We start from the raw sequence: 57,671 nt of genomic DNA, 5'->3' as shown, positions 1-57,671 counted from the left end.
TCTGCTGTGTCAAATGCCCAACTGGCGCGACAGGTCGATCATACGCTGAACCGAAAGACGTGCCTTTTCGGCGACCTGGGCGTCGACCTCGACTTGACCGGTCATCGTGTCCAGCGCGAACAGCACTTTCTCCAGCGTGATTTTCTTCATGTAAGGGCACATGTTGCATGGGCCGACAAATTCGACTTCGGGCAGTTCGTCCGCGATGTTGGACGCCATCGAACATTCGGTGATCAATAGTGCTTTCTCTGGCTTTTCGTCCGTGACATATTTGATGATACCGCTGGTTGAACCCGAGAAATCGGCCTCGGCCACCACGTCCGGCGGGCATTCGGGATGCGCGATCAAGCGGGTTCCGGGGTTCCATTCGCGAAAGTCGCGCAGGTCACTGGCCGAATATTGCTCGTGAACGATGCACGAGCCCTCCCACCACACGACGTTTTTCTGCGGAACTTCGCGTGCCACGTTCTGCGCCAGATACTGGTCGGGCGTCATGATGACGGTCTCACTGTCCTGTGCTGCCACGATTTGTGCCGCATTCGACGAGGTGCAACAGATGTCTGAGGCTGCCTTTACCTCGGCTGTTGTGTTCACATAGGACACAACCGGTGCACCGGGATATCGGCGGCGCATTTCCGCGATGCCTTCGGCGGTGATCGATTCCGCCAAAGAGCACCCTGCCTCCATATCCGGCATTAGAACCGTTTTTTCGGGGCTGAGAATTTTGGACGTTTCGGCCATGAAATGAACGCCGCATTGAACGATCACCTCGGCCTCGACCTCGGTGGCCTTGATCGCCAGTTGCAGGCTGTCACCGCCGAAATCGGAAATACCGTGGTAGATCTCGGGCGTCATGTAGTTGTGTCCCAAGATGACCGCGTTGCGGTTTACCTTGAGTTCATTGATCGCCTTTACATATGGCGCATAAATCGCCCAATCCGCCGGAGAGACCACACGCGACATGCGGTCATATATATCGCTCATGCTTGCGGCAAGCTCAGGCGACGGGGTCAGGTCGTATTTTTCGGAGAGGTGCGCGCGCTGCGCGGGTAGGTCGAACACGGGGCTGTTTTTCTGCCTTACAATCTTTTGGCGCTCTGACTATCGGATTTCGTTTATATTGAACACCAGTCAATAAAGGAAAATGTGCTGTTTTTTGCAGCTTCTGTAGAACCAGCTGACTTATTTAGGATTTTTCAGTGATGGTTACGGGCTTCCATCCCTCAGCGGGTGGGCTTGCCAGAAGTTCTCGCATTTTGTCGGCCATCGCGAGCGAGGCAAGGTCCCCGCCACGGATTTGGTCAGCGGTTTCAAATTCTGACAGGGCATTTTCGAATTGCCCGGCGCGATAAAGCGTTAGGCCGCGTTCATATGCCTCGATCCAATCGCGTGAGAGGTTGTATCCTTCGGTCATTGCAATCAGTTCATAAACCACAAGCTCTTCGCTGCGGCCGAACACTGTGAGCGTATCCAATTCGCGCACAATTACAGAATCGCCGGCTTCGCGTCGGGTCTCTGGGCCGATCAGGATAAGGGTGCCGTAGACTTTATTCGCGCCTTCCAGTCGGCTTGCGACATTCACCACATCGCCGATCGCCGTATAGTTCAGGCGCTGTTCGGATCCTATGTTCCCCACAAGCGCCTCGCCGCTGTTCACCCCGATCCGTAGCCGCAGAGGAATACCCTGACTGTCCTTGATGCCTGCCGCGTCGACAGTTTTGACAAGATCCAGCGCCGCACGACAGGCGTTTTCCGCGTGGTTTTTATCCTGACGTGGTGCCCCCCAAAAGGCCATCACTGCATCACCCATGAACTTGTCGATAGTGCCGTCATGCCTTGCAATCGCGGCCGAAGCGGCGGTGAAGAACGGTTCCATCAACTGAACAATTCCTGGGCCCAGTTTCTCGGACAGTCCGGTAAAGCCAGTCACATCGCAAAACAAAACCGAGATTTGCTTCATATCACCGCCCGGCTGCGTTTTGATGCCTTCGGCAACCAGCATGCGAACCAAATCGGTTGGTACATATTTTCGGAACGCTGACAGACCCGCAGCCATACTGGCCGTTGCCGCAGACAGGTTGGCCAGTTCTGACAGCTTTGAGGGCCTGCGTGAAATACGCTCAACATCGAAACGTTCGATCTTGTTAAGGTCTTCGGCGATCCGCGCCAAAGGGTTCGCCACAACCCTACGTACCAGCCAGATGGCTAACCCGGTGGCGAAAACGACTACCCCAATCAGAATATAAAGAAGGTTGATCAGAGTTTTGTCGATCCCAGACAGGAATGCGGATTCCGGTATTACGGTAGCAACGCGCCAGCCATAAAATCCCAACGGGGTCAGGGCAACTGCATAGGGAACGCCGTCTATTACAACCCGAGTCGTTGCCCCGCCGGCAGGATTTTTGGCAGGGTCACCCAAAAGCCGTTCGCCCGATATCATGGCGGCCTCGTACAACTCGCCTTCGCCCATTCGGGCCGGTGTCGTTTCATCTGCCATGGCGTCGGGAACGGCGATCACCTTGCCATCAGCATCCAAAATATAGGCTGCTCCGAACTCGCCCGGATGTAAGGTCGCAAGGAACCGCGACAAACGGTCGGTTTCGATTGCGACCGCTAGAACACCCTGTCGCCCGCGGTTGACGTCAATGGGACCGGCATAAGCATAGACCGTTTTTTCACTTCCTGGCAGATCCCGCGCTTCGATCCATCCCGATGAGTTCAGGCTCATAAAGTTATTGAACCAGGCGTGGTCGCGTGGATCATATTTTGTTTCACGGAATTTTCGCTCTTCGAACTGGATGTCACCTGGAATGAAAATGTATTGGTCGGTTCGCAACTGCCGATCGCGGATGTTCCTATCGATTTCGACCATCTCAAGGCCGCCATCCCCAAGGCGGTGCGATGCGAAGAAATTGCCGTCGGGCCAGCCGAAGAATATCCACGAGATATTGGGCTGCGCTTGTAGTTGCGACAGGAATACGAATTCTCGCTTGTCTGCCTGGCGCGTGGCGATGACATTCTGCACGAAAATGGTGCGCACTGCGGCCCAGGCCGCTTCGGCCGAGCTGAGTGTCGCGCCGACCTCGATCCGGACGGTATTGGCGATCTGAGTGTTGATTTCAGCAGCCAGCATACGGCTGTTGTCCCGTGCCGTTGTCCACCAAAGCGTATGAACAATAAAAGTTGACACGCCAATGGACAGGGCGACCAGGATAGATACAGCGATGCCTACACTTATCCGCATCACATCTCCACAATAATGACCGGTAAAGCAGTATTGGATTGAGAATTTGCCAAGCGCAAAGGTTGCTTTGCTAAACGCCCGAAAATTCACGCATCTGTTAGGTTGATGCCATACCGACTGGCGGAAACGTGAGCGGCCAAAACAGCGATCGGCCGACAATTCGCCAAATGTTTACTGGCGTTGCGCATCAAAGGCGCAACGCCAGCTTTCGAATGCCAATCAGCCGACTTTCACAACCATTTTGCCGAAATTACCCCCAGCGAGTAGTTGATTGAAGGCTTCTGGCGCGTTTTCCAGCCCATCCACTACGTGTTCTTTGTACGATACCGAGCCGTCCTTAAGCCAGCCTGTCATGTCTCGTACAAATTCCTGATAAACCTCGGGGCCGAAATTGTCGAAAATGATGAACCCCTGCATTTTGACTTTCATCCGCAGCAAGGTGCCCAGGATCGCAGGGCCCATATCCGGCCCTTCCGGCAAACCGGGCAGGTTGTACCAGGCCACGATTCCGCAGACAGGGACCCGTGCAAACGGGTTTAGCAACGGCAGAACTGCATAAAGCACCTTACCGCCAACATTCTCGAAATAGACGTCGATGCCATCTGGGCATGCATCGCGCAGTTGAGCAGCCAGATCGTCGGATCTGTGGTCTATACAGGCGTCAAAGCCAAGGTTCTGGACAACATGCGCACATTTTTCCGGCCCGCCTGCGATGCCGACGACGCGACATCCTTTAAGCTTGGCGATCTGTCCCACAGTTGCCCCGACCGGTCCCGCAGCCGCTGCAACAACGACGGTTTCACCGGGCTGGGGCTCGCCGATTTTCAACAAACCCGCATAGGCCGTGTAGCCGGGCATTCCCAAAATACCCAAAGCCCAGGATGGATTGTCTGGTGTTTTGCCCAGATTGACCACCTGCTCTCCGTTCGAAATCGCGTAGTCCTGCCAGCCGCTCATATTCAAGACATAGTCACCGGCCTGGTACCCATCCAGGTTCGACTCGATCACTTGAGCCACAACCTGAGCGGTCATGACGCCGCCAATTTCGACGGGCTCGGCATAGGATTTTGCGTCGTTCATGCGGCCGCGCATGTAGGGGTCGAGCGACATAAAGACCGTTCGCACTAGCATCTCATCAGCACCCGGTGACGGGATATCTGTGGTTTCAAGCCGAAGCGTGTTTTCGTCGGGCTGACCAACAGGGCGTTCAGCAAGAACGATACGACGGTTGGTGTCGGATGTTTGGGGCATTGGAACCTCTTGCAAGTATTTACCCGCACCAGAAACCTTAAGTGAGCAAGGTGCAAGGGAAACAATGCAGGTAAAAGTGGAAACCGGCAGAGACTGGCCAAGAATACTCTGGATATTTAGCCTCTTTGCCCTCGTAGTATTGTTTCAAGCCAGGCAAGATAGACAGGCTGGCTAAGTCCAATTTCAAATGGACCTAACCGCCAAAATTACTTTGTCTTGCTGCTCTGTTCTTATTCTGCTGCGATTGCGCCTGAGGTGTCTGGAATTTCGCGGATTGGGGACCACTCAAGGTCGCCGTCGTATCTCCAAGCCAGTTGTCCGCTGTCATCCATGGCGATCAGGTGAAGCCACCCATTGTCAAAAAGCGCTTTGACGTCAGGGTGACGTGCCAAGATGTTTGACATCGCCTCGCGCGGGGCTTCGATGACCACCGTCAAGCGCAGAGGATCATGCTGGAATCCGTTGCCATCATGCACGGACTGCCATGGCAAGCCCGGCCTGGGGGCGCCGCTATTGCCTTCCAGCACGCCTATCCCGCCAACCACATTGTGCAGAAGCTTGTTGCCTCCTCCGAACAAGTCGGGCGCAACGGTCGAACCGTAATATTGCAAGCTGATCCAGCTGGCCACGACAACCGGAGCAGTCATGATCAATTCAAGGACGCCAAACCCATCATCCTGTCGCCAGTTGTAGTTGTGCAGAAATGCCCGCCCGGACAAGTCCGCGCCATTGGTCCGGTCACGTGGAGCGGCGACAAACGCACGACACCCGGCAAGACCCCATTCGGGCCGTGTTTCAGCCCAATCACGTGCACGATGCAGAACTGCTGCAGACTCGTTTGCACGCGGCAGGCGTTGCGCGCGTTCTGCGCGGGACAGATCCCCTGCGGCATCCAACCAGGTTTTGAGCTGCGCAATCTCTGCCGCTGCGGTGCCTGATGGTAAATCCTGTTCGAACAAAGTGACCATATCAGTCGTCGTGTGATGCAACGCAGGTAAGAACATGGTGTCTTCGGGTATATCTATCCCTTGAGCCTGAAGACCGCTTCGAATGTCTGGATCATTCAACAGCCCAGCCAAGAGGCGAGCGTTCACATCTCCGGCGTAGCCACCACAGGCCCCACATTGCAATGCGCTTTCATGGGGGTTGTTTGTGACGTCGGCCCCGTGGCCCGCCAACATGACAATTCGTGCGAAGTTATGGGTCAGCGACATAGCCGACAAAACAGACTTGGCCATACCGACCCGCGTTTCAAAGCTTAGGGAAGGGTCCAGTTTTGGCGCCGGTTCCGGTTTGGCCTTGTCACCCAGACCAAGCGAATCCCGCACAAGTTTACCGGCATAAACCGGGCCGGTGGCCTCGACAAAGGCAAAGGACGACACGGCGGCCAGCTTGAACCGGCCCCATGCGCGTTTAGCCCGCGCCGTGTAGCGGCGGTTCAGGTCCGCTTTGACAGGTTCAACAGCTTCCGAGGTTGCCCCGGCTTTCAATAGAACCGGACCCCTGAACTCGGTCACGTCCGACCCTGCGGCCTTGTGTGCGCTGGCCAAACCGAAGAACCCGGCAAAGCCGATGGTTTCGATTTTGGCATCCTGCGCTTCGAGCGCCCTGCGGAAAACCTCAGAGCGGACGTCGATGCAGAACGCTGCCTGTATGTCAGGGCGTCCATTGGAGGCGACGGGTTCGCTTTTTTTCAGTTTAATAGCCAAAGCGCGTTGTTGTGCGCGTTCAGCTGCATCCTGCAGGACAGCGTTGCTAACCTCGGACTTGGACGGCGTGACGGGTGTGCGGTGCTTGGCTACGACCTCGGCCCAACGGGCGGCGATTTGGTCTTGGTAGAGGTCATATAGCGCCTCATCAAACACCATGCGAACGGCCAGCAACTCGGCCACAGTGCTGTCCGGGCGTCCGTCCAATTCGGCCTGCCACAAATGATACCGGCCGTACTGCGCCCAACCTCCCAAGGTTATCAACCAGCGATGGAACGTCGTTTTGGCGGCCTCAGTGTCGACGCCCAACCGCTCGGACGCCCGTCCTATGGCGCGCCAATGCGACCTGTTGGTTCGAGTGACAAAGGCGCAAAAGCCTTTCAAACCGTGGATTTCAGGCGTCAGGTCACGCGTGGCGAATTCCCGCCACGACTGGAATACGCCGCCTGTATCGGCCTGCTGCCAAAGCGCCTGACCTTGATCAAAATGACCCGCAGCCCAGGCGCCGATGCGATCCTCGATCAAGCCAGGCCAATCAATACCAGAAACATCGGCAGCAAGTTCGGCGACGGTTGCCAGTGGCTGCGGCGTGTCATGAGGTGTGTCTAGTGCGTCCAGTACGTCTTGCAGGCTTGGTGCGTTAAATTGCCCTTCAACCGCCAACACAGCGGCGCGCACATCTTCTTGCGAGATTTCGTCGCTCTTAAATTTGGCTTTCCAGTATTCGCGAGCAGGGGTGATCCGTGTTCCGGCAACCCGTGCAAGGCGTGCCGCGGTGACAGAAAGTGGCTCATCAATCTGGCCAAGAAAGGGGTTCACCGCAACGCTAGAGGAAAGCGGGAACAGGGGCGGGATCGCTTTGGAGGCGTCGTTGGCCTCGGTCACAAGTTCCAACAAAGGGGCGGGGTAGGTTTCAAGTTTCGCAAACATGAGGAAAGTTCCTTTCACACGATCGAACGCTTGGACCAACCGTCCAGCAACTTATCGAAAACTGCATTTGCATAAAGACCATTGGTCAGGTGAACCCTTGGCCCTGCCGCTGCTGGGTGCGAGGCCCATAACGGGAATGTCGCCTGTGCCACGGCAACACAGCCAAAGCTGATCAATGCGAGGATAATCAAAGCCCATTCAAGGGGGCCGGGGGCCGGAGTAGCTGGCAGGGTTCCCGCAGTCAGTTTCTGTGCTATGACCTGCAGGGCGAAATAGCTTACCGAAGTGACCAGAGCATAGGCGACAGTGCGTTGCATCAACGCCCTTGGGGCAGCATCGGCAAACCCTTGGGCCAAGAGATAAGCGACGCCGAAAATCAGGATGACTCCCAGTGCAATGGCCTGAACCGACTTTCCGTCAAACCCAACGACCATGCCAACAAGTCCGTAGATTGCTATCGCGATCACAAAAGACAACAACACGTTACGCGCGCTTGGGACGGCAATCGGTCCAGGGCGGCGAATTGCAGCGACGTTTCGCACCGCTTCGCCTGCACTTAGGAACGCATGTGCCTTATACAGCGAATGGGCCACAATGTGCAGCAATGCCAGCGGGAACAGCGCCAAGCCACATTGCATGACCATGAAGCCCATCTGGGCAATGGTCGACCATGCAAGCGATGTTTTTACTGCTGGTTGTGTCAGCATCACCAACCCGCCGAACAAGGCGGTGAACCCTCCCAACATGACCAACAACGCCATCACACCCGGCGCAAGCAACATTACGTCGGCGAAACGTATTAGTAGCAGACCGCCAGCATTGATGACACCTGCATGCAGTAGGGCTGAAACGGGCGTTGGGGCCTCCATAACCTCGGTCAGCCATCCATGCAGCGGGAACTGCGCTGAAGCCAGGACAGCAGACACGGCAATCAGAAAGGCAGCGGACATCGTCAGCCAGTTTGGTTCTACGACCGAAAGGATCGTTTTTATGTCTGTAGTCCCGGTGGCGACAACGATCAGCACAAAAGCCAACGCCAAGGTCGCCTCGCTTAGCCGTGCAACGAGGGCTTTTTTACGTGCTGCGCGCTGCGCGGTGGCGCGTTCCGGATAGAACAGCAGCAATTTGTTCAATGCCAGGCTGGTCGCGACCCAAGCCACGAAGAACTGCACAAGATTGCCGGACATGACCAATAGAAGAACCGACGCCAGTGTGACTGACATCCAGCCCGCGAAGGCACCTTGGTGGTCTTCGCCATCCATGTAAGTTCTGGAATAGCGGATCACGATCCAGCCGATGAAGCTGACTAGCAGCAGCATCACGGAACTCACCGCATCCAGGTGAACCGAGAGGCCGACGCCGAACATCCCGATCAATGCCGATGTGCCGGGCCCGTATATCATCAGAAATATGGTTGCAAGGATTGAGGAAACAAAGGCCGCGAATGCGGCAACTTCAGTCAGGCCTGCTATGTTTCCCGGCCGTTTTCCCGGTTGCCGCGACGCAAGCCAAGCTGCCCCAAGTAAAACGAGCGGGCCAAGAAGCGGCAAAAAAACGTAAGCCATAGTCAATTTCCTTCTGTTTCGCGGCCATAGGGCCTTTCGGGGCAGATAGGACAGAATTTGTGACAATAAAAATTCATTGTTTGTAAGATTACGTTCTAATAAATAGAACAATATGCCATTAAACTATCACCATCTCCGATATTTTTGGGCCGTTGCGCATGACGGTAACCTGACCCGCACGGCGCAGCGTCTGAACCTGTCTCAGTCGGCTCTTTCTGTGCAAATCAAACAACTGGAGGAACGTCTGGGTCACGCCTTGTTTGAACGCCGCGGTCGGCAGTTGCAATTGACCGAGGCTGGTCGCATCGCACTGGACCATGCAGACGCGATTTTCGCCACGGGACAAGAGCTTGTGGCCACGATGGAAGGAACAGTTCAGAACCGAAAGGCACTTAGGGTGGGGTCGCTGGCGACCCTGTCACGCAACTTTCAGATTGGGTTTTTAAGGCCCATCTTGTCTCGTATGGATGTGGAGGTGATCCTAAGATCGGGCAGCCCGACCGAATTGTTAGAGGGGTTAGAAGCGCACAATCTGGACCTTGCCTTGATGAACAGGCCTCCCCCTGATGATAGTCTGACCCCTTTCGAAATTCACTCGATCGGTGAGCAAGAGGTTAGCATCGTGGGCACTCCGGCACGGTTGCAGCCTGATGCACCTTTGCGCGAGTTGTTGCATAAACAACCGTTTATTCTGCCGACAACTGACAGCAGCGTTCGAACGGCCTTTGACGCGCTGGCCAGCCGGTTATCGGTCCGTCCTCAAATCGCCGCCGAGGTGGATGATATGGCGATGATGCGACTGCTCGCGCGCGAAGATATTGGCCTTGCGCTTGTGGCGCCTATCGTTGTGACAGACGAACTGACTTCGGGTCGATTGAAAGAGGCCAAAGAGCATCCCCGGATCAAGGAAACGTTCTACGCGGTCACTCTACGACGGCGGTTTGCAAATCCTTTGGTGCAGCAGATTTTGGAGCAGAATTCCGGCTCTGCATTCTTAACCTGATCAAAAAGCAACACTCGGCATCTTGCTCTGTCAGACTGTTCTTGCGCTTTGGCAACCCATAAGCAACTTGACGGTATGGAGAATTTGAACTGTCCGAATTGCGGGACGGACTGCCCGATTTCATTGACGTTGATTAAGGTCGTTGTTTGTCCGTCTTGCGGAACCACGCTGATGCTGAACGACGAAACGGCCTCGGTCGCGGGTGACCAAGGCGTGATGCATGATGCACCACTATTAATCGGGGTTGGCGATTGGGTGGTGATGGGCCGGACTTCGACCCGAATTCTAGGTCACGCCCGATATTCTTACGGTCGCGGGTTTTGGGATGAGTTCTGTGGAGTGGATGAAGCCGGAAAAACCTGCTGGATTTCAGTCGACGAGGGTGACGTCGTGCGGCAAACCCGTTTGCAGGCGGACGACGCGCCAAAGAGCCAATCGCCCTTCAAACCCGGCGAAACATTATACTTCGACTCCGCGACGTTTACGGTGACAGAAGTGGAAAGTGCCGAATGTATCGCGTTGCGGGGGCAGTTCGACGAAGCTCTGACCGTGGGAGAAACCTATCAATTCGTAAACGCGTCTGCCGGTGACGAAGCGTTGCTGTCCGGTGAATTTTGGGGTCAGTCCGCCGCTTGGTTCTATGGTCGCTGGTACGATCCTTTCGACATACAGGTCGAGCGCCAGTAATGACCAGAAACCCCGAGATACTGTCGATCAACTGCACGAGCTGCGGCGCGGGACTGGATGTGTTGGGTGGCGGTCGTGTCGTGGTACAAATCTGCCCTTATTGTGGTAGCGAACTGGACGCGCAGGACAACTACAGAACTCTTAGGCAGTTCAAGGGACTTACGCGTCCCAAGACACCGTTTTCGATCGGGATGACCGGCGCGCTCTATGGGGTCGATTTCACCATTATCGGGTTGATCGAGCACTCAGAACGGTGGGGCGGGCGGTTTTACACGTGGATTGATCACCAGCTTTATTCGCCCACACATGGTTATGCGTGGCTAACGTTGGAAGCTGGCCATTTGGTGTTTACCCGACGCCACCGTGGGCCAGGTTGGATATCTGAGCGGGCAGTGGAAATATCAGAATATCCGCCGATTGTCCGCGTAAATGGAGAGCGGTTTGTTTATTTCGAAACGACGACAAGCTCGATCACCTATGTCGAAGGTGAATTCACGTGGCGGCCAGAAATAGGCGAGCAAACCACAACCATATCAGCGATGTCTGATGCGGCGATGCTGGGATTTTCTACGACTGGCTCTGAACGCGAGAGCTATCGTTCAATTTATGTCCCCAGAAAAACAGTCGAAGACGCATTCGATGTTCAGCTTGATCAGAAACCTTTTCGCGTTCACCCGCTTGAGCCATTTGTCGCCGGACCGAACTATGGCTTTGTACTGTTTGCCTCGTGCGTGTTTGCGATCATCTGCCTTGTCATGTCCTTTGTTTTTGCTAGCCGCACGGGTGAAGATGTGCTGGGCGCGCATGTCCTGACGCGGGCGGATTTTCCCGCAGAAATCACGTTCCCGCTGGAAGCCGACAGTCAGCTTACGCGTATTTCTTTTTCGGCCGATGTTCGCAACAGTTGGGCGTATCTGGATCTGGAATTGCTGGATCCAGATGACACTCCTGTCTTCCTCGCAGGCCGGACCATCGAGTATTATTCGGGCCGCGACGCCGACGGATCATGGAGCGAAGGCTCAAGACGCGCCAACCTGTCGTTTCGGCCAGAACGTACAGGCGATTACACACTAACAGTGGACGTGCCCGACCAAGGGGTCTGGACCGGGCCGGGGGCATCCTCGGTTCCGAGTTATCCTTTCAACCAGCTCACGATCAATGTGCGCTCCGGTCTGTCCAGCGGCATGTGGACGCTTGCGTTGGCCGGAGGCTTCGGGTTGTTGTTCTTGCTGCAATTCGGACGTAAATGGCTGCACCAGCGCGCCCGTTGGTCCGGAACCGATTGGGTGGATGAGGATTAACGTGAACCTGTTCCGAGCGATTTTTATTGTCATTTCAACCACCGCAATCGCTTCAGTGGGGTACGTCGCATGGCACGGCTATGGCGCCGAGAGCCGGGATTTGGATACTTCGGTTCGCGTCGGTAGCAGTGGCGGCGGATATTATCGAACAGGTCGTGTAAAATAAGGGAAAACCAATGGAATATCTGGCAGCGATTCAGATCGCCGAGATTGTAAGCACCATCTTCTACACTGTTCTTGGTGTCTCGTTGATGTGGGGTGTCTGGAAAGTGATCGACTGGCTGACGCCGTTTTCCATCGTGCGCGAGATCGAGAAGGACCAGAACATTGCGCTGGCAATTCTGATCGGTCTGCTATTCGTGGCCGTCTCAATTATCATCGCAGCTGTCATCCTGTCATGACACCCGCTCCGGCGGTTCAGGCACGGGCGGTTTGGTTGCTGGCGGCGACCTTTCTGGTGGCCGTGGCTAGCCTGATCTACGAGCTGATTGCCGCAACTCTTTCCAGTTATCTGCTGGGCGACTCGGTGCGTCAGTTCTCGCTGGTTATCGGGATTTTCCTGTCGGCAATGGGGGTCGGCGCGTGGCTGTCGCGCTTTGTTACTCATGCTTTTTCGGGGTTTGTTTGGGCGCAAATTCTGTTGGGCATTGTCGGTGGCTTCATGGCCCCGGTTCTGTTCCTGAACTACGCGTGGATAGGTCAGGTGGCCTTGCCTTTGTACGCGGCACTGGTTGCCATCGGAATCTTGTCGGGCATGGAATTGCCCTTGATCGCGCGTGTGTTGGAAGAGATCGGGGCGCTAAAGTTCCGTTTCGAAAACGTGTTGAGCGTGGATTACGTGGGGGCTTTGGTCGCCTCACTGGCATTTCCGTTATTGGTTATTCCGCATTTGGGATTGATGTCCGCAAGTCTTGCATTCGGCGCGTTAAATCTTGCGGTGGCGGGGCTGTCATTGCTGGTGTTTCGGGAGCTGGCGACCCGCAGGCAAGTCACAGTCTGGACGTTGGCCATGCTGGCAACGGTTGCGGGCCTATGGCAATCCGAACGGTTGGTCTCCATAACCGAGGCTGAGTTGTTTGAAGATGACATAGTCCTGTCGGAAAACACCCCATATCAACAGGTTACTGTTACGCAGTATCGAGACAGAGTGCGGCTGTTTCTGGACCACTCAATCCAATTCGACAGCCTTGACGAACATCGGTATCACGAACCTTTGGTTCATCCTGCAATGGCTTTGGCACCGCGCAGGGCTCAGGTGCTGGTTCTGGGCGGGGGGGACGGAATGGCCGTCAGAGAGGTGCTCCGCTACCCAGATGTTCACAATGTCACTTTGGTGGACCTTGATCCACGAGTCACCGAGTTGTTTCGCGATCATCCTGCATTATCGAGTTTGAATGATTTTGCATTAAGGGATCCTCGCGTAACTATCCTAAGCAATGATGCGTGGAAATTCCTGGAACAGGATCACAAGATTTATGATGTGATCATTGTAGATTTGCCTGACCCGAAATCCATAAACTTGTCACGCCTGTATACTAGGCAATTCTATTCCATTCTGGTCGAACGCCTCAGCGCGCAAGGAATGCTTGTGACTCAAGCCGGTTCACCTTTTTTTGCCCGACAGGCGTTTTGGTCCGTTGTTGGAACGATCGAGTCCAGCCGGAATCCTCAGCAACCGGGGCAGGGGCTAAGTGTTTTGCCCTATCACAGCTACGTGCCCAGTTTCGGTGAGTGGGGGTTTGTGTTGGCCTCGCCAGCGCCTTTGTCAGGCCGAAAGATATTGTTGCCGGGGGGGTTGCGATATCTTGATGAAGATGTTTGGCGTGCAACGCAGGTATTCGGAGCCGATACCGCGCGTATCGCGGCTGATCCGAATACGCTGCAGTCACATGCTTTGGTCGGCTACTATTTGGACGGGTGGGATTTCTGGTTCCGTTAAGGCGCCTCGGTGAATACGAGTGATGTCCACACTCTCGGGGTGCAGCAATTCTGCAAGGCAGTCCACGGCGCGTTCGGGATAGGTGCCCCCGCACATAAAAATGTCGATCGCGGCATAAGATTTCTCGGGCCACGTGTGAATCGAGATGTGAGACTCAGCCAGCAACAGAACGCCCGTAATGCCGCCATGGCCTCCGAAAGTGTGAAAGCTGCTTGAAAGGATTTTCGCCCCTGCAGCGTGGGCCGCAGATTTCAGCGCGCTCTCTAGATACGAGGAGTCCGTCAGCCTCGACCCGCCATGATGGTCCAATAGTATGTGTGTCCCGACGGGATTCTTCCTGATCATGTCTTGCGTTTACACGGAAAAAGCGGGCCACGAAAACCCCCGGCTGCCTAGCTCGGGGGCATGTCTGGTCATGGCGAGCGGTCGCCTGTTTTCAAAGTCCGATTTTCTCTGACGTGGCGTGTCGAAAAATCACGTGACACACCGGAAGCGCTTGGGTTAGCTTATCTCAAAACGAAACTAAAAAACATAATACGTAAATACTTGAAGGCATATAATATGCGGTCGCCCGTTGGGACTCTGAGGAAATTCCCATAGGAGCAGCGCAATGGGCCACGGCATTTAAGCTGTTGCCTGTATCAGGAACTCTGTGGCTTCGGCAACGAGTGGAGTTCTGAAGCAGGCGCGGTGTTTCATTGAAACACGGAGGAGCCGAAATTCAGACAAGACATATCTGCACATCCGCTGCGCACCTTTTTCTGACACTGACCGGACAATAAACGCAGAGATGATCCGGTGCGTTGCGATATTTAAAAATGAGGGAATGACAGATGACACAGAAAACCAGATTGATATCTTCGGCTGCCGTTCTGGCTCTGGGTTTTGCACTGCCGGCTGCGGCCGAGTTAAAGTACGACAACAACTCGGGCGGATTTGTTGTGCTGTATGGACAGTTGAACCCCGCTATCATCTCGGTTGATGACGGAGAAGAGACCGAAACCAATGTTCGCGACTTTGACGCCTCCAACAGCCGTGTTGGACTACGGCTCGAGCAACCCTATGGCGCCAACACGTTCCGGTTCCGCTTTGAAACTGCACTAGGTTTGCCAAATTCGACCGAAACGGATCAGAACGGCAACGACTTTAGCGGCTGGACACGCGAAGACATTCGGCATGTAGATTTGTCCCTAGAGGGAGACTGGGGCACTTTCTCGGCCGGGCAGGGCAGCATGGCCGCTGACGGTGTCGCCGAACAGGATTTGTCGCTGGTTGCTCTGGTCTTGTATTCGTTCACCGCGGATTCAAACGCATCCTTCCTGTTCCGTGACGATGGCGGCATTCTGAGTGGGCCGACGGTCTCTGGAACAACCGATAACTTTGATGGCGCGCGGCGCACACGGGTGCGCTATGACACGCCGTCGTTTAATGGGTTTTCGTTCAGTCTGTCTTATGGCCAGAACGTGTTGGAAGAAGATTTCAACGATGACCGCGACTATTATGACTTTGCAGCCTACTACCGAAACACGTTTGCCAACGGTGTCGAAGTTGCTGCCGGACTAGCCTATCAGGTACGTGGATCCGGCAACAGCGGTGCAGGCGGCAGTGAAAGCGAAAAGCGTGAGGACGTTGTTGGATCGGCCTCGGTTCTGTTGGATAACGGCTTAAGCTTCGCGGTCGCCATCGGTGAGAGGGATGTGGACGATGATGCCTCGGCAGATCCCAGTTTTTACTATCTCAAAATCGGCTACGAGGGCGACTGGTTCAACTTTGGTAAAACCGGTGTCGGGCTTCATTACTGGGACGGCTCAGATTTTAACGCGGATGGTTCGGATTCTGAGGTCTGGGGCATTGGTGTCGTCCAAAAAATCGACCAGTACAATATGGAAGCTTACTTCTCGTACCAGGATTATGCCTATGACGACTCATCCGATGAGTTTGATGACCTGTCCACAGTCGTCTTGGGCGCACGCTGGCGCTTTTGAAGCCAATTCACGTTTGCGGGCCCTTCTTTGACTGGCCCGCAAAAGGATGAAATCGAACGATCATAGGCCCTGTTTCCGGACTATCCCAAGGCGCTTTGCGCGGATCAGATTGCCTACTCTGCTTCGGCTATCGCTGGAGCAGCTGGGGGTGTATTGAATCCGGTCACAGTTAAAACGGGTTCTTTCCTGCATTTGGCCGCGCTGCTTTTCATTTCTTAATCAGTGACTGACGAGAAACCCTCTGGTGCCGAAACTCCAAAACTTGTTTTGTGGGTGCTAACAGAATGCAGCAGAAGTTTAGGGCTGACACCTCGCGATGACAGCACACAAGGCAACGAAGGATTTGGGCGTATGCGAGTGAAATCAGGAGGAACCCATGGCGTCAGTTGAAATACGCAAAGAAAATGGCCTAGCGCTCGTAAAAATCGACAATCCGCCGGTCAACGCGGCGGGGTATAGTGTGCGTATCGGGCTGGTGAACGCTGTCCGTGATCTGGCCGGGGACGAAACCGTTCGCGTTATAGTACTTTATGCTGCGGGGCGGACTTTTGTCGCCGGTGCTGATATTCGCGAGTTCGGCCAGCCGCCGAAACAGCCGGTTTTGCCCGAAGTGTGTGAGATACTGGAAGCCAGCGCCAAGCCTATTGTATGCGTTCTGCATGGAACAACACTGGGTGGAGGCCTTGAGATCGCGCTTAGCTGTCACGCGCGGGTCGGCATAAAGGGTCTTCGACTGGGCCTACCGGAAGTTAACCTCGGCCTGTTGCCCGGTGCGGGCGGAACGCAACGCCTTCCGCGCCTGGTTGATGGGCAAACGGCGCTTACAATGATCACCTCTGGTAAACCGGTATCAGCAAACGTCGCACTGGATGCAGGGTTGCTGGATGATCTGCAAGAGGGTGATCCCGAAGCGGTAGCGTTGGCTGCAGGGCAAAAGGTGTTGGACGGCACCCTGAAAACCCGCGCAACTGCCGATCAGGACAATCGCCTCAGTGCTGATGAAATCGACGCCTTTCGCGGCAAGATCACCGGTGAGGTCGCTGAACGCGCCTTAAAGGCTGCTGAAGCAAGTAACCTACCGCTCGCCGAAGGTCTAAAGATTGAACGTGAGCTTTTCGTGGAAGCGATGGGTAGCAACGCACACAAAGGGCTGAAGCATGCTTTCTTCGCGGAAAGGGCAGTTGCCCATATTCCCGAAGCCAAGGCCGAAGCAAGAGAGCTGACTTCGGGCGGGGTGATTGGGGGTGGTACCATGGGCTCGGGCATTGCTACGGCGATGCTTCTGGCCGGGATGCCCGTTACGCTGGTTGAGATGGAAAAGGACCGTGTGGATTTCGCTCGCAATACGATCACCAAAAATCTTGCCGGTGCCGTCCAGCGCGGCAAACTGACCGAGGCGCAAAGGGACACGGCCTTGGCCGCATTGACATGTACCACGGATATGGCCGCGCTGGCAGATGCGGACGTTGTAATCGAGGCTGTTTTTGAATCCATGGAGGTCAAGCAGGAGGTTTTCGGAAAGCTTGATGAGGTTTGCAAACACGGTGCCATCCTTGCCACCAATACCTCCTATCTTGATGTCAATGAAATCGCTTCAACGACCAAGCGGCCTCAGAATGTCATCGGTTTGCACTTTTTCTCACCTGCTCATGTCATGCGATTGCTTGAAATTGTGGTTGGTAAAGAAACCGCGCCCGAGACGGTCGCCACCTGTTTCAAACTTGCGAAGAAACTCCGAAAGAATGCGGTTCGGGCCGAGGTGTGTGACGGGTTTATCGGAAACCGAATTCTGGCGCATTACCTGAAATCAACGTCTTACATGCATCTTGATGGGGCGCCGTTTGATCAAATCGACACTGCGTTGGAAGAGTTCGGTTTTGCTATGGGACCTTTCGCCGTCTCGGATCTTGCCGGTTTGGATATTGGATGGGCCACGCGGAAACGCAAAGCTGCCTTCCGTCCGTCGCAGGAACGATATGTCGAGATTGCCGACCGAATTTGCGAACAGGGTTGGTTCGGACGCAAGACAGGTAAAGGGTTCTACTTGTACGACGGCAAAACCCGCAGCGTTAATCCAGCGGTGGCCGAATTTGCGCAGGCTGAACGTGATGCCAAAGGGATCACTCGGCGCAGCTTTACCAATCAGGAAATTGTCGACCGATACATGGCGGCGATGGTGTCCGAAGCCGCTCGGGTCGTTGAGGACAAAATAGCCCTGCGTCCCATTGATGTAGATGCTGTATTTCTATTCGGTTACGGCTTTCCGCGCGTATGGGGTGGACCTCTGCAATATGCCGATATGACGGGGCTGGATGTTCTGGTGCAACGCATTGAGGCATACGCGCGAGAAGACCCTTTTTACTGGCAGGTTCCAGACCTGCTTCGCGAACTGGCTGAAGCGGGTAAAGCCTTCGGCGATCTTAACAAAGGGGCGTGAACATGGACCTGAATTTTACCCCAAAAGAAGAAGCGTTTCGTGCTGAGGTACGCGCGTTTCTGGATGATAACCTGTCTGATGATCTTGTTCGAAAAAACCGTAATTCTGCAGCTTTAAGCAAGCCGGATATGGAAGATTGGCATGCGAAGCTGAACGCAAAAGGATGGTTGGCCGCGACGTGGCCTTCGGAATATGGCGGCACCGGGTGGGGTGCGGTCGAGCGCCATATATTCGAGGAAGAATGCGCTCTGGCCAATGCCCCTCGTACAGTTCCCTTCGGCCTGAACATGTTAGGGCCGGTTCTGATCAAGTTCGGAACCGAAGCCCAAAAAGCTGAAATTTTACCACGTATTCTGGATGGCTCAGATTGGTGGTGTCAGGGCTATTCCGAGCCCGGCGCGGGCTCCGACCTTGCTAGCCTCAAGACCCGTGCTGTGCGGGAAGGTGACGCCTATGTAATCAACGGGCAGAAAACATGGACGACGCTGGGGCAGTATGCCAACAAGATTTTCTGCCTCGTGCGGACGTCGAATGAAGGGAAACCGCAGGAAGGTATCAGCTTCGTTCTGGTCGATATGGACACACCGGGGGTTGAACTGCGTCCGATCCGATTGTTGGAAGGCGGATACGAGGTGAACGAGGTGTTCTTTACCGACGTGCATGTGCCCGTGGCCAATCTGGTCGGTCAGGAAAACAAAGGTTGGACCATCGCCAAATACCTTCTGACACATGAGCGGACAAATATTGCGGGTGTCGGGTTTTCCACCCGCGACCTTGATAAGCTGAAAATGCTGTCCCAAACCCTTGTTCGGGGGCGCAGGCCATTGTCCCAGGATCCGTTGTTTGCGGCGGAAATGACCGAGGTCGAAATTGACCTCGAGGCGCTGAGAATTATGAACCTGCGTATGCTGTCGGCGGCCAAAGAAGGTGCTGCATCCGGAACACAAAGCTCGATGCTCAAGATCAAGGGAACCGTGATCCGCCAACGAATTCTAAGCTTGACCCGTTCAGCGCTTGGGTCTGCGGCTGCCCCATTCCCTGCAGATGAGTTGCCAGAGAACGTGCTGTCCGTGCCCGAAGAAGCAGCGCGTGCTGCAGCCAGTTACTTCAACAACCGCAAGCTTTCGATCTTTGGTGGGTCAAACGAGATTCAGCGCAACATTATCGCCAAAGATCTTTTTGGAGGCTGACACATGGATTTCAACCTGACCGAAGACCGCCAGATGCTGTCCGATACTGTGCGCCGCTATTTGGCGGACCAATATGATTTCAAAGTCCGGGCCGCAGCGACTGCGTCCGCTCCGTACCATTCTGCTGAGAAATGGGAGGAATTGTCAGAACTGGGCCTGATCGCCGCTTTTGTGGCCCAAGACAAAGGCGGTTTCGGTGGCACTGGTTTCGATATAGCCACCGTTTTCGAGGAACTGGGACGGGGCCTGTGCCCCGAGCCGATGCTGGCCGCGTTGATGAGCGCGCGTGTCGCTGCCGATTGCGGGGCGCAGACGTTGGTTGATGAGATGATCATGGGCACCAGAAGGTTCGCCTTTGCGGTGTTCGAGCCGGATGCTGATGGTCTTTCTTTGATCCGGGCAAGTGCTGACAAGTCTGATGAGGGTTGGGTTCTGAACGGTCGAAAATCTGTGGTGTACGGCTTGCCCGGCGCAGATGGCGTACTGGTGGCAGCGCGTGTCGAAGCGGAAATCGGGCTGTTTCTGGTCGAGACGCCCGAGACCATCGACTATGCCATGATTGACGGTGGCGGTGCAGGCGAGTTGATTTTGGACAATACTCCGGCCACCTGTCTGGTCGAAGACGCAACCCAGAGCATCAAAGCGAGTTTGGATGCGGGCCGTCTGGCACTCTGTGCCGAGGCGGTTGGCGTTATGCAGGTTCTTGTCGACATGACTGTGGAATACTTGAAACAGCGAAAACAGTTCGGACGCCCAATCGCCAGCTTTCAGGCGTTGCAGCATCGCGCTGTAGATATGGCAATCGAGATCGAACAATGTCGGTCGATTACTATTCTGGCGGCCAGTAAGCTGGGAACCGATCAAGCTGAAAAATACGTCGCCATGGCGAAAAACCTCATTGGACGTGCAGGCACCATGATCGCCGAAGAAAGTATTCAGTTGCATGGGGGTATCGGAATGACATGGGAATACCCGGGATCACATTATGCCAAACGATTGGTAATGATCGACCATCAACTGGGCGATCGCTACGCGCAATTGCAGCGCGTGATCGAGATGTAACCAGCGTTTTGACTGCGGGTAAAGGCATCGTGTAGGTGCTTAGCTAAGATGTATCAAAACTATCGGGTACTGGGTCTTGTTTCCTGACGTGTTCTACCACAAAAGTCTGGAACCCTATTTGAACGCAAAGGCTATTTCATGAATGCCCGTCACGACCAAGACCTGTCGACCTTGTCAGATTGTCCTGATGCGTTTTGGAAACGCTTTGTCGTAACGAAAGACGATCTCGATGGCTTTAACCATGTCAACAATGCCGTTTATTTGAAGTGGCTGGACGCGACAGTATGGGAGCACACACGAGCCGTGGGGTTGGGTGAACGTGCCTGCCTGGAGCTAGACCGCGGCATGGCGGCCGCGCGTCACGAGATCGACTACATCGCGTCTGCTTTTCTGGGAGATGAGATCGTTGTTTACAACTGGATCTCTGCCAACGACCAACGGTTGCGCGCCAGCCGGTCTTTTCAGGTGATCCGGTTGCAAGACATGAAAACGATCCTGCGGGCAAAATCCCACTACGTATGCACCAAACTGAGCACCGGTCGCCCCACACGAATGCCAGAGATATTCAAGACGGCCTATGACGTGAAAGTCTCGGTTCAGCGTTAGAATTATGCACGAGTGAGTTCCGGCACAGGTCCGCGTTTCGACCAGTGCCTTTTGGACTCAGATATCAGGCTGCGCGGGCAGCCTTAATCAGATCCGAGGCGCGCTCGGCGATCATAATCGTAGGGGCGTTGGTGTTCCCGGACACCAGATTGGGCATGACCGAAGCGTCAACTACACGTAACCCCTGAATCCCATGCACGCGTAGTTCAGGGTCAACGACCGACATCTCATCCACGCCCATTTTACAAGTGCCGACGGGGTGATAGATTGAGTCTGCGCGAGACCGGATGTGGTTTTCCCAATCTTCATCAGTCCTCAATTTATCAGATCCGAACATCTCTTTTTTTCGGTGTTGGGTCATAGTTTCTGTCTCAAGGACGTCGCGCATCATCTTCGCGCCTTTGACCATGACTTTTATGTCGCGAGGATCGGACAGGAAAGATGGATCAATACCCGGTGCAGCCAGCTCGTTCGTGCTATGCAAAAAGACCGAGCCGCGGCTGTACGGTCGTACTTGGCAGACGTGACAGCTGTAGCCGTGTCCCAGATGTTGTTTGCGCCCGTGGTCGTCGAGTAAGGCTGGCACAAAGTGAAACTGAATATCCGGCCGGTCCAGCGCCGGATCGGTCTTTAAGAATGCGCCAGCTTCGGCAACGGGTGACGCGGCAAGAGAAACTCCGTCTTTGCGCCACCGCAGGATTTCGCGGACGATGTGGATACCGCCTCTCAAACTGATCCCAAGGTTGTCGTGCCGATTGGTCTTGTAGCCAAGAATAAAATCCAGGTGGTCCTGCAAATTCTGGCCGACGCCCGGTAGATCATGTCTGACCTGAATGCCCAACTTGGACAGATCTGCTCCATTACCGATCCCAGACAGTTGCAACAGTTGCGGCGACTGAAAGGCCCCCCCACAAAGTAAGACTTCATGTTTTGCGGTAACCGTAATGTCTTGGCCTTTGTGTTGATAAATCACGCCTGTGGCACGTTTCCCCTCAAAGGTGACGCGACGTGCATGAGCGCGGGTCACAATCGTAAGGTTGGGTCTGTCGGCATTGGGAAACACATAGCCCGCGGCCGCCGAGCAGCGTTCACCGTTTTTGTCTTTTTCAAAGAACTGTGTGACCTGATAAAATCCAACCCCTTCGTTGTCGCCCGTGTTGAAATCGCGAGTTCTGCGATGTTGCAACTGCGTGGCGGCATCAACAAAGGCTTCAGATAAAACATGGATGGATTTCTGGTCACACACCTGCAGCGGTCCGCTGCCGCCATGCATGTCATCTTCGCCGCGTTCATTGCTTTCGGCTTTTCGGAAATAGGGCAACACACTGTCCCAATCCCATCCTTCGCAGCCCAGATCGGCCCAAGCATCGTAATCCTCTCGTTGGCCGCGGACATAAAGCATGGCATTGATCGCACTGGACCCGCCCAGACACTTCCCGCGCGGCTGATAGCCTTTGCGCCCGTTCAAGCCGGGTTGTTCGACCGTTTCAAAGCTCCAATTGTTGATCTTTATCGGCTTGCTTGGGACCATGGCTGCGACCGCCATAGGCATACGTACGAATATATCGTTGCCACCCCCGCCGGCTTCGAGCAGGCAAACCGAAACTTTCGGATCTTCGCTAAGGCGTGCGGCAAGAACCGACCCGGCGGAGCCGCCACCTACTATGACGTAATCGAACTGCATAGATTTCCTTCCAGTTTACCTGCTCTTTTGCGGGTTATATGTGGCGCGAGGATTAGTGCATAAGCTGATCCGGTTCGGACCAGGGTGCGCCCGCCACTCGGGATTTCCCGGCAAGAACAAACTCTTAAAGCCAAGCCAATTTGTTGGATGAGGTTTTGTTCGTAGCAATTACATAGTTATCCTCCGGCCGTTTCTCGGATGCCCCAGCCTCTCTCCTAGCCAGCAACAACTCGATACCCAACAGAAAGACTGATCTGCGGATGTTTCGACTTAGTGGAAAATATTGCCAGTCGACCCCAGTGCGTAAACCCCACATCGGGTCATAAGATTGACAATCGAGGACAACGTAGCGTCAGATTCCGCCTTCAGAAACCGACCCTATAGTGTTTCGGTGTTTTTCCTGTCCACCTTCTAAAGGCGCGCACGAAGCTGGCAGAATCTGAGAAACCTAGCACATAGGCGATTTCCTGTGTGCTGAGTTCGGCATCCCGAAGATACCGAAGTGCTAGTTCAGACCGCGTGGAATCGACGATATCGCTGAACGTCGTGTTTTCTCGTTTCAGATGGCGGCGCAGGGTTCGGCTAGTCAATCCAATCTGACGTGAAATCAGTTCCATATTGGCCCCAAAAGAGAGGCTTTGAACAAGCGCTTTTCGAACTTCTCCAGACACGCGCCCCTCATCGCGGCTGAGCAATTCGGACAACTCTTGTTCGCAAATCTGGACGATTTGCTGAAAAGTCATCCGGTTTCCCAGTTCCAGTCTTTGGTCCATCCATTTGGGTGGAACACTGTACCGGTTCTTCTCAGCCGAGAATTTGATGGCATCTGCGGCGTGTGCCGGAATGGTGTAATAACTGTCCCTAGGGTATCGCAACTCAAGCAAATTGCACTGGAAATCCTGACCAATCACGTCCTGATGCAGTGAGGCAAATATTCCGGCCTGCAGATTGGTCAGAAAGGCATAGAAGTCAGGCGATTGTTCGATCACCGAGACCGGTTCAAATTCCCAACCGGGGTTGTCCTTATCAAAGTCAAAGGACATTTCGGCTGTAGGCGCCGCAAGATAGTGAAACCTCTGCGCGAAATCTACAGTATCCCGGTATCTTGTGCTGCTTAGAACAGCATATCCATAAAGCCCATAATCCGAGATATGGAGGTTTCTTCCGATATCGTAAGGTAATTCGGGGTGCCAGCGCTGCTGCGCGATATTATTCAGCACATCGATGATCTGACGCAGCGAGACACGATACTCTGTGTCTTTTAAGCGAGTTCGGTCGATATCTGTTCGTTCGAAAACACAATCAGATTGAATCTGATAGCGATCCAATACCCGAAGCGCCGCATTCAGTTTTGCGGCTGTATAATGCCTTTCTTTCAAAACTCCTCCCACTCGGTTCCACTGCGTTCGTAACCGGGTTGAGCAAGACTATGGCCTATATCTATCTGATCACACAAGAATCTTGGTGATAGCAATCCGTTTTTATCGACAAGAGCTAGTCGCGTTAACGGTCGAAATCAGTGATTACTGTCGCGCCGATGGATTGAAAGCGATCCATTTCCATCAAGGCCTGCGGCGCCTGAGACAGGTTGATCGATTTGCCTACCAGTTTTTCTGGCGCTAGCTTGCCACAAGCGATCATGTCCAACATCGCGCCGTACCGATGGGCCTGCATTCCGTGAGAGCCCAAGATTTCAAGCTCATTCGAGATAACTTTTGCCATTGGCACCTGAGGTTGTGCTTGTTCGCCCAGCATAAGCCCAACCTGCACATGTTTCCCTCGGGGTCGTAGGTTCTGGATGGAATTGAAGCAGGTCGCCGGATGTCCCAGTGCGTCAACCGAGACATGAGCACCGCCACGGGTCAATTCGATAACTTCTGCTGCGACATCTGTCCCGGTGCCATTGATTGCGGTGACCGCGCCTAGGTTCCGAGCCAGGTCAAGCTTTCGGTCATCAATATCCACGGCAATGACCTGAGCGCCCACCGCGCTGGCGATCATCACGGCAGACAGACCGACCCCGCCGCACCCGTGAATGGCGACCCATTGACCTGCGCCGACTTTTCCTTGGTCGACAATAGCGCGAAACGACGTCGCAAAGCGGCAACCAAGACTGGCCGCGGTTGCAAATTCCATGCCCTCGGGCAAAGCAACAAGGTTTAGATCGGCCTGATGAACCGCAACATATTCGGCGAATGAGCCCCAGTACGTAAAGCCGGGTTGATGTTGATCCAGACACACTTGTTGATGTCCCGCGTAGCATTCCGGGCAAGAGCCGCAGCCTGCGACAAAGGGGACTGTTACCCTGTCACCTGGTTTCCATTTCTTGACGTTTACGCCTGTGGCTTCCACAACGCCGGCCAGTTCGTGGCCGGGGACATGTGGCAATTCGATATCGTCGTCATGCCCCATCCAACCGTGCCAGTCCGAGCGGCATACGCCCGACGCCTCAACGCGGATCACAACACCATCTGCATCCGGTGAGGGGTCGCTTATTGTGACCAGCTTAGGAGGCTGCGAGAAATTTTCGTAGAGAACGGCTTTCATTGGTCAGTCCCGCGGTAGTGGTTGCTTTGGCAGCATGGTAGTCAGGTTTTCATGCGATAAAAAGCTTTGCCAAGCGTCGTTTGATCAGTGGTTTCGGTGTTCAATTTACTGTGGCCTCCGGTTGCGAATATTTATCGATGAAAATAGGTCATGTGCCATTGTCGCAAACAGCTTGAGCCTACAACGACGTGGCTTCAAACCGACTTGGTTCAGCTTGGAGTTCCTCAATGCCTGGCGGTTTCCCGACGACCAATGCGCTTGCGTGTCTGAGGGGAACATGGTCAGATTTTATTACTTGGGTCTTTTGCTCGTTTTCCTATGGTTTTTTTGCGGCGGGATCGGGCATTTTGTCGTTTCAGAGTTCTTCCTAAGTATTACGCCACCTTATGTTCCTTGGCCGTTGGCGGTGGTTTACGTGTCAGGAGTTCTGGAAGTCTTGGGGGCGATTGGCATTCTATTGCCGCAGGCCCGCCAACTCGCTGGGAATTGTCTGATTTTACTGACATTGGCCGTGACCCCGGCCAACATTCATATGTCATTGAACCCTGAGCTTTACCCATTTGCTACGGAATTGCAGCTGAACTTACGCCTAGTTATTCAAGTCCTACTGTTGGTTTGTATCTGGTGGTCGACACGCGACCGTCGCTGGGTCTGACCGTTTGGTCAACTGGGTGGACTCGTCAAAAGTGTGCGCAAAATCTGCACAATAGCCTTTCAAAACCTGTTCAGGACTCGCCCCAGCTCTGCAATTGCGTCTGTCAACCTGATGGGAAGAACAAACGCAATCAGGAGGCGCGTAATGAGGCAGGAGCTGATAATCCACGGAGTGCCGGATAGCCTTAAACGAGATGCGTGGTGGTTAAGCATGTCAGAGACAACATCCGCGCAAATAACCCCACGGGCGCAAAGCGATAAATCGCTGTTTTCCTCACTTGGAATGCGGCACAAGATACCTTTGCTTGGCGTTTTCGTGACACTGGCAGATTGGCTGTTCTGGCACCAGCCGATTGGAATTTCTCTTGCCGTGTTTGCGATGATCCTTTCGGCAGCAATAGTGGCCTTGAAGACCCCTCGGACCAATCGGCGCGAGTGGGTCGGGGCCATGGGCTTTGCCCTAGTGAGCAATTTGCCGTTGTGCATCGACCTGCAATTCTTGTCGGTGTTATTTAGTCTGGCCGGGTTGGTTTTGCTCGTGGGGTGGTCGGTCTACGGATTGCCGTTGAGCGGACGCTTGTTTTTTAGGGTTGCAATGCGATTGCCTACAATCGGAAACTTGTTGCTGAGTTGGGCCGCGCTGCGTGATTTGCCTGAGGCAGATATGGGCAAGGGCATTCGTCGTCAGGCATCTTCGGCCGTGCTTCCCTTCATGATGGGCATCATTTTCCTGATACTGCTGGCCGCCGCAAACCCAGTTCTGGAAGGCTACCTGCAAGGGTTGGACCCAACTCATTTGTTCACAGCCGATTTTTGGTTGCGCGTCTTGTTCTGGTGTCTGATCGGGTCTCAAGTTTGGGCGTGTTTGAACCTTAGTAAGTCTTGGTTGGGTTCCGAAGCGCAAAAACCCTCTTTCCGGAGGGCCGGGCCCGGACGGGTTACATTTCTGATCAACCCTCTTTCTGTTCGGAATTCGCTGTTTTTGTTCAACCTGTTGTTCTTTGTGCAGACAGGTATGGATATCGGGATTTTTACCGGCGGTGTCGCCTTGCCTGATGGTATGACTTATGCTTCCTATGCCCATCGCGGTGCCTATCCTTTGGTCGTGACGGCATTGCTAGCAGGGGTATTCGTCCTGTTGACACGCAGCATGATCGCGCAGGATAGGGTCTTGCGGAATCTGGTTTATCTTTGGTTGGCTCAGAATATCTTTTTGGTGATGACCGCAGCCTTCCGCCTGCAGCTATATGTTGAGGCATATGCCCTGACTTATCTGCGCGTGGCCGCCTTTATCTGGATGGGCCTTGTATTGATCGGCTTGGTGCTGACGGTCATTCAAGTTCATCGAGGGTTGGGAGTTGATTGGCTATTGCGACGGTGCCTGGCCACCGTTGTCGTCACAGTCTATGTTTGCTGCTTTGTCAATTTCGCGCACCTGATCGCTGGCTACAACCTGACGCACGGTCAGGATCTGGCGCTTCGCGATACCTACTACATCTGCGGATTAGGTCCCGATGCATACGCTGCCATACACGCTTTTGAAGCCAAAACCGGCGAGCGTATTTGCGGTAAAAGACTGGACTATCTCATGTCCCAGGATGCCATTTCCAACTGGCGAGAATGGGGCTTTCGCAGGTGGCGCATCCAAGCCTATTATCAGGATCAGAGCTGAGGACCCTATTTGATGCCCGCACGTATTCTTATCGTCGACGACGATCCGGACATTCTTGAAGTGACAGGGTTTGCAGTTGAAAACGCGGGTTTTCAGACGATGTTTGCCAGTGACGGTTTGGCCGCACTTGACGCTGCTCGACAAGAGCAACCTGAACTGATTGTATTGGATATCGGTCTGCCTGAACGTGACGGGCTTGAAGTGTGTCGCGAAATTCGCAAGTCCTCGGATGTCCCGATCCTGTTTCTTACAGCTCGGGATGATGAGGTTGACCGGGTCGTCGGGCTTGAGATCGGAGCAGACGACTATCTGACCAAACCCTTTTCCCCGCGCGAACTGGTGGCACGTATCAAAGCCATCCTCAAACGCAGCGTCCCGCCAGCCACCCCGGCGGAACAAGTCCTCGTGCAAGGGAAGCTGACTCTGGATGCGCGGCGCCATTCGTGCCTGTACGGCGCAGAGCAGGTAGTATTGACAGGATCAGAGCTTCGGTTGTTGGCAACTTTGATGTCTCGACCGGATCACGTTATGTCCCGACCTCAGTTGGTGGATGCGCTGTACGGCTACAACATCCACGTGTCGGACCGAACAATAGACAGTCATATTCGCAATATTCGCGCCAAGCTGTCACAAGCCGGCTGCACCGACGGAATTGTCACCGTGCATGGTGTTGGCCTGAGGATGGGACCATGCAAGGCGGGGTAAAGCCTAGAAAACGTCCCAAGCTTTGGACTGTTGTCTTGCTTGTTCTGGGGATTGTTCTTTGTCTGCCGTTTGCTGGGCTGGCATTGTTCCGATTTTACGACAGCCAGTTGGTCCAGCAAACCGAAGAAAGCCTGCTGACACAAGCTGCTGTCCTCTCGGCGACCTATTCCGAGCTATATGCTGAGGCAGCAGGGCTTGATCCGCCCAAGCGCGGCGCAATTTCGGTCGATCGGGCAGTCTTTCCAGCATTGTCTGTAAACCGGGAAACAGTTTTGCCTCCGCGCCCCGATGCGCAGGCAATGCAACTGGACCCCGGCCGCGTTTATAAGCAAATAGCGGCTCCTTTATCGCGGATCGCGGCTGGAGCACAGACGCAAACGCTGGTGGGGTATCGGTTTCTGGATACGTTCGGAAATGTCTTCGCCGGAACCGCCGAACTCGGAGAGAATCTGGGGCAGGTGGCCGAAGTACAGGAAGCTATGCAGGGGAACATCGCGTCGGTCGCTCGAACGCGTCTGCGCGAGGACAGAACGCCTGCGGTCTATACACTCAGCAGGGCAGCCCGTGTTCGCGTGTTTGTTGCGATGCCGGTGTTCGTAGAAGAGGCGCAGATCGGGGCTGTCTATCTGAGCCGGACCCCAAACCATATCTTCCGATTTCTTTATGGCGAGCGTTTTAACTTGGCCAAAGCGGCCGTATTCGTGGCTTTGTCCACTGCGTTGATCGGGTTTGTGTTCTGGCGCTTTATCACACGGCCCATCCGCCTTTTGATAGAAAGGACGCAATCGGCAGGCTATGGCGTTGACGCGTGGGAGCCACCAGAGCATTTAGGAACCCGCGAAATTGAGGAGCTGAGTCAGAGCTTTCAGTCTCTCACCACACGTCTGCAAAACAAACAAGACGCGCTAAAATCCTATACCGCCCATGTCACGCACGAGTTGAAGTCTCCTCTGACTGCCCTCAAAGGTGCAACCGAGCTGCTGCGGGACAACAGCTTGCCTGTGGAACAACGGAACAAGCTGCTGGATACCGTAGATAAAGGCGGCAAGCGTATGGAGGACTTGCTGGCCCATATGCGTGCGTTCAGCCTTGCCGATCAAAGTGCTTTGACCGGAAGTTGTCGTCTGGATGATGTCGTTCCCTTCGTGACCGAGACCTTTCCCAACCTTTCGGTGCAAGTCGAAAACGGAGATCTCCCTCTGCCCGTGGCTGAAGAAACGCTAAGGATTATACTGACGCATTTGCTTGAAAATGCACAGCAACACGACGCCAACGAAATCGTTCTGACAGCAGGTCAACGCAACGATGCGACCACCCTGCGCGTTGCGGACAACGGAACGGGGGTTAGCGATGGGAATGCAGGAAAGATAATGCAACCCTTTTTCACCACGCGGAGAAACAGTGGTGGGACGGGTATGGGTTTGAATATTGTGACGGCAACCGCCGAGGCGATCGGTGGACGCCTAAGCCTGGACCCATCCAGTCGCGGGGCATGTTTTCTCTTGACCTTCGGCTGACTCGACTGTCACGCTAAAGAGCACTATTAGGATTCAGCTTTGTTCCTTCGTCGGCGAAATTTGCGTGAAGATCGCCGTACAAATCTGATCCATTTCTAGGGCAAAGAAGTTTTTGGCTGCAGCTTCGTTCGGATGATACGGATCTTTCACCATGCCTTTTTTGTTCAGACGAAAATACTCTTTGTTCCCTTGATTGGCGGCGACAGTTTCCGGCGTGGATCCCGGCACAAACGAACAACGCAAGCCTGATGTTTTGAAGGCGTCCATTAGGTTCTTTTGCGCCCGCAATCTCAAGTCTACGATTTTCTTTTTGTAAGCCGGGGCGGTGGTCATGAAAATGCAGGGCAGGTCAGGTGGAAGCTGGGTTTTCAACTTTTGAACATCGCGGATTGCAGCCTCGGGGCTGTTGGCCCAGCGTTTTGCGGAATTGCCCAGAAAAGACATCAGGATCAGTTTTGGGTCGTAATAATCGTCGCGCAACATCTCTTCCAGCGGAGACGTGTTTGCTGCACAAAACTGGTAGTCGCGCCCTTCGCCAATCTGGACGTATTTATTGCCGGACTTGTTTACGAAGCCGTAAGCCCCCGCATTAACCCGCCATTTGGGATCAACCTTGCAGATCGTATCCTTACCCTTGCCAGATCGTGCCGTCCACGATGGTATAGAGCTGGAGCGCACACCGATTACACCAACCCGCATTTTTCCAAGTCGCTCAAGATGCTGCTTTTGCTCGGCGTTCGGTTTGCAATGAGTTTTGATATTACTGAAGAACTCCAGGAATGCTGGCCCCGAGCCGAACGATATCTGACTGTCCCCGATGATCAGTATTTCAGGCGAGTCAAACGGCTCGGCACTGACCGGAAGTGCTTGCAAAAGAAGGGCAATAGCCATGCCCGCGGATTTGTTCAGAAACTGCATGTTTCCCCCTTATGCGGTTTCTCTATTTCAGGGCTTCGAAGATCGCATCGCAGAAATCGACCGTGTTGATCTTCAAAAACTGGCGAATTGCAGCCGGACTTGGATGATGCGGATCTTTGACACGACCGGCTTCGTTGCGGCGAAAATATTTTGGTTTGCCCTCAATGGCCGCGCGCGTCTTTGCATTAAACCCTTCCACGGCAATACACTGGGCATCGGCACGCTCGAACGCCCGGGCAATGGCCGTTTGAGCTTTCATCCGCTTGTCGTTTGTTTTTTTCAGGTAGACCGGCGCGCTTGAGATAAAGACGCAAGGCATGTCCTTGGGCACCTGTTCCAGAGTCTTGGACACATCCTGTGCGACCGCTTCTGGTGAGTTTGCCCAGCGATCGGCCGAGTTGCCCAGAAAAGTCAGGACCAACAAACCGGGATCATAGTAGTTTTCGGCAAACATAGCCTCAAACGCGGTCTGTTTGGGTTTGCAGAACTGATAAGATGGACCTTTTCCGATCTGGATGAAAACACGATCAGGGTTTCCATCGATCCCATAGGCACCAGCGTTAACACCAAATTTCTTGTCTACATCGCAGATTGCACCGCGTGTCGGCCCGCTGACGGATGTCCAAGATTGTAACGAGGTGGATCGTACACCGATCGCAGCCGTTTGACGCGCGCCAAGCTTTTCCAGCAACCGAGTGCGTTCTGCTGTCATATTGCAGCGTTGTGGCAAGTCTTGGAAGAACCGGGTGTATTCCTTTCCTGCCCCAAAAGAGATCTGACTGTCGCCCAGCACCAAAATGTCGGGTTGCGCCAGCGCAGGCACTGAACCCAGCGACAGTATCGCCACAAGCGCAGTGCGCAAGATTGATCGTCCCATGTGTGTCACGCGGCTACCTTCGATGAGAACCAACTGTGCATCCAAATCCTAACTGATCGGTAAAACATGGCCTAACCGGCGATGAAATACCAATCAAGACCCGGTTACAGTTAGCGGAGACACTCAGATTGGAACGTGAGTTATCGGGAAAATCGTTCGGGCGACAAGTTGGGCAACGCGGACAGTAGATCGGTGACCCTGCCGTGGCACAGTGCCAGCGGTCCTTTTGGGTTTAGGGAAATATGGGCCCATACTGCAGGGCGCAGTGCCATTTTCCGCCAGTGGTGCAAAAGCATCAGTCGTATCGCAGCTTGGGGCAAGGATTGCATGCGATGAATTTCGGCAGAAGCTGCAAGGTCAAAGATGCGCGACGCCTGACGTAGAACATTGTCCTGCACAAGACCGCTCGAGAACCACTCGGGCGGAGGGTAGTCATCAAACTTTAGCGTCACGACGTTTTCGGCTTTGGCAGCAGCTGAGGCGGGCATCAGAACCAGCGCTTTGTCGATTGGAATCGATAAGGGTGGCGCTGCGAATCCTTGACGAACCCAGCAGGTTACCCAGCCTTCGGGGTATTTGGCGTCTTGACGATATACATCCTCATAGGCGGCCCGGGTTTCTGATAGGCCATGTGAAGAAAGGCGATAGGTAACTTCGCGCCCCGATTTTGTTGACTCGATCCAGCCGTCTTTTCTAAGGCGGTGCAAGGCGACACGCATGGCTTCGGTTTTGATCCCAACACGACCAAGTAGCAGCCCCAAGTCTTTGCCTGTAATTTCTTTGCCATTCATGTCACCGAAAAGGGTAACGATCAGCGACCAGGTCTTGATCGGTTCTAGCGCAACAAGTTCTTCAATCAGTTTTTCGGCTGAATTCAAATCTAGGTTTCCAAATGGCCGGTTCGCAGGCTGCCCTATTGGATATCATGCCAATGTCTTGTGTGGCCACGGAAAACCGATGCTCAACCTCGGGAATATGCATTCATTGTCAGAAGTTCGTACTCGGCTGCCCGGTCGCCATTCTGGTTTGTCAGTGTCACATGCCAGCGAACCTCTCCATAGTCTTGGTTGCGCGGAGTTTTCTGCTTGACTGTCAGATGAACTTGAATGCTGTCTCCGGCTTGTACGGGCTTAAGGAACCTCAGATTGTCGAGCCCGGTATTCGCCAGAACTGGCCCTTCATCTGGTTGCACGAACAACCCCGCAGCGAAGCTGAGTAACAGATACCCATGTGCCACCCGTCCCGGGAAAAACGGGTTCCGCTTTGCGGCAGCTTCGTCCATATGCGCATAGAATGTGTCGCCGGTAAAATGTGCGAAAGTTTCAATGTCGGCCAAAGAGATTTCTCGGGACGCGGTGTGTAACGTCTCACCTATTTCTAGTTCATGGAAGGTGCGGGTAAAGGGGTGTGCATCGCGGGTGACCTCTGATGAGCCGGCCGTCCATTTTCGGTTAATCCGCGTCAGAATATCGGGGCTGCCCTGAACCGCAGTGCGCTGCATGTAGTGCAGTACGCCCCGAACGCCTCCCAGCTCTTCGCCGCCGCCCGCGCGTCCTGGGCCACCATGCACCATGTGCGGCAGCGGAGAGCCATGGCCCGTGCTTTCGTTCATAGATTGCCGGTTGTTGAAGTACAGTCGACCGTGAAACGCGCCCGCACCCAAGGCGGCTTGTCGGGCAAAGTCGCCGTCGTTGGTGATGACCGAGGCAACAAGGCTGCCTTTGCCCTTGTTGGTCAGGCGAATGGCATGATCAAGATCGTGGTAAGGCATGACGGTCGAAACCGGCCCAAAGGCTTCGACATCATGAACGTATTGCGCTGTATCTGGGGTCTCGCAATAAAACAGCATGGGTGGCACGAACGCGCCTTTTTCGCGGTCCGCACCCGAAACCTGAAACTTTTCTGGGTGGCCAAAAACGCGAGTCGCATCCTGCTCGATCAGGGCGGCCTTCTGCAAAACGTCCCGGCGTTGCGCCTGAGAGACCAGCGGCCCCATCTGCGTCGCCGTGTCCGAGGGATCGCCTATAATTGTCCGCTCAAGGGTTTTCCGCAACGCTGTAATCACCGCTTCGACCTGTGGTTCAGGCACAATAATCCGACGAATGGCAGTGCATTTCTGCCCAGCCTTTGCCGTCATCTCGCGGGTAATTTCCTTGATGAATAGGTCGAATTCGGGCGTGCCTACTTCCGCATCGGGTCCGAGAATTGAGGCATTCAGGCTGTCTTGCTCGGCAATAAAACGGGTTGCGTAATTCAAAATGCTCGGTGTGCTACGCAGTTCAAGAGCCGTTTGCGCCGAGCCGGTAAAGCTGACCACATCTTGCGATCCGACGTGGTCTAGCAGCGCACCAATATCGCCCGAGATCAGCTGTACTGCACCATCTGGCAACAAGCCGCTTTCGAGCATGATGCGAACACATAACTCGGTTACGTAACAGGTGGCTGTCGCCGGTTTGACGATTGCCGGCACCCCGGCCAGTAAGGTGGGCGCAAGCTTTTCCAGCATGCCCCAGACCGGAAAATTGAACGCATTGATGTGGACAGCGGCGCCCGTCAACGAGGTGCAGATATGTTGCCCCAAAAAGGTTCCACTGCGGGACAGTTGCTCGATATTGCCGTCCAGATAGATCGTATCATCTGGCATCTCACGCCGACCTTTGCTGGCAAAGACCAGCAACGTGCCGATCCCCCCATCAATGTCGATCAGGTGGTCCTTGTGCGTAGACCCGGTCGCGAAAGAGGCGTCATAAAGTGCCTTTTTGTGCTGGCCCAAATGCAGCGCAAGTGCCTTCAGCATGCGGGCTCGATCATGGAAAGTCATGGCCCTCAACGCCGAACCGCCTTTGGCACGCGCATATTTCAGCATGGCTTCGGTGTCCAAAGCACTGTTGCCTGCCCGTGCAATCAAATCTCCGGTCACCGCGGAATGGATATCCCGCGCGGCGCTGTCACAGCCAATCCATTGACCGGCTACATAACTTTCAACGTTCTGAACTGCCATTTCGGGACCTCTACAATGGTGTCGTTCATTAATTGACCAACCGGACGGTTTATGAAATGTTTAAATTGAAGGTTGCTTAAGATCAAGGAGTATACAGTGCTTGCCACGCGACACGCAGGTTGGGACGGGTTCACAGTGAATCGACCTGATCAGATGAGCAATTTGACCAATGAAATGCACCGTACCTTTCGTGATGCCTTGAATTGCGCGAATGTTGCGCAAAACGTTTTGATCTGTGAGGCGAGGCAGCAGCGCATTGCACCAGACGCCTATGCCGTAAACAGCTTGGCTATCAGGACAAGACGATCATCGCCTTGGCGTGTGGTATCGTAGTGGTCACGGATACGGCCAAAAGCCCAAGGGTACAGTTATGACGCCCAAGGAACGTGCGGAACAGGCGGCCCGAACGATGTGGGGTAACGATCAGGCAAGCCCTTGGGTGGGAATGCGGATCGAAGCAGTGGATGAAGGGCAGGCGGTTCTGACGCTGACAGTAGAAAAGCACCACACCAACGGGCACAGCATTTGTCATGGAGGCGTGATCTATATGCTGGCCGATAGTGCATTCGCGTTTGCCTGCAACAGCCGGAACCAATCGACGGTCGCGCAACACAACTCAATTTCCTACATCGCGCCCGGTCAGTTGGGCGATCGCCTGACCGCAACAGCGACCGAGGTCAGCCTGACTGGGCGGAGCGGAATCTATGATGTGACCGTGGTCAATCAGACGAACACAGTTGTAGCAGTGTTTCGCGGTTGCTCTCGGGCGGTGCGCGGTCACGTGTTCGAGGAATAGCGGAGGAGTTCATGAAAGACCTAACACCGGCCCGAAACACGCTTGATCCGATAGAGATTGCTTCCATCGACGAAATTAGAAGCCTGCAGTTGGACCGTCTGAGATGGTCTCTGCACCACGCTTACGAAAACGTTCCGATGTATCGCCAACGGTTCGACGCGGCGGGGGTCCATCCGGATGATCTGCGATCTCTAAGCGACCTGTCGAAATTCCCGTTTACTCACAAAGACGATCTGCGTGCCAACTATCCATTTGGGCTTTTCGCTGTTCCTCGGGAAGAAATCGTGCGGGTCCATGCATCATCCGGGACGACGGGTAAACCGACGGTGGTGGGCTATACGCCGAAAGATATTGATAACTGGGCCGGACTTGTGGCGCGATCCATGCGGGCCAGCGGTACCAAACCAGGAGAAATAGTGCACATCGCCTATGGCTATGGCCTGTTCACAGGGGGGTTGGGCGCGCATTACGGGGCCGAGCGTCTGAACTGCACGGTTGTTCCGGTTTCTGGCGGTATGACAGAACGCCAAATTATGCTGATACAGGACTTCAAGCCCAGCACCATCATGGTCACTCCGTCTTATATGCTGAACATACTGGAGCAGTTTCACACGGCTGGTATTGATCCGCGCGATACCTCGTTGGATGTGGGAATCTTTGGCGCCGAACCCTGGACGAACGCAATGAGGGCAGAGGTTGAGGATGCTTTCGACATGCATGCAGTCGACATCTATGGCCTGTCCGAAATCATGGGGCCAGGCGTTGCAAATGAGTGCGTCGAGACCAAGGACGGGCTGCATATCTGGGAGGACCACTTCTACCCGGAAATCATTGACCCGGAGACGGGTGAAGTGCTGCCAGATGGCGAGCTGGGTGAGCTGGTCTTTACGACCCTGACCAAAGAGGGCATGCCAATGATCCGCTATCGCACTCGCGATCTGACGCGGCTTTTGCCGGGAACGGCGCGATCAATGCGTAGAATGGAGAAAATCACCGGCCGATCCGATGACATGATCATCTTGAGGGGCGTGAACGTCTTTCCGACCCAGATTGAAGAGCTTGTTCTGGCAGCCCCGGATCTGGCGCCGCATTTCCAGATAGAGCTTACCCGCACGGGCCGGATGGACGATATGACAGTACGCGTTGAAACCGGCGCGCCAGAGGACATGCGCGAAGGTATTGCCGGGGCCTTGTCCAAGAAGATTAAAGACACCATAGGGATCGGCGCATCGGTGAACGTTGGCGCTCCGGGCAGTGTCGAGCGCAGCCAGGGCAAAGCCCGTCGAGTAGTTGACAACAGGCCAAAGGAGTAAACCCGTGGCGCGGACGATCGCTAAGGACCATGACAAGAAGCGTCAGAGCATCCTCGCGGTGGCTGCAAATGTGTTCGCCCATGAAGGCATCGCACGAGCTTCGATGAATCAGGTCGCCAAAGCTGCGGGTATATCGAAGGCGAATATTTACCACTATTATGACAGCAAAGAAGCACTGCTGTTCGACATTCTGGATACCTATCTGTCCGAGCTGAAGAACCGCGTCTCCGCAATTGATCTGGACGGGTACCCACCCGAAGAACAGTTGCATCTGATCCTGCGCGAATATCTGCTGGCCTATGAAGGGATGGATTACGAACACACGATTCAAAGCGAAGGTGTCTCTCTGCTGCCCGAGCATATGCAGAAGGTGCTTAAAGCCTATCAAAAAGACATGGTAGCGCAGATGAGCAACATTCTGAACGCGATCAGTGGTGGCAAGCTGCAAGACGATGGCAGCCTGCTGCGTGAGGTGACCATGTCCGTTTTCGGAATGCTGAACTGGTACTACATGTGGCATCCAAAGGCGACACGTGCTGATCGCGAAGGATATGCGAAAACGGTTGCCCGTTTCACCGTGGCGGGCTTGCCCGGAGTGTTAGTCAACGTTCAATGCCCGGCCTCATCATAGTCCCAAACAACTTTCTCTGACACTGCAAAGCACTGACAGGTCAGAACAAAACCGGCTTCAACCTCGTAATCCTCAAGGGCGTGGTTGGCGACCATTTCAACCTCACCTTCAAGGACCTTGGCCTTGCAGGTCGAACAAACACCCGCTTTACAGGCGTGGGGCGCATCCAAGTTTTCGGCCAAAGCCGCTTCCAGCAAGCTCGTGTCTTTAGGTATGATAAGGCTTCTGGTTTCACCGCCCAACGTGACGCGACCTTTGACGCCGCCTGTTTCGGCGGCTTTTGAGACAGCGCGTTTCCTGGCGCGCCCGGGTTGAGACGACGCGAAAAGTTCGAAACGGATTTGGTCCTTTCGCAACCCATGATCCTTAAGCGCCTGTGAAATGGCCAGCATCATTGGCTCGGGCCCGCAGATGTAAGCCATCGAGACCGATTTAATGTCGATCCAGTGTCGAAACAGATCGGCGCATTTGGTTTGATCGACCCGGCCTTTGAACAATTCAATGTCCTGACTGTTATCCTCAAGAACGTGGACGATGTTCAGCCGATGAAGGTAGCGGTTTTTCAGGTCCTCAAGCTCTTCCCGGAACATGATCGTATTTGGTGTGCGGTTTGCGTAGACCAAAGTGAACCGTGTCGATGCGTCCTCGGACAGGGCGGTCTTGAGAATGGACAGGACCGGAGTGATGCCCGAGCCGCCAGCAAACGCCAGATAGTGCGGCGCGTCGTCTTCGACTGCGGCATGAAAGTTGCCCATCGGAGGCATGGCGTCCATTACGTCCCCAACCTGCAGTTCGGTATTGGCCCATGTTGAGAACGCCCCGCCATCCACACTTTTGATCCCAACCTGCAGGATGCCTTCATGCGGTGCCGCGCAGATAGAGTATGACCGGCGCAGTTCCTCGCCCTCGAAATCCCGTTTGAATGTCAGGTATTGACCAGGTGCAAAACCAAACTCTGCCGCGTTTTCAGCTTGCAAAGTGACCACCACGGCGTCGCGGATGGTCTTTTGAATATCGGTGACTTTCAGAGGGTGGAAGTTGGTCATATCGGGACCTCAGATACACTTGAAATAGTCGAAGGGTTCCATGCAATCCTGACATCGCCATTGGGCCTTGCAGGGGGTCGAACCGAACTGGCTGATTTTTTCTACCCGCTTGGATTTGCAATGAGGGCATCGTTTGGGACCACCCGCAGCTTGGGGTGGGGCAATCCCGAATTCTTCCAGTCGGGCCCGGCCTTTTTCGGATAACCAGTCAGTCGTCCACGCCGGTGCGATGCGGGTTTGAATGTCCAGCTTGCCGATGCCGTTTTTTGCAAGTTCGGTTTCGATGTCCAACGCGATAACAGCCATGGCCGGGCAGCCGGAATAGGTCGGTGTGATCGTCACAGTCACATGGTCCTGCGCGACCTGCACCTCGCGGATCACGCCGAGATCCACAACCGAGATGACTGGGATTTCAGGGTCAGGCACGGTGTCGAGCCAATCCCAGACCTGAGCCTCGGTCACCGCCATCATCGTCACCACGTCGCGCCTGGATACGAGCGTTGAAGGGTTTGCATCGCGGCCAGCATATGGCCCAGGTGTTCAGTGTGCCGAAATCCGGTTCGCCCTCCTTTTTGGGCATAGTCGCCTTCCGGCAAAGTCAAGCACGCCTGCGCCAGCACAGTCTGTACGGTTTCAAGCCACAGAGGTTTTATTTCTGAAGGCAATGGCGCGACACCCGCTGTCGCCATGGCATGATCGGTTTCGTCATCGACAAAGACTTCACCACTATACGGCCACAGGAAAGCAAGCGCTTCATCCATGCGCTTGTTGCTTTCCGCGGTGCCGTCCCCCAAGGCGATTACTGTGTGAGAAGACCTGTCCAAGTGATAGAGGGCCTCTTTCAGGCATTTTGCGGCGATTTCAGCCACTCGGGTGTCGGTGGAATTTTGCAGTTGCGTCAACCATGGTACTTGAAAGGCGTCATACAGGAATTGCCGCATCTGAGTACGCCCGAAATCGCCGTTCGGGACCTCAAGCATCAGCAAATTCCGGAAATCATAAACGTCACGTAGAAACGCCAGATCGTCGGCAGAGCGTCCGGCCCCTTCGACCTCAGCCGCATATCCCAGCCACAACTGGGTTTGCCCGATCTGATCCAAGGCCATATTGGCCAGCGCGATATCCTCTTCCAAAATCGGAGCGACCCCGCACCATTCCGAGGTTCGATGCCCCAGAACCAAAGCGTTGTCGCCTTGTCTCAGCAGAAACTCGAACAGTGGTTTTTGCGCCGCGTCCATCACATTTTCCCAACTTCGTCAGGAATGTCGTAGAAAGTGGGGTGCCGGTAAACTTTGTCGCGGGATGGGTCGAACAGGGGCCCTTTGTCCGAAGGGCTGGAGGCCGTGATCTTTTCAGCCTCGACCACCCAGATACTGACGCCTTCGTTGCGGCGCGTATAAACGTCTCGCGCATTCCGTATGGCATGCTCGGCATCCGCCGCGTGCAACGAGCCGACGTGCCGGTGGCTCATGCCGTGTTGGCCTCGGATAAAGACTTCCCACAGGGGCCATTCGTTTTGGTGTGACATCGACTACTCCGCCGCTTTGGATTTGTTTTGGGCTTTCCGCGCGTGGGCAAGCATGGCATCACGGACCCAGGCGCCATCCTCCCAAGCCTTACGGCGGGCGCTCAGACGCTCGGAATTGCAGGGGCCATTGCCCGAGATGACATCGAAAAACTCGGACCAGTCTGGTTCACTAAAATCATAATGCCCGGTTTCTTCGTTCCAGCGCAGGTTCTCGTCGGGAATTGACAAGCCCAGAAACTCGGCTTGCGGAACGGTTTCATCGACGAATTTCTGACGCAGCTCATCATTTGTGTTGATCTTGATCCGCCAAGCCATCGATTGGGCGGAATGTACGCTGTCCTTGTCCGACGGACCGAACATCATCAGGGCAGGATACCAGAACCGGTTTAGAGCGTCCTGCGCCATGCGCTTTTGATCGTCAGTACCTTCTTTCGCCATCCCAATCATGATGTGATAGCCTTGGCGTTGGTGAAAGCTTTCTTCTTTGCAGATGCGCACCATTGCCCGCGCATAGGGGCCATACGAGGTGCGCTGCAGTGGCACCTGATTCATGATCGCAGCCCCATCAACCAGCCATCCGACCGCGCCCATATCTGCCCAAGTCAGGGTGGGATAGTTGAAGATGGACGAATACTTCATCCGCTCGGAGTGCAGCATCTCGACCAGCTCATCCCGACTGACGCCCAGTGTCTCAGCGGCGCAATAAAGATACAGCCCATGGCCTGCCTCATCCTGAACTTTGGCCAGAAGGTTGGCCTTGCGTTCCAAAGTGGGCGCACGGGTGATCCAATTGCCTTCGGGCAGTTGGCCTACAATTTCAGAATGCGCGTGCTGGCCGATCTGACGGATCAGTGTTTTTCGATAGCTTGGAGGCATATAGTCCTTGGGTTCGATCTTTTCACCGCGGTCGATGCGATCTTGAAATGCCCGATCTTCGGGGCTCATCTCGTTACGAGATTGCACCCCTTTGCCCGTTGATTTTACCATTTGGGCGTACATGGCCTTGTCCTCCTCAAACCCATTCCGCTTGCCTTGATCAATATGTTACAGAAAAATAAAGTAACAAGCAAACTGTAACGTATTTTGATTGATCAATTCCTTTGAGATAATTGGCGATCATTTTAATAGCTGTTGTGCGTCATAAAGGGGGGGCTCAGAATTGGGCACTACGACTGTTAATCTCATCGGAGCAGGACGGGTTGGCCAGACACTGGCTCGACTATTGCCAGCAACGCAGTCTTATGTTCTGCAGGATGTAAGCAGCCGTCGTCTTAAATCCGCTAAGGATGCTGCCGCATTCGGTCGCAACGCGCGGGCTGTTGAGCACTTGGCCGATATGCGGCCAGCAAACATCTGGATACTTGCCGTACCCGATACGAAAATCGCCGAGGTGGCCAGAACCTTAAGCGACTCGAACCCAGATAGTGTGTTGCAGGGATCGCGCCCTGTTGCACTACATTGTAGTGGATTCTACCCGGCCGCCCAAATGGATGCCTTAAACGAATATGGGTGGGGTTTGGCGAGTGCGCATCCAGTGCTTTCCTTTTCAGATCCCGAAACTGCAGCATCGCAGTTCTCCTGTGTCCCTTGTGGCATCGAAGGTGACCCATATGCGGCAAGCATCGCTACTTCGTTGTTCGAAGAGATGGGCGCCGAGTGCTTTTCCATCCGGTCGGATGCGAAAAGCCTGTATCATGCTGCTGCGGTAATCTCGAATAACTTCACGGTAGTCCTGCAAGCCTTGGCGCGTGAGGCGTGGGCCGAAGCGGGCGTTTCCGAGGATATGGCAGCACGCCTGAATGAAAAGCTGTTGACCGGAACTTGCGAAAACGTAGCCGCGCAGGGGCCACAGGTCGCGTTGACTGGTCCCGCTGCACGCGGGGATACTGACGTCGTTGCTCAACAAAACAGAGTCGTGGCTGGTTGGCACCCGACAGCTGGGGAGTTGTATGCACAACTAAGTGATCTGGCGCGGTCCCTTAAATCAAGCGGCAAAACCCGTTAGCGCCACAACCATCGCTTTGGTCTATTGATCCTCAGCGGAAAATAGTATACCGCCGCATACAAAGAGCATCCTGTGGGTCTGGAAAACCAGTCTTTGCCGGGTCTCAAGCTTCTTCTAACGCCTAATCGTCGGGACCGCCATGAGCCTTTACACAGATTACCTCAGTGAAATTGAAACGCGCAAAGAACAGGGCCTGCACCCCAAGCCCATTGATGATGGTGCGCTGGTCAAAGAGATCGTTGAGCAGATCAAAGATGCCGGAAACGTGCATCGCGAGGACTCGCTGAACTTTTTCATTTACAACACCCTGCCCGGAACCACGAGCGCCGCAGGTGAAAAGGCTGAGTTCCTGAAAGAAATCGTCTTGGGTCACACTGTGGTCGACGAAATCTCGGTTCCTTTCGCGTTTGAACTTTTGTCACACATGAAAGGTGGCCCGTCGGTGCGGGTCTTGTTGGACCTTGCTTTGGGCGAAGATGCAGCAATTGCCGAGCAGGCAGCCGCAGTTCTGAAGACTCAGGTTTTCTTGTATGACGCCGATACAGATCGCTTGAAAGAGGCTTTCAAAGCCGGGCATCCCATCGCCAAAGAGATTCTGGAAAGCTACGCCAAGGCTGAATTCTTCACCAAACTGCCCGAAATCGACGAAGAGATCGAAGTTGTCACCTATGTTGCAGCCGAAGGTGATATCTCGACCGACTTGTTGTCGCCCGGCAATCAAGCGCACTCGCGCGCGGATCGGGAACTGCACGGCAAGTGCTTTATCTCGGACAAAGCGCAGCAAGAAGTTGAGGCGCTGAAACTGCAACACCCCGATAAGCGGGTGATGCTGATTGCAGAGAAAGGCACCATGGGTGTTGGGTCGTCTCGGATGTCGGGCGTCAACAACGTGGCCCTGTGGACGGGTAAGCAGGCGAGCCCCTACGTGCCTTTCGTCAACTTCGCGCCTGTTGTCGCGGGTACGAACGGCATTTCCCCGATCTTTCTGACCACCGTCGGTGTGACTGGTGGTATTGGTTTGGACCTGAAGAACTGGGTCAAGAAGGTCGATGAAGACGGGAATGCCATCCTGAACAATGACGGCAACCCGATCCTTGAAGAGCAGTATTCGGTCGCGACCGGTACCGTTCTGAAGATCAACACCAAAAGCCACAAACTGTTGAGCGAAGATGGCGATGAGCTGGTGGATGTGTCGGCCTCGTTCACTCCGCAAAAAGTCGAATTCATGAAAGCCGGTGGCTCTTACGCCATTGTCTTTGGCAAAAAACTGCAGACTTTGGCCGCCGAGACGCTGGGTGTCGAGGCCCCGCTGGTCTTTGCACCGTCCAAGGAAGTCAGCCATGAAGGTCAGGGCCTGACTGCGGTTGAGAAAATCTTTAACAAGAACGCAGTTGGGGCGACCCCAGGTAAGACCCTGCACGCTGGTTCGGACGTCCGTGTAAAGGTCAATATCGTGGGTTCGCAGGACACCACCGGCCTGATGACCATGCAGGAACTCGAAGCGATGGCCGCAACAGTTGTGGCGCCCAGTGTTGACGGTGCCTATCAGTCGGGCTGTCACACTGCGTCGGTCTGGGATGCCAAAGCTCAGGCCAACACGCCGCGTCTGATGAAGTTCATGAATGATTTCGGCCTTGTTACCGGTCGCGACCCGAAGGGCGTGTATCATTCGATGACCGACGTGATCCACAAGGTTCTGAACGACATCACTGTTGACGACTGGTCGGTGATCATCGGTGGGGACAGCCACACCCGTATGTCCAAAGGTGTGGCGTTCGGCGCGGACTCGGGCACCGTGGCTTTGGCGCTGGCGACCGGTGAAGCCTCGATGCCGATCCCCGAGTCAGTAAAAGTGACCTTCAAAGGCAAAATGGCGGACCATATGGACTTCCGCGACGTGGTACACGCCACACAGGCGCAGATGTTGGAACAACATGGCGACAATGTCTTCCAGGGCCGCGTGATCGAGGTTCATATCGGAACGCTGCTGGCGGATCAGGCCTTTACCTTCACTGACTGGACTGCCGAGATGAAGGCCAAAGCCTCGGTCTGTATTTCGGATAACGACACTCTGATCGGTTCTCTGGAACTGGCTAAATCGCGTATCCAGATCATGATCGACAAGGGTATGGAGCATGAGAGTGGCATGCTGCAGAAGTTGATCGCGATTGCGGATACCCGCATTGCCGAGATCAAGTCCGGAGAAAAACCCGCCCTGCGTCCCGACGACAACGCGAAGTATTCCGCCGAAGTGGTCGTGGATCTGGATCAGATCGTCGAACCGATGATCGCGGACCCGGATGTCAACAACGCGGACGTGTCCAAGCGCTATACACATGACACGATCCGCCCGGTATCTTTCTACGGTGGTGACAAGAAAGTTGATCTGGGCTTCGTAGGATCTTGCATGGTGCATAAGGGTGACATGAAGATTGTTGCCCAGATGCTGCGAAACCTCGAAAAAGTGTCGGGGAAGGTAGAGTTCAAAGCCCCGCTGGTGGTGGCCGCCCCGACCTACAACATCATCGATGAGTTGAAGGAAGAAGGCGATTGGGACGTGCTCGAGAAGTATTCGGGCTTCGAATTCGACGACCTGTTCCCGAAAGAAAAGGCGCGCACCGAGTACGAAAACATCCTGTATCTTGAACGCCCGGGCTGTAACCTGTGCATGGGCAACCAAGAGAAAGCCGCTAAAGGCGATACGGTTCTGGCGACGTCTACACGCCTGTTCCAAGGTCGCGTTGTGGCCGATGCACCGGACAAGAAAGGCGAAAGCTTGCTGGCCTCGACCCCGGTCGTGGTGCTGTCGGCCATTCTGGGTCGTACGCCCAAGATCGACGAGTACAAAGCCGCGGTCGAAGGCATTGACCTGACCCGATTTGCGCCTCCGGTTGAAAAACTGGCCAACAGCCGCTCGGCTCATTTCTAAACACGGCGGGCCGGTCACCAAACTGGTGATCCGGCCCGTTTTTTCCCTGTCTAGTTAGACGATCAGCGCGCTTTGCGCGCAACAACCCATGTTGCGTGATACGTCAGACAGACCCCTTCCGGAGTCCGGTGCAGCCTTTCATAGTCATCGCTGAACTGTCTGAGCGTGGCTTTGGTCCATGGTTTTTGGGCCCGGCCATTTACTCCGGTTTTCCGAAGGTGCTGCAGGACATCTCTTGGAGTTGCGAAGAACACGCGCTCTAATGCTTCCCCGGTATTGATGACCTCCAAACACTCGGTGACGGCCGACGCCATATCCGAGTGATCCATCAGGCCAGGTGCGGCCGCAGACGAACCAATCTGTGCCAATTCGGTGTATTGGAATGGCCCGAACCCGGAAATGGCAAGCCATCCACCGGGCGACAATGCGTTGGCAGCCTGACGCAGAAATTCTGCGGGGTTCTGTAGCCATTGTATCATCGAGGCCGACGCGATTAGGTCAGGCTGCGTCGGCAAGCTGACTTTTGAAGCATCGCCGCACAGAAACTTGGCGCGATGACGGTTTGCGGTTTCTGCGGCGGCGGGGGTAAGGTCGTTAAGCGTTAAAGCGCCACAATCAAAGGTTTCAAGCAGGCGTCGAGTAAGGTGACCTGTGCCGCATCCAAGTTCGAGCGTTTTGTTGAATCGTTCAGGCGCGCCTGCCGCACCAAGGGCTGTCACCAAACGATCCGCGACTCGTGCCTGTTGGCTGGCCTCTCCGTGATAGGAATGAAAACTTCTGCTGAAACTGCGCTGCACCCGATCTGTGGCTTGAAACGTCATGAACACCACTCCGTCCAGTTTTGACCCTTACGAAAAGGGACATGTGGCGCATCCACGCCGCGGACCACGCTTGCCTGGTCCTTCCAGGCGGCTTCTTGTGCAGAGGTTGGAATGATCCGGTCGTGTTGCGGAATCCAGATGCGATCGAATGAAAGCGCGCGCGCTGGCCCCCGTGCGATAACTGCGTTCAACTCTGCACGGGCCTTGGGGACGTCGAGCTTGCGGGCGGGCACGTCCAATCCCGCGCGGCGGCAGAATTTGGAAAAGCTCGCTTCGGTCAGGTTGTCGGCAGTTGCCCTAATCATCTCGGGTGCTATGCCCCAGCGCGGATCTGCTGGGTACAAAGTACCGCCAACAGCAACAAGCCTTGTCGGTCTGACATTAAAGTCGTTCACCCAATGGGCGGCCGAAACGACTCCGAAGGAAAATGAAACCAGTGTGACCCGATCATAGTCTGAGGTTTCATCCAGGGGGTCGTCCAGACGGATATAATCGTCAACAAACAGTTGATCATGTTCACTGGAAAGCTGTTGAAACGGGGCAGGGCCCAAAGCCCATCCCCCAAAGATCAGGATCAAGTCTGCCGTGCCAGAGCGTGCCAGCCATTGCTTTTTCATGAATGTCCTCGGGCCAAGGAAACCATGGTCTGTGTTACTCGGCTCAGTTCGTCCGAGGAAATTACGTAAGGCGGCATACAATAGACGTTACGTGCAAAGGGGCGAAGCCAAACGCCCGTTTCCGGAGCCAGCTGATGTGCGACCGAAGGGTCAACCGGCGATGTCATCTCGATAACACCGATCGCACCCAGCACGCGAACATCCGCAACACCGGGAAGGGTTCGCGCGGGGGTCAATTCTTGTGTCAGCTGATCCGTGATGGATTGAACTTCCCCCTGCCAATCCCGGGTCGAGATCTGATCGAGGCTGGCACAAGCCGCAGCACAAGCCAGCGGGTTTGCCATATAGGTCGGTCCATGCATCAGAACACCGGCTTCGCTTTGTCCGATACGATGTGCGACGTTCCGCGACGTGATCGTCGTTGCCAGCGTGATGTGCCCCCCGGTCAAGGCTTTCCCAAGACACAGGATGTCAGGGACTACCCCAGCGTGATCCATCGCAAACAGTTTTCCCGTGCGTCCGAACCCCGTAGCGATCTCGTCGAAGATGACCAAGACGTCATGCTCGCGGCACAACGCGTGCGCGCGCCGCAGCCATTCGGGGTGGTAGAAATACATTCCGCCTGCGCCTTGGACCACGGGTTCAAGGATAAGCCCGGCGATCTTGTCACCTTGTTCAGACAGTAATTCCTTTAACTCATTGAGGCCGTTGGTATCGTCGTCTTCGGACCAGTCTTCGTCGAACCGGATTTTCGGACGCGACAGAAAATGCTGAATTGACAGCGCGCCTCGGAACAGGCCGTGCATCCCGTTGACCGGGTCGCAAACGCTCATCGCTTTCCATGTGTCGCCGTGATATCCGCCGCGAATGGTGGCGAACTCGGTGCGTTTGGTGCGGTTTTGCGCCATCTGGTACTGCACCGCCATTTTGAGCGCGACCTCAATGGCAACCGATCCGCTGTCACTGTAGAAAATTCGGTCTAGCCCATCAGGCAGCAGATCGACCAGCTTCCGCCCCAGCTCGATCGCGGGGATATGCGTCAGCCCACCGAACATGACGTGGGGCATTTGATCTAGTTGCGCCTGCATCGCCGCGATCAGTGCCGGATGACGATGGCCGTGGATAGCGCACCACCACGAAGACATGGCATCGATCATTTTTGTCCCATCGTCGCGGGTCAGCCAGACGCCTTCTGCCTCTGTAATCAGATGCATTGGGCCGGGATTGGCGATGTTCGTGTATGGATGCCACAGGTGGTTGGCGTCAAACTCCAGCGGGGTCACAGTGCGCTCCGGATTGTGGCGGTGTCGATGGCTTCAAACGCGTCCGACAGTGTTTGGGGTGTCAATGATGGCAAATGCGGAAGCCGGCCCAGATGCCGGACCGAGCACATCTGGGCAATGGTCTGCTCGACAGGCGGTTCAGCTTCGCCCACGAATGCAACGCCGATCAAATTGCATCCTGCGTTCCGCAACGCCATCACGGACAGGCTGGTGTGATTGATCGTGCCAAGTGCTGTGCGGGCGACCAAAACAACCGGGGCTTTCCATTGCGCGAACAGATCCAAATAAAAATGTTCACGGTTCAGCGGTACCATCACGCCGCCTGCACCTTCGACGACCAAGGGGCCGTCGACTTGCGGCAGTGCCAACTGGTCGAGCGTGATTTCCACGCCCATATCTTCGGCCGACAAATGTGGAGAAGCGGGTAGGGATAGCCGGTATGCCTCGGGCAGAGTCTCAGCGCCAGACAAAGCGCGTATGGTTTCTGTGTCGGTCGCGTCTTCCAAGCCGGATTGAACAGGTTTCCAATACCGCGCGCCAAGTGCGGCGGTCAGGCCAGCTGCAAAAACTGTCTTGCCAACGCCGGTGTCAGTTCCTGTGACGATAATGGCGCTCATGCGGCTGCTTTCAACTGGTTGGACAAAATGTCGAAAAGGGCAGTGATATCTGCATCGCTGACATTGCCGGTGACGGAGATACGCAAGCGAGATGTCCCGCGTGGAACCGTCGGTGGGCGAATTCCGCGAACGTCGAACCCGTGGGCTTGCAGCTCGGACGCGATGCGCATTGTCAAAGCGTCATCGCCCAAGATAATCGGGATGATTTGGCTGTTTAGGCTGGCGTTGGGCAGGCCGATGCGCCGGGCGCAGGCATGCGCGAAATGCATTCTGGAGACGGCCGACTGGGTAAGAGTCGCCTCACATTGCAATCGTTCAAGCACAGCTTGCAGCAGCGCAGCATTCAGCGGAGAGGGCGCAGTCGCGAAAATAAAGGGTCGGGCACGGTTGATCAGCGTGTCAATCATCACCCGAGGGCCACAGATCAATCCGCCAGCAACCCCCAAACCCTTACCGCATGTATGTAGCGTGACAAGCTCTGCTTCCAAACCATGGGCCAGCCCACGTCCGTTCTGTCCAAATACTCCGGTCGCATGGGCTTCGTCGACAACCAGAATGGCATCGAACGCAACAGCGATATCAGCTAGCGCTGTCAGAGGTGCCAGATCACCTTGCATAGAATAGACGCTTTCTACGGCCATCCAGATTTGTCCGGTCCCGCCTTTCGCGCGCCACTCCTCAAGGATACGCCGGGCGTCCTCCACGTCATTATGTTTGAAAGCCCGAGCTTCAGCGCGGCCGAGGCGCATTCCTTCATGTGCACTGGCATGAACAAGCGCATCGTAAAGGATCAGATCTTCGGCTGCGGGCAGGGTCGAAAATATTGCCTGATTTGCCTGAAAGCCGCCGCCCATGACCAGAGCAGCCTCGGACTGGAAAAAGCGGGCCGCTGACTGCTCAAGCGCCTCATGTTCCGGGTGGTTGCCGCGTAACAGGCGTGACCCGCCCGACCCGACAGGCACTTCGCGGGCAAGTGCGTTGCGCGCCGCGTCGGCCAGAAACTCGGACCGGGCCAGCCCCAAGTAGTCATTGGAGGCAAAGTCTAAACCCTGCGCTGCGGTCAGGCTACGTCTGCGATGCCGTTCCGTAAGGGTCCCAAGCATCGCGTCAAGGCGATGATGTGCTTTCATTCAGCCGCTTCCCTGCTGCTTTGTCCTGCTACGGTCTCTGACTGCAGGCCGAGTTTTGCGAACAGGATTGCATCTGTATCCTCTTCGGGGTTTTCGGCCGTCAAAAGGGTCTCTCCTACAAAGATCGAGTTTGCACCCGCAAAGAAGCACATCGCCTGCAGTTCATCGCTCATGTCGCTGCGCCCGGCGGACAATCGGACATATGAGGTTGGCATCATGATTCGAGCTGTTGCAATCACACGTACGAAATCAATAGGGTCGATCGGTTTGGCATCGGCCAAGGGTGTGTCTTCTTGCGGCATCAACATGTTGATCGGGACCGAATCCGGAGCCGGATTCATATTTGCCAGAGTTACCAACATGTCGACGCGGTCCTGCGTTTCCTCGCCCATGCCGAGGATGCCGCCCGAACACACTTTGATCCCAGCTTCTTGCACGCGGTTCATCGTGTCGATCCGGTCCGAGAACGTGCGCGTTGTGATCACTTCGGGGTAATATCGTTCCGACGTGTCGATGTTGTGGTTGTAATAATCCAACCCGGCATCGCGAAGACGGATTACTTGATTGTCGTCCAGCATTCCCAACGTCATGCAGGTTTCCATTCCCAGTGACCGAACGCCTTCGACCATGGCAACCAGTGCATCCATGTCACGATCCTTGGGTTCGCGCCATGCTGCGCCCATGCAAAACCGCGTTGCGCCGCCGTCGCGGGCTTGTCGAGCTTGGGTCAGAACACGTTCGACCTCGATCAGTTTGGAGGCAGAAAGTTTTGATCCGTTCCGTGCGGACTGAGAACAATACGCGCAGTCCTCGGCACATCCACCTGTCTTGATCGACAAGAGCTTGGAGGTCTGCACCTTATTGGGATCAAAATGCGTGCGGTGAACGGATTGAGCACGAAACAACAAGTCCATAAGGGGCAGATCATGCAGGGTCTGAGCGTCTTCGCGGGTCCAGTTCGTCGTGGCAACAGTCATTTTATAGATAAAATACCATCATCTTGAGGCTGATGTGGATGTTTATAGATAAAAATTTGTATAACAAGCCTCAACCCGAGCATTTGGCGAGTTTCCGACCATCTCGGGCAGGTTTGATCACGTAAACCCGGTATTGAACTCAGATAATTTCAATGGTGCCCTTCATATGGGGGTGGAAGGCGCAGAAATATCCAAGCTCCATACCCTCGGTTACAAGGATTTCTGCACTCTGACCTTTAGACAGCTCCTGCGTGTCCCAACTATGTGCGTCAGCCGTGGCCGTGTGTGGCGCGATATCCAGATTGGTCCATTTGATGCGATCTCCAACGTGGACCGTTGCCAGCGCGGGCTGAAACTCAAATCGGTGAATCCTGACCATATGTAGTAAAGATGCTCGGGATGCTTGCGCGGGCGGGTTAAAAGCGACTGCTGACGCAGCCGCTTGGGTCACAACCTGACGTCGCGATAGCAAGCGCTGCATCAATTCAGCGACTCTACCATCTTTTCGGCATGAACTTCATGGGCTTTGAAAATCTCTAAGCTTTGTTCAAACAAGGCCTTGACCTCTGCATTGTCGATGTTCGGGATCATGCTACCCTCTACCAGATCATTAACCGCTTGATGGTATGCAAGTTCATTTGCCGCATATGCCGCATCAAATTCTGCACCGCGTAACTGTGATAGCGTGTTGATGATCTCTTCTGCGTTAGCATTGAGAGTCTGGCTGAAGGCATTGTCCTGCGCCGTCGCGCCGAGTTTATTCAGCAACCCAAGCGCCGCTTCGTTTACGGCGGTGTGGTCGCGGATCATGGTATTGGCGAATTCATGGATGTCGGGGTTGTCCGAGAGCGCCAGCGCCAGATGAGCGTACCGTATGTCGATGACATCAGCAGTATAAGCGATATGCGCAAATTCCAGATCGTTCATGCCAGAAACGTCCTGAGCATAGGCTGGTACTGACAAAATCAAAGCGGTGGCGACGGCGGAGAAGAAGCGGTTCATCAAAGATACTCCATTGCGAATGGTTTGTATCTCCGAGTATCGACGTTCTCTTGTTATTCGATATTGCTCGGCGTCCGAATAACCTGACAGATCGTCTACGAACAGGAACTATCGCGCGGTTGTGACCCGGACTTTATGTACTCGTGCGGTCAAGTCCGGGTCGGGTCCAGTGTTCGATAGACAAAGCCGCGGTCCTCCTGCGGTGATGCGTTTTGTAAAATCGCCTTGATCCGAGCGTGTTCTGGGGATTTTTGGCAAACTGGATCAGTCGCGGACGCGTCGCCTGCCAATGCCAGCGCTTGGCATCGGCACCCGCCAAAGTCCACCTCTTTGCGGTCGCAGCTTTTACATGGCTCAGGCATCCAGTCGGTGCCTCGGTACGCATTGAAGGCCGTGCTATCATACCAAATGTCACTCAGATGCCGATCCCTTACAGAGTCGAAATGCAGATGGCTCAGGGTTTGTGCGGCATGACAGGGCAGTACCGAACCATTCGGAGTTACGTTCAGCCCGGTTGACCCCCATCCACCCATGCACGCCTTGGGATAATCTGCATAGTAGTCAGGCGGGACAAAGTCGAATGCCAAAACGCCCTGCAGTTGCTGTGCGGCCTTCGCCACCGTTTTTTTCACAGCCAAGGTTTGTTCAAACGACGGCATCAGATTGTGTCGGTTTTTCAAGGCCCACCCGTGAAACTGCACGCAGGCGACCTCTAGCCTGCGGGCACCGAGGTCGACAGCCATTTCGATCGTCCGATCCAGGTCGTCCAGGTTTTGGCTGTGCATCACGGCGTTCAGAGTCAGCGGAATGCCCCGATCGCGGATTTCGCGGGCGATTTTCATCTTGCGGTCGAACCCGCCGCGATAACCTCCGATCCGATCGGCAAGTGCCGCGTTGGTGCCTTGCAGCGATAACTGAATATGGTCCAGGCCCGCGTCCTCAAGCCGATCGAGCCGTTTGGGTGTCAATCCTACGCCGGACGTAATCAGGTTGGTGTACAAACCCAGTTGGGCTGCATGACTGGTCAGGTCCTCTAGATCGCGGCGCGAGGCTGGTTCGCCTCCAGACAGATGCAGTTGCAGAACGCCAAGGTCATACGCTTGCGAGAAGACATCTTTCCACGTGTCGGTGTCCAACTCGGTCTCTTTGCGTTCAAGTTCGACCGGATTGCTGCAATACGGGCAACTAAGGGGGCATCGATGGGTCAGCTCGGCCAGCAGTGCGATAGGCGGTGCGATACTCATGGCTTTACCATCACATACAGACGCCCGCGCACAGTTTGTAAAAACTGTTGAACGTCTTTCTCAATGGTCTCGGCCGGAGCCCCAAATGTAGCAGCCAAATCCGCGATGATATCGCCAAACCGGGCTTGCCCATCGACCCTCGACAGGATTGCGACGCCAATATCGTCCAGTTCAATCACTTTCTCTGGTGCCATCAGAACGGTGCGATCACGTACTGCGTCGCGTTGAATCCGCACGCCGCGCGGCAGATAAGGGCGGTCCGATGCAGAGAAAACCAGCGTCATTTCATGCCTTCCCCGGGTTGCCAGGCACCGGGCGGGATCAGGCCGGGTTCGACATAGGCAGACCACAGCGCGTCGAGCTGTGCCCACAACACGTTGGTTTTGAAAATAAGGGCGTCGCAGGCCATATCCTCTTTCTCAGATGTGTCGGCGTGATCCAAAACCCAATTTAGGCCAAAAGCCACATCTTTAGGTGCCTGCGACAGTCGTTTACGGAAGTAAGACAAACTGTCCGCATTGGCGAAGTCGTAGTGCTCGAGCAGACCTTCGATCCGTTTTTCATGAATTTTTGGGGCGAAAAGTTCTGTCAGTGAAGACGCTACAGCCTGAAGCATTGGCTTTTCGCGGACGTAATGCACATAAGCATCAACGGCGAATTGAGTTGCGGGCAGAACACCACGCCCCGAGGCGACGTAGTCGGGATCCAACCCGACTGCCTCGGCCAGTTTCAGCCACCGTCGGATGCCGCCGCCCTCTTTCACGTCCCCGTCGTGATCTTCGATCCGGGACCGCCATTCGCGGCGGATATCTGGGTCGGTACAACGCGACATGAAAGCAGCGTCTTTCATGGGGATCGCCGCCTGATATGCCCAACGATTGATCACCCATGCGCGTACCTGATCCGGGGAGCATTGACCGCTATGAAGCCGGTGGTGAAACGGATGTTTGTCGTGATACCGCTCGGCCCCGATCTGGCGCAGCCGTGCTTCGAGAGTTTCGCGGCTCATATCGTGATCTCCTGCCCGTCATAGGCAATGGTCCAGCCTGCAGATTCGACAAAGGCGCGCTCGGGCCCATCGGGCTGCAACATCGGGTTGGTGTTGTTGATGTGGATAAAGGTTTTGGCCGCGTCGATCCCGGCCAATTGCGCGACCGAACCGTCCGGGCCACTGACCGAGATATGCCCCATCCGCTGCCCTGTCTTCACCCCTGTTCCCGAGCGGATCATCTCATCATCGTCCCAAAGCGTGCCGTCAAAAAACAGCTGATCCGCGTCCGAGAGTTGATCCATCAGGGCAGGGGTCACTTGGGCGCAACCAGGAATATAATAGGCAATCTTGTCGCCTGCAGTCAGGCGAACGCCCACTGTTTGCTCTCCGATCAGATCGGTTTGAACGGTATCACCTTCCATGAAAAGCGGCACTTTACCGGGCACGGCGAACAAGCGCGCGCTGAGGCCTGGCTGCAGGGCGAATTCCTGATCAAGTGAAATCGGGGTTCGCAAAACCTTGTCGCGATTGACCGCATCAAAAATACGGTTCTGCGCTAGCACGTTCAGAATATCCCCTGTGGCGAACAACGAGAACGGGGTTTGTTCACGCAGGCTAAGCAACCCTGCAATGTGGTCGATATCTCCGTTTGTCAGCAATACCGAAGCCACAGGCGTATCGCGCAGTGTTCTGGGATGTAGTTTGGGGCAGTCCAGCATTTGTTGCCGGATGTCAGGTGAAGCGTTCAGTATGCTCCAACTTTCACCATCGGGCGAGACCGCTAAAGATGATTGGCCAGACGGCGGGATGACTCCCAAACGGGCATCCTCGCAGTTCCGGCACCCACAATTCCATTGCGGCAGTCCGCCGCCTGCAGAAGCCCCAAGAACCAGAAAATGCACCTCGGGCCTCCGCTGCGTTTACGTAATCAGAACAGGTCGCGCTCGTGCTCGCGGCCTTCATCCTCGGACGGAGAATACATGTTGATCTCCATGCCGCAATTTACTTCTTTCAGCTTCGGTGCGCTCCAGGTCATTGCTACCTCCCATAAATCACTGGCGTTGATGAGACCGTACATCTCGGGCCAGATTCAGAAAATGCTTCTTTGGTCGTACGGTTCGAGCGGTAGTTTTGAACCCATTTCGGCCGAGGTCAACAGGCTTTAGGTCGTAGATTGCCAGCTTAGGACTTTTGTCGAATGTCGTCGGGTAAGACGGGCTTATAGTCTTGCGGCCATGCGCGCGGTTATAGCAATGATCCTGCTGATGCTCGGCAGCCTGATGGCTGCGGCCGAGCCGCTGCCGCGCGAACGCATCGAGACATTTATCCGCGCCCCGTTTTCTCTGGGGGAGCGCCTCAACGAAAACGGGGTTTATTCGCTGTTGAACTCAGGCGGAATCGAGGCGGGTTATGTGTTTGAAACCGAACCCTTAGCGCCTTTGCCGGGGTTCTCCGGTGCCCCGATCAACGTGCTGGTTGTCTTGGATCTTGAAGGACGGTTCATGGACGTCCAGCTGATTGAACATAACGAACCCATATTTGTGTCTGGTTTGGGCCAGGCACCGTTCCACAAGTTCTTTGAGCAATATGGAGGGCTGTCCATATCGGACTCGATCGTTGTTGGTACGCCGTACGGCGATGCTGCGTCCGGTTCACAGCTAGTTTATCTGGATGGCGTAACGAAGGCCACGGCCAGTGTCCGTATAGCGCATGAATCCGTCATGGGGGCGGCGCTGGCCGTTGCGCGCGAAAAGATGAAAGGGTTGGCAACCGCGCCACCCGCTTTTCCGAACCCAGACTATGACGAGACCCTCAGCTGGGAGGATCTGGTCGCTAAGGGGATCGCAACCAACAAGATCATAAAGAATTCAGATGTCGACGCCCTTTTCGAGGGGACATTGTGGGAAGATGACGATCCCGAGGCACAGGATTATCCGGACGAGGCTTATCTGGATTTGTGGGTGGTCGATCTGGGGCCCAAATCCATTGCGCGCGCGGCATTGTCCCAAGACAGTTTCGACGAGCTGCAGGGTTTTCTGGAGATTTCCGACAATGATGAACCAATCCTTCTGATCGAAACTGCACGTCATGGGCTGGTCAGCGAAAAGTTCGTGCGAAACACAGCACCCGATTGGATTTCTGCAGAGCAAGACGGGTTACCGGTCGCATTGCGCGACGCCGATCTGCTTGTCGAATTGGCCGATGGAATGCCAGACGGCGTCGCAATGATCCTGCGCACCGACCGTCGTTTGGGTTTTGATCCTTCACGCGAGTGGGTACTGAAGGTTCTTGCCGTTCGCGAACACGGCATGTTCCAGCCCGAGACGGGGTCGGTGACACTGGAAGTGAGACATGTGACGCCCGATCGGTTCTTTGAGCGTCCGGTCCAGATCACGCCCGCCCCACCATGGTTAGAGGCCCTGCGAAATCGTCAGACAGACATGATCATTTTGTCTGCATTGCTTGCCGGTCTAGTGCTGACGCTCGGTTTGCGGATGAATTCTCTTGCTGCGCAACCGCTGTTCACACCGTATAGGCTCGTTATTCTCGCGGTCATCGTGGGATTCATTGGTTGGTGGGGACAGGGACAACTGTCCATTGTCACCGTGTTGGGTGTTATCCGAACAGCTATTGACGGGGGCAGCTATGGGTTTTTGCTGTACGACCCGTTTTCGCTTTTGATCTGGGCGGTTTCGATTGCCGGGTTAATCGCTTGGGGCAGGGGCTTGTTCTGCGGGTGGCTCTGCCCGTTCGGCGCGCTTCAAGAGTTTGCACATCATCTGGGAAAAGCGCTCCGCTTGCCCCAGATCGAGCCATCGCGGGCGTGGGACCAACGGTTGAAATGGCTGAAATATGTGATTCTTGGTGGCTTGATTGGCGTCCTGTTTCTGGCCCCAGACGAAGTTGACAAAGTGGCTGAGGTTGAACCTTTCAAAACCGCCATCACTACTTTCTTTATCCGCGAGTGGTACTATGCCGCATATGCCATTTTTTGGCTTATTCTGGGCATGGTAATGTTCAAAGGGTTTTGCCGCTATGTTTGTCCGTTGGGGGCGGTCATGGCGATCGGAGGCCTTCTTCGTGGCCGCGATTGGATCGAAAGACGAGCTGAATGCGGGTCACCGTGTCAACTGTGCAAGGTCAAGTGCAAGTACGGGGCTATTAAGCAGACTGGGGAAATTCAATATAATGAGTGTTTCCAATGTCTTGATTGCGTTGCCATCCATGATGACCGAAACCAATGTGTCCCATTGATTCTAGCTGCACGCCGTCTATCCAGAAGGGTTGCTGCAGAATGATGAACCGCCGACGATTCCTGGCCGTATCAGCGGCGGCTCTTGGGGCTCCCGCTACGGCTCAGCCGACTCAGTGGCGTGGTCACGCTATGGGTGCCGAAGTCAGCCTGACCTTCGATGCCAATCCTGAGGCAGCCGCGTCTGCGATCACTAAAGTGCAGGCTCTCCTGGATCGGGCCGAGTCTCTGTTCAGTCTGTATCGGCCGGACTCTGATTTGGTTCGCCTGAACCAAACCGGGATATTAGTGAACCCAGCGCCGGAAATGTTGGAGTTGTTAAGTATTTGTGATTGGGCACATGGCCGGACGGGGGGGCAATTTGACCCTACGGTGCAACCGCTTTGGCTGGCGGCCACCAACAGTCGCAATCTTGACGCTGCCCGAGAATTAATCGGTTGGGATAGGGTCCGGATCTCTGAAGACAGAATTATTCTGGGGCAGGGTCAGCAACTTACATTGAACGGCATCGCTCAGGGTTTTGTCACTGACCTTGTGGCCAACACATTGCGGAACGCAGGCTGGACCAATGTGCTGGTAAATATCGGTGAGTATTACGCCGCTGGCCGAATCTGGAGGTTGGGAGTTTCAGACCCGGTGCATGGCATTGTTCAAACCGTCAGGCTTCGGGATCGGGCCATCGCAACTTCCAGCCCCTCTGTGCTTCGTTTGAGCCCTGTTCATCTCCATATCCTGAATGCAAAAAACGAACGACCTGCACTATGGTCGACTGTCAGCGTGGAAGCCGCAAACGCTGCAATGGCCGACGCGCTCTCCACAGCGTTGTGCCATGTCCCAGCTAGTGAAATTGCAGAGATACTATCGCTTTCAAAGGGCAATCCCAAAGCCATTTGCACCCATGAAAGCGGCGAAGTATCGGTATTTTATTCCTAAAGTCAGCCCTGTTTTTTGCTTCAGGGCTGACGTTTGATTTAGCTACAGGCTTGGACGGCGCGTTTGGTCAT

At 54.8% G+C, this 57,671-nt stretch carries 53 protein-coding genes (1 of these 53 running past the window's edge); 21 read left to right on the top strand and 32 right to left on the bottom strand.

The genetic code is table 11. The annotated features are described in order from the left end of the window. The 6 genes from AC2FF7_RS19840 to AC2FF7_RS19815 all read right to left on the bottom strand — a co-directional run. Nucleotide 1, bottom strand: a 1-nt sliver of a protein-coding gene (locus AC2FF7_RS19840; RefSeq protein ID WP_480870001.1) for an L-aspartate oxidase. The gene continues 1,562 nt to the left of window position 1, outside the view; just 1 of its 1,563 coding nucleotides falls inside the window; the start codon is cut by the window's left edge — 1 of its three bases falls inside, at nt 1; its stop codon lies off the left edge, out of view. A gap of 8 nt (nt 2-9) precedes the next feature. Next, entirely contained in the window at nt 10-1,062 is a 1,053-nt protein-coding gene (gene nadA / locus AC2FF7_RS19835; RefSeq protein ID WP_480869999.1) for a quinolinate synthase NadA, read from the bottom strand. A 124-nt stretch (nt 1,063-1,186) separates the two neighbouring features. Further along, nucleotides 1,187-3,244 (bottom strand): adenylate/guanylate cyclase domain-containing protein, encoded by a 2,058-nt coding sequence (locus tag AC2FF7_RS19830; protein WP_480869997.1) that lies wholly within the window; start codon nt 3,242-3,244, stop codon nt 1,187-1,189. A gap of 219 nt (nt 3,245-3,463) precedes the next feature. Beyond that, a complete protein-coding gene (gene curA, locus AC2FF7_RS19825; protein ID WP_480869995.1) occupies nt 3,464-4,495 on the bottom strand; it encodes an NADPH-dependent curcumin/dihydrocurcumin reductase in 1,032 nt (343 codons plus the stop codon). 230 nt (nt 4,496-4,725) lie between these two features. Beyond that, the gene (locus AC2FF7_RS19820; protein ID WP_496906207.1) at nt 4,726-7,134 is read right to left on the bottom strand and encodes a YbcC family protein; all 2,409 of its coding nucleotides are present in this window, start codon (nt 7,132-7,134) and stop codon (nt 4,726-4,728) included. 14 nt (nt 7,135-7,148) lie between these two features. Next, a complete protein-coding gene (locus AC2FF7_RS19815) occupies nt 7,149-8,699 on the bottom strand; it encodes a proton-conducting transporter transmembrane domain-containing protein (protein ID WP_480869991.1) in 1,551 nt (516 codons plus the stop codon). A gap of 112 nt (nt 8,700-8,811) precedes the next feature. Here AC2FF7_RS19815 and AC2FF7_RS19810 point away from each other — a divergent pair, with 112 nt between their 5' ends. The 5 genes from AC2FF7_RS19810 (at nt 8,812) to AC2FF7_RS19790 (ending at nt 13,629) form a co-directional block, all read left to right on the top strand. Next, the gene (locus tag AC2FF7_RS19810; RefSeq protein ID WP_480869989.1) at nt 8,812-9,702 is read left to right on the top strand and encodes a LysR family transcriptional regulator; all 891 of its coding nucleotides are present in this window, start codon (nt 8,812-8,814) and stop codon (nt 9,700-9,702) included. Between the two features lie 171 nt (nt 9,703-9,873). Beyond that, entirely contained in the window at nt 9,874-10,389 is a 516-nt protein-coding gene (locus AC2FF7_RS19805) for a DUF4178 domain-containing protein (protein ID WP_496906206.1), read from the top strand. Beyond that, on the top strand, nt 10,389-11,690 hold the full coding sequence (locus tag AC2FF7_RS19800; protein ID WP_496848224.1) for a DUF4178 domain-containing protein: 1,302 nt from the start codon (nt 10,389-10,391) through the stop codon (nt 11,688-11,690). Before AC2FF7_RS19805 ends, AC2FF7_RS19800 begins: the two co-directional genes overlap by 1 nt. A 176-nt stretch (nt 11,691-11,866) precedes the next feature. Next, the gene (locus tag AC2FF7_RS19795; protein WP_170356464.1) at nt 11,867-12,091 is read left to right on the top strand and encodes a DUF350 domain-containing protein; all 225 of its coding nucleotides are present in this window, start codon (nt 11,867-11,869) and stop codon (nt 12,089-12,091) included. Beyond that, entirely contained in the window at nt 12,088-13,629 is a 1,542-nt protein-coding gene (locus AC2FF7_RS19790; RefSeq protein ID WP_496906205.1) for a polyamine aminopropyltransferase, read from the top strand. The genes AC2FF7_RS19795 and AC2FF7_RS19790 overlap by 4 nt, the downstream gene beginning before the upstream one ends. Here AC2FF7_RS19790 and speD read toward each other — a convergent pair. Next, a complete protein-coding gene (gene speD, locus AC2FF7_RS19785) occupies nt 13,576-13,974 on the bottom strand; it encodes an adenosylmethionine decarboxylase (protein WP_480869980.1) in 399 nt (132 codons plus the stop codon). The genes AC2FF7_RS19790 and speD overlap by 54 nt on opposite strands. A gap of 488 nt (nt 13,975-14,462) precedes the next feature. On the opposite strand from speD, the gene AC2FF7_RS19780 reads away from it, so the two are divergent. The 5 genes from AC2FF7_RS19780 to AC2FF7_RS19760 all read left to right on the top strand — a co-directional run bounded on the left by AC2FF7_RS19780 (nt 14,463) and on the right by AC2FF7_RS19760 (nt 20,909). Continuing rightward, nucleotides 14,463-15,614 (top strand): porin, encoded by a 1,152-nt coding sequence (locus tag AC2FF7_RS19780; RefSeq protein ID WP_170755919.1) that lies wholly within the window; start codon nt 14,463-14,465, stop codon nt 15,612-15,614. 376 nt (nt 15,615-15,990) lie between these two features. Continuing rightward, nucleotides 15,991-18,051 (top strand): 3-hydroxyacyl-CoA dehydrogenase NAD-binding domain-containing protein, encoded by a 2,061-nt coding sequence (locus AC2FF7_RS19775; RefSeq protein ID WP_480869976.1) that lies wholly within the window; start codon nt 15,991-15,993, stop codon nt 18,049-18,051. Nucleotides 18,052-18,053: 2 nt separating this feature from the next. Continuing rightward, nucleotides 18,054-19,241 (top strand): acyl-CoA dehydrogenase family protein, encoded by a 1,188-nt coding sequence (locus AC2FF7_RS19770; protein WP_480869974.1) that lies wholly within the window; start codon nt 18,054-18,056, stop codon nt 19,239-19,241. Nucleotides 19,242-19,244: 3 nt separating this feature from the next. Next, complete coding sequence (locus AC2FF7_RS19765; RefSeq protein ID WP_170356458.1) at nt 19,245-20,303, top strand: acyl-CoA dehydrogenase family protein; 1,059 nt, start codon at nt 19,245-19,247, stop codon at nt 20,301-20,303. 138 nt (nt 20,304-20,441) lie between these two features. Continuing rightward, nucleotides 20,442-20,909: an acyl-CoA thioesterase gene (locus AC2FF7_RS19760; RefSeq protein WP_170356457.1), complete on the top strand. Its 468-nt coding sequence runs from the start codon at nt 20,442-20,444 to the stop codon at nt 20,907-20,909. A gap of 64 nt (nt 20,910-20,973) precedes the next feature. Here the strand turns inward: AC2FF7_RS19760 and AC2FF7_RS19755 are convergent, their stop codons facing one another. From AC2FF7_RS19755 to AC2FF7_RS19745, 3 genes are all read right to left on the bottom strand, one after another. Continuing rightward, nucleotides 20,974-22,593, bottom strand: coding sequence for a GMC family oxidoreductase (locus AC2FF7_RS19755; RefSeq protein ID WP_480869971.1), 1,620 nt, complete (start codon nt 22,591-22,593; stop codon nt 20,974-20,976). A 365-nt stretch (nt 22,594-22,958) separates the two neighbouring features. Then, the gene (locus AC2FF7_RS19750; protein ID WP_496906204.1) at nt 22,959-23,972 is read right to left on the bottom strand and encodes an AraC family transcriptional regulator; all 1,014 of its coding nucleotides are present in this window, start codon (nt 23,970-23,972) and stop codon (nt 22,959-22,961) included. Nucleotides 23,973-24,096: 124 nt separating this feature from the next. Next, nucleotides 24,097-25,140, bottom strand: coding sequence for a zinc-dependent alcohol dehydrogenase family protein (locus AC2FF7_RS19745; RefSeq protein ID WP_496906203.1), 1,044 nt, complete (start codon nt 25,138-25,140; stop codon nt 24,097-24,099). Nucleotides 25,141-25,417: 277 nt separating this feature from the next. Between AC2FF7_RS19745 and AC2FF7_RS19740 the strand changes: the two genes are divergently transcribed. The 4 genes from AC2FF7_RS19740 (at nt 25,418) to AC2FF7_RS19725 (ending at nt 29,688) form a co-directional block, all read left to right on the top strand. Further along, complete coding sequence (locus AC2FF7_RS19740; protein ID WP_480869965.1) at nt 25,418-25,795, top strand: DoxX family protein; 378 nt, start codon at nt 25,418-25,420, stop codon at nt 25,793-25,795. A gap of 144 nt (nt 25,796-25,939) precedes the next feature. Continuing rightward, a complete protein-coding gene (locus tag AC2FF7_RS19735; protein ID WP_496906202.1) occupies nt 25,940-27,466 on the top strand; it encodes a DUF4153 domain-containing protein in 1,527 nt (508 codons plus the stop codon). A 12-nt stretch (nt 27,467-27,478) separates the two neighbouring features. Further along, a complete protein-coding gene (locus AC2FF7_RS19730; protein WP_170755928.1) occupies nt 27,479-28,171 on the top strand; it encodes a response regulator transcription factor in 693 nt (230 codons plus the stop codon). Then, entirely contained in the window at nt 28,156-29,688 is a 1,533-nt protein-coding gene (locus AC2FF7_RS19725) for a sensor histidine kinase (RefSeq protein WP_496906201.1), read from the top strand. Before AC2FF7_RS19730 ends, AC2FF7_RS19725 begins: the two co-directional genes overlap by 16 nt. Nucleotides 29,689-29,721: 33 nt before the next feature. Here AC2FF7_RS19725 and AC2FF7_RS19720 read toward each other — a convergent pair whose 3' ends face one another. The 4 genes from AC2FF7_RS19720 to paaZ all read right to left on the bottom strand — a co-directional run bounded on the left by AC2FF7_RS19720 (nt 29,722) and on the right by paaZ (nt 34,484). After that, complete coding sequence (locus AC2FF7_RS19720; protein ID WP_480869959.1) at nt 29,722-30,606, bottom strand: SGNH/GDSL hydrolase family protein; 885 nt, start codon at nt 30,604-30,606, stop codon at nt 29,722-29,724. A 22-nt stretch (nt 30,607-30,628) separates the two neighbouring features. Next, a complete protein-coding gene (locus AC2FF7_RS19715; RefSeq protein WP_480869957.1) occupies nt 30,629-31,483 on the bottom strand; it encodes an SGNH/GDSL hydrolase family protein in 855 nt (284 codons plus the stop codon). 140 nt (nt 31,484-31,623) lie between these two features. Further along, nucleotides 31,624-32,361 (bottom strand): hypothetical protein, encoded by a 738-nt coding sequence (locus AC2FF7_RS19710; protein WP_480869955.1) that lies wholly within the window; start codon nt 32,359-32,361, stop codon nt 31,624-31,626. An 83-nt stretch (nt 32,362-32,444) separates the two neighbouring features. Further along, a complete protein-coding gene (paaZ, locus tag AC2FF7_RS19705; RefSeq protein WP_496906200.1) occupies nt 32,445-34,484 on the bottom strand; it encodes a phenylacetic acid degradation bifunctional protein PaaZ in 2,040 nt (679 codons plus the stop codon). Between the two features lie 370 nt (nt 34,485-34,854). On the opposite strand from paaZ, the gene paaI reads away from it, so the two are divergent. The 3 genes from paaI to AC2FF7_RS19690 are packed head-to-tail and all read left to right on the top strand — an operon-like array spanning nt 34,855 to nt 37,224. Then, nucleotides 34,855-35,280: a hydroxyphenylacetyl-CoA thioesterase PaaI gene (gene paaI / locus AC2FF7_RS19700; protein ID WP_480869951.1), complete on the top strand. Its 426-nt coding sequence runs from the start codon at nt 34,855-34,857 to the stop codon at nt 35,278-35,280. Nucleotides 35,281-35,291: 11 nt separating this feature from the next. Continuing rightward, on the top strand, nt 35,292-36,593 hold the full coding sequence (paaK, locus tag AC2FF7_RS19695) for a phenylacetate--CoA ligase PaaK (RefSeq protein ID WP_496906199.1): 1,302 nt from the start codon (nt 35,292-35,294) through the stop codon (nt 36,591-36,593). Nucleotides 36,594-36,597: 4 nt separating this feature from the next. Then, nucleotides 36,598-37,224 carry a TetR/AcrR family transcriptional regulator gene (locus tag AC2FF7_RS19690; protein WP_480869947.1) on the top strand — a complete coding sequence of 209 codons (627 nt, stop codon included), beginning with the start codon at nt 36,598-36,600 and terminating at the stop codon, nt 37,222-37,224. Here AC2FF7_RS19690 and AC2FF7_RS19685 read toward each other — a convergent pair. Genes AC2FF7_RS19685 through paaA form a run of 5 tightly spaced genes read right to left on the bottom strand, consistent with a single transcriptional unit; the run spans nt 37,203 to nt 40,797 of the window. After that, entirely contained in the window at nt 37,203-38,270 is a 1,068-nt protein-coding gene (locus tag AC2FF7_RS19685; RefSeq protein WP_480869945.1) for a 2Fe-2S iron-sulfur cluster-binding protein, read from the bottom strand. The genes AC2FF7_RS19690 and AC2FF7_RS19685 overlap by 22 nt on opposite strands. A 9-nt stretch (nt 38,271-38,279) precedes the next feature. Continuing rightward, the gene (gene paaD / locus AC2FF7_RS19680; RefSeq protein ID WP_170356502.1) at nt 38,280-38,741 is read right to left on the bottom strand and encodes a 1,2-phenylacetyl-CoA epoxidase subunit PaaD; all 462 of its coding nucleotides are present in this window, start codon (nt 38,739-38,741) and stop codon (nt 38,280-38,282) included. Between the two features lie 2 nt (nt 38,742-38,743). Then, nucleotides 38,744-39,508, bottom strand: coding sequence for a 1,2-phenylacetyl-CoA epoxidase subunit PaaC (gene paaC / locus AC2FF7_RS19675; RefSeq protein ID WP_480869943.1), 765 nt, complete (start codon nt 39,506-39,508; stop codon nt 38,744-38,746). Next, nucleotides 39,508-39,798 carry a 1,2-phenylacetyl-CoA epoxidase subunit PaaB gene (paaB, locus tag AC2FF7_RS19670; protein WP_170356441.1) on the bottom strand — a complete coding sequence of 97 codons (291 nt, stop codon included), beginning with the start codon at nt 39,796-39,798 and terminating at the stop codon, nt 39,508-39,510. The genes paaC and paaB overlap by 1 nt, the downstream gene beginning before the upstream one ends. Nucleotides 39,799-39,801: 3 nt before the next feature. Beyond that, nucleotides 39,802-40,797, bottom strand: coding sequence for a 1,2-phenylacetyl-CoA epoxidase subunit PaaA (gene paaA / locus AC2FF7_RS19665; protein ID WP_496906198.1), 996 nt, complete (start codon nt 40,795-40,797; stop codon nt 39,802-39,804). Nucleotides 40,798-40,957: 160 nt separating this feature from the next. Between paaA and AC2FF7_RS19660 the strand changes: the two genes are divergently transcribed. Continuing rightward, nucleotides 40,958-41,803, top strand: a complete 846-nt coding sequence (locus tag AC2FF7_RS19660) for a Rossmann-like and DUF2520 domain-containing protein (protein WP_496906197.1) — start codon at nt 40,958-40,960, stop codon at nt 41,801-41,803. 139 nt (nt 41,804-41,942) lie between these two features. Then, entirely contained in the window at nt 41,943-44,732 is a 2,790-nt protein-coding gene (locus AC2FF7_RS19655) for a bifunctional aconitate hydratase 2/2-methylisocitrate dehydratase (RefSeq protein ID WP_480869936.1), read from the top strand. Nucleotides 44,733-44,794: 62 nt separating this feature from the next. Here AC2FF7_RS19655 and AC2FF7_RS19650 read toward each other — a convergent pair whose 3' ends face one another. The 13 genes from AC2FF7_RS19650 to pqqA form a co-directional block, all read right to left on the bottom strand. Beyond that, the gene (locus AC2FF7_RS19650; RefSeq protein WP_480869934.1) at nt 44,795-45,553 is read right to left on the bottom strand and encodes a methyltransferase domain-containing protein; all 759 of its coding nucleotides are present in this window, start codon (nt 45,551-45,553) and stop codon (nt 44,795-44,797) included. After that, entirely contained in the window at nt 45,550-46,170 is a 621-nt protein-coding gene (locus AC2FF7_RS19645) for a pimeloyl-ACP methyl esterase BioG family protein (RefSeq protein WP_170755941.1), read from the bottom strand. The genes AC2FF7_RS19650 and AC2FF7_RS19645 overlap by 4 nt, the downstream gene beginning before the upstream one ends. Next, a complete protein-coding gene (bioA, locus tag AC2FF7_RS19640) occupies nt 46,167-47,453 on the bottom strand; it encodes an adenosylmethionine--8-amino-7-oxononanoate transaminase (RefSeq protein WP_496906196.1) in 1,287 nt (428 codons plus the stop codon). Before bioA ends, AC2FF7_RS19645 begins: the two co-directional genes overlap by 4 nt. Continuing rightward, the gene (gene bioD, locus AC2FF7_RS19635) at nt 47,450-48,070 is read right to left on the bottom strand and encodes a dethiobiotin synthase (RefSeq protein WP_480869928.1); all 621 of its coding nucleotides are present in this window, start codon (nt 48,068-48,070) and stop codon (nt 47,450-47,452) included. Before bioD ends, bioA begins: the two co-directional genes overlap by 4 nt. Further along, entirely contained in the window at nt 48,067-49,200 is a 1,134-nt protein-coding gene (locus AC2FF7_RS19630; RefSeq protein WP_480869926.1) for an 8-amino-7-oxononanoate synthase, read from the bottom strand. Before AC2FF7_RS19630 ends, bioD begins: the two co-directional genes overlap by 4 nt. Continuing rightward, on the bottom strand, nt 49,197-50,177 hold the full coding sequence (gene bioB, locus AC2FF7_RS19625; protein ID WP_480869924.1) for a biotin synthase BioB: 981 nt from the start codon (nt 50,175-50,177) through the stop codon (nt 49,197-49,199). Before bioB ends, AC2FF7_RS19630 begins: the two co-directional genes overlap by 4 nt. 139 nt (nt 50,178-50,316) lie before the next feature. After that, nucleotides 50,317-50,556: a plastocyanin/azurin family copper-binding protein gene (locus AC2FF7_RS19620; protein ID WP_496906195.1), complete on the bottom strand. Its 240-nt coding sequence runs from the start codon at nt 50,554-50,556 to the stop codon at nt 50,317-50,319. Nucleotides 50,557-50,657: 101 nt separating this feature from the next. After that, nucleotides 50,658-51,179, bottom strand: a complete 522-nt coding sequence (locus AC2FF7_RS19615) for a DUF4142 domain-containing protein (protein WP_480869920.1) — start codon at nt 51,177-51,179, stop codon at nt 50,658-50,660. Nucleotides 51,180-51,328: 149 nt separating this feature from the next. Then, nucleotides 51,329-52,423 carry a pyrroloquinoline quinone biosynthesis protein PqqE gene (gene pqqE / locus AC2FF7_RS19610; RefSeq protein ID WP_480869918.1) on the bottom strand — a complete coding sequence of 365 codons (1,095 nt, stop codon included), beginning with the start codon at nt 52,421-52,423 and terminating at the stop codon, nt 51,329-51,331. Then, nucleotides 52,420-52,707, bottom strand: a complete 288-nt coding sequence (pqqD, locus tag AC2FF7_RS19605; RefSeq protein WP_480869916.1) for a pyrroloquinoline quinone biosynthesis peptide chaperone PqqD — start codon at nt 52,705-52,707, stop codon at nt 52,420-52,422. Before pqqD ends, pqqE begins: the two co-directional genes overlap by 4 nt. After that, nucleotides 52,704-53,432: a pyrroloquinoline-quinone synthase PqqC gene (gene pqqC / locus AC2FF7_RS19600; RefSeq protein ID WP_480869914.1), complete on the bottom strand. Its 729-nt coding sequence runs from the start codon at nt 53,430-53,432 to the stop codon at nt 52,704-52,706. Before pqqC ends, pqqD begins: the two co-directional genes overlap by 4 nt. Continuing rightward, complete coding sequence (pqqB, locus tag AC2FF7_RS19595; RefSeq protein WP_170356426.1) at nt 53,429-54,316, bottom strand: pyrroloquinoline quinone biosynthesis protein PqqB; 888 nt, start codon at nt 54,314-54,316, stop codon at nt 53,429-53,431. Before pqqB ends, pqqC begins: the two co-directional genes overlap by 4 nt. Nucleotides 54,317-54,342: 26 nt before the next feature. Continuing rightward, nucleotides 54,343-54,450, bottom strand: coding sequence for a pyrroloquinoline quinone precursor peptide PqqA (gene pqqA / locus AC2FF7_RS19590; protein WP_170356425.1), 108 nt, complete (start codon nt 54,448-54,450; stop codon nt 54,343-54,345). Between the two features lie 217 nt (nt 54,451-54,667). On the opposite strand from pqqA, the gene AC2FF7_RS19585 reads away from it, so the two are divergent. Next, nucleotides 54,668-56,713, top strand: a complete 2,046-nt coding sequence (locus AC2FF7_RS19585) for a 4Fe-4S binding protein (RefSeq protein WP_496906194.1) — start codon at nt 54,668-54,670, stop codon at nt 56,711-56,713. Continuing rightward, nucleotides 56,710-57,600, top strand: coding sequence for an FAD:protein FMN transferase (locus AC2FF7_RS19580; RefSeq protein ID WP_480869909.1), 891 nt, complete (start codon nt 56,710-56,712; stop codon nt 57,598-57,600). Before AC2FF7_RS19585 ends, AC2FF7_RS19580 begins: the two co-directional genes overlap by 4 nt. Nucleotides 57,601-57,671: the final 71 nt, after the last annotated feature.

The sequence above is a fragment of the Ruegeria sp. YTSC325 genome (assembly GCF_059609525.1).
The sequence above is the reverse complement of the archived record's forward strand: the minus strand, read 5'-3'. Positions and strand labels throughout refer to the sequence as shown.

Coding starts and splice junctions, on each gene's coding strand:
- AC2FF7_RS19830 (WP_480869997.1), bottom strand. CDS start 3,244: ATGCGGATAAGTGTAGGCATCGCTGTATCTATCCTGGTCGCCCTGTCC.
- curA (WP_480869995.1), bottom strand. CDS start 4,495: ATGCCCCAAACATCCGACACCAACCGTCGTATCGTTCTTGCTGAACGC.
- AC2FF7_RS19820 (WP_496906207.1), bottom strand. CDS start 7,134: ATGTTTGCGAAACTTGAAACCTACCCCGCCCCTTTGTTGGAACTTGTG.
- AC2FF7_RS19815 (WP_480869991.1), bottom strand. CDS start 8,699: ATGGCTTACGTTTTTTTGCCGCTTCTTGGCCCGCTCGTTTTACTTGGG.
- AC2FF7_RS19810 (WP_480869989.1), top strand. CDS start 8,812: ATGCCATTAAACTATCACCATCTCCGATATTTTTGGGCCGTTGCGCAT.
- AC2FF7_RS19805 (WP_496906206.1), top strand. CDS start 9,874: ATGCTGAACGACGAAACGGCCTCGGTCGCGGGTGACCAAGGCGTGATG.
- AC2FF7_RS19800 (WP_496848224.1), top strand. CDS start 10,389: ATGACCAGAAACCCCGAGATACTGTCGATCAACTGCACGAGCTGCGGC.
- AC2FF7_RS19795 (WP_170356464.1), top strand. CDS start 11,867: ATGGAATATCTGGCAGCGATTCAGATCGCCGAGATTGTAAGCACCATC.
- AC2FF7_RS19790 (WP_496906205.1), top strand. CDS start 12,088: ATGACACCCGCTCCGGCGGTTCAGGCACGGGCGGTTTGGTTGCTGGCG.
- speD (WP_480869980.1), bottom strand. CDS start 13,974: ATGATCAGGAAGAATCCCGTCGGGACACACATACTATTGGACCATCAT.
- AC2FF7_RS19780 (WP_170755919.1), top strand. CDS start 14,463: ATGACACAGAAAACCAGATTGATATCTTCGGCTGCCGTTCTGGCTCTG.
- AC2FF7_RS19775 (WP_480869976.1), top strand. CDS start 15,991: ATGGCGTCAGTTGAAATACGCAAAGAAAATGGCCTAGCGCTCGTAAAA.
- AC2FF7_RS19770 (WP_480869974.1), top strand. CDS start 18,054: ATGGACCTGAATTTTACCCCAAAAGAAGAAGCGTTTCGTGCTGAGGTA.
- AC2FF7_RS19765 (WP_170356458.1), top strand. CDS start 19,245: ATGGATTTCAACCTGACCGAAGACCGCCAGATGCTGTCCGATACTGTG.
- AC2FF7_RS19760 (WP_170356457.1), top strand. CDS start 20,442: ATGAATGCCCGTCACGACCAAGACCTGTCGACCTTGTCAGATTGTCCT.
- AC2FF7_RS19755 (WP_480869971.1), bottom strand. CDS start 22,593: ATGCAGTTCGATTACGTCATAGTAGGTGGCGGCTCCGCCGGGTCGGTT.
- AC2FF7_RS19745 (WP_496906203.1), bottom strand. CDS start 25,140: ATGAAAGCCGTTCTCTACGAAAATTTCTCGCAGCCTCCTAAGCTGGTC.
- AC2FF7_RS19740 (WP_480869965.1), top strand. CDS start 25,418: ATGGTCAGATTTTATTACTTGGGTCTTTTGCTCGTTTTCCTATGGTTT.
- AC2FF7_RS19735 (WP_496906202.1), top strand. CDS start 25,940: ATGAGGCAGGAGCTGATAATCCACGGAGTGCCGGATAGCCTTAAACGA.
- AC2FF7_RS19730 (WP_170755928.1), top strand. CDS start 27,479: ATGCCCGCACGTATTCTTATCGTCGACGACGATCCGGACATTCTTGAA.
- AC2FF7_RS19725 (WP_496906201.1), top strand. CDS start 28,156: ATGCAAGGCGGGGTAAAGCCTAGAAAACGTCCCAAGCTTTGGACTGTT.
- AC2FF7_RS19720 (WP_480869959.1), bottom strand. CDS start 30,606: ATGCAGTTTCTGAACAAATCCGCGGGCATGGCTATTGCCCTTCTTTTG.
- AC2FF7_RS19715 (WP_480869957.1), bottom strand. CDS start 31,483: ATGGGACGATCAATCTTGCGCACTGCGCTTGTGGCGATACTGTCGCTG.
- paaZ (WP_496906200.1), bottom strand. CDS start 34,484: ATGGCAGTTCAGAACGTTGAAAGTTATGTAGCCGGTCAATGGATTGGC.
- paaI (WP_480869951.1), top strand. CDS start 34,855: ATGACGCCCAAGGAACGTGCGGAACAGGCGGCCCGAACGATGTGGGGT.
- paaK (WP_496906199.1), top strand. CDS start 35,292: ATGAAAGACCTAACACCGGCCCGAAACACGCTTGATCCGATAGAGATT.
- AC2FF7_RS19685 (WP_480869945.1), bottom strand. CDS start 38,270: ATGACCAACTTCCACCCTCTGAAAGTCACCGATATTCAAAAGACCATC.
- paaD (WP_170356502.1), bottom strand. CDS start 38,741: ATGATGGCGGTGACCGAGGCTCAGGTCTGGGATTGGCTCGACACCGTG.
- paaC (WP_480869943.1), bottom strand. CDS start 39,508: ATGGACGCGGCGCAAAAACCACTGTTCGAGTTTCTGCTGAGACAAGGC.
- paaB (WP_170356441.1), bottom strand. CDS start 39,798: ATGTCACACCAAAACGAATGGCCCCTGTGGGAAGTCTTTATCCGAGGC.
- paaA (WP_496906198.1), bottom strand. CDS start 40,797: ATGTACGCCCAAATGGTAAAATCAACGGGCAAAGGGGTGCAATCTCGT.
- AC2FF7_RS19655 (WP_480869936.1), top strand. CDS start 41,943: ATGAGCCTTTACACAGATTACCTCAGTGAAATTGAAACGCGCAAAGAA.
- AC2FF7_RS19650 (WP_480869934.1), bottom strand. CDS start 45,553: ATGACGTTTCAAGCCACAGATCGGGTGCAGCGCAGTTTCAGCAGAAGT.
- AC2FF7_RS19645 (WP_170755941.1), bottom strand. CDS start 46,170: ATGAAAAAGCAATGGCTGGCACGCTCTGGCACGGCAGACTTGATCCTG.
- bioD (WP_480869928.1), bottom strand. CDS start 48,070: ATGAGCGCCATTATCGTCACAGGAACTGACACCGGCGTTGGCAAGACA.
- AC2FF7_RS19630 (WP_480869926.1), bottom strand. CDS start 49,200: ATGAAAGCACATCATCGCCTTGACGCGATGCTTGGGACCCTTACGGAA.
- bioB (WP_480869924.1), bottom strand. CDS start 50,177: ATGACTGTTGCCACGACGAACTGGACCCGCGAAGACGCTCAGACCCTG.
- AC2FF7_RS19620 (WP_496906195.1), bottom strand. CDS start 50,556: ATGGTCAGGATTCACCGATTTGAGTTTCAGCCCGCGCTGGCAACGGTC.
- AC2FF7_RS19615 (WP_480869920.1), bottom strand. CDS start 51,179: ATGAACCGCTTCTTCTCCGCCGTCGCCACCGCTTTGATTTTGTCAGTA.
- pqqE (WP_480869918.1), bottom strand. CDS start 52,423: ATGAGTATCGCACCGCCTATCGCACTGCTGGCCGAGCTGACCCATCGA.
- pqqD (WP_480869916.1), bottom strand. CDS start 52,707: ATGACGCTGGTTTTCTCTGCATCGGACCGCCCTTATCTGCCGCGCGGC.
- pqqC (WP_480869914.1), bottom strand. CDS start 53,432: ATGAGCCGCGAAACTCTCGAAGCACGGCTGCGCCAGATCGGGGCCGAG.
- pqqA (WP_170356425.1), bottom strand. CDS start 54,450: ATGACCTGGAGCGCACCGAAGCTGAAAGAAGTAAATTGCGGCATGGAG.
- AC2FF7_RS19585 (WP_496906194.1), top strand. CDS start 54,668: ATGATCCTGCTGATGCTCGGCAGCCTGATGGCTGCGGCCGAGCCGCTG.
- AC2FF7_RS19580 (WP_480869909.1), top strand. CDS start 56,710: ATGATGAACCGCCGACGATTCCTGGCCGTATCAGCGGCGGCTCTTGGG.